The sequence below is a fragment of the Streptomyces sp. NPDC001219 genome (assembly GCF_053597915.1).
On sequence record NZ_JBSFJF010000050.1, the window covers coordinates 1 to 54,394 of the forward strand.

At 72.7% G+C, this 54,394-nt stretch carries 57 protein-coding genes, 1 pseudogene and 1 riboswitch (1 of these 59 cut by a window edge); of the genes and pseudogenes, 22 read left to right on the plus strand and 36 right to left on the minus strand.

All coding sequences use genetic code 11. The annotated features are described in order from the left end of the window. Positions 1-140: 140 nt before the first annotated feature. From ACWC9R_RS26780 to ACWC9R_RS26790, 3 genes are all read right to left on the minus strand, one after another. Positions 141-1,535: a GNAT family N-acetyltransferase gene (locus ACWC9R_RS26780; protein WP_450735246.1), complete on the minus strand. Its 1,395-nt coding sequence runs from the start codon at positions 1,533-1,535 to the stop codon at positions 141-143. A gap of 84 nt (positions 1,536-1,619) precedes the next feature. Next, positions 1,620-3,197: an alkaline phosphatase D family protein gene (locus ACWC9R_RS26785; protein WP_450735247.1), complete on the minus strand. Its 1,578-nt coding sequence runs from the start codon at positions 3,195-3,197 to the stop codon at positions 1,620-1,622. 242 nt (positions 3,198-3,439) lie between these two features. Continuing rightward, the gene (locus ACWC9R_RS26790; RefSeq protein WP_450735248.1) at positions 3,440-4,270 is read right to left on the minus strand and encodes an alpha/beta fold hydrolase; all 831 of its coding nucleotides are present in this window, start codon (positions 4,268-4,270) and stop codon (positions 3,440-3,442) included. Between the two features lie 189 nt (positions 4,271-4,459). On the opposite strand from ACWC9R_RS26790, the gene ACWC9R_RS26795 reads away from it, so the two are divergent. Further along, entirely contained in the window at positions 4,460-5,350 is an 891-nt protein-coding gene (locus ACWC9R_RS26795; RefSeq protein ID WP_450735249.1) for an RNA polymerase sigma-70 factor, read from the plus strand. A gap of 332 nt (positions 5,351-5,682) precedes the next feature. Next, on the plus strand, positions 5,683-6,429 hold the full coding sequence (locus ACWC9R_RS26800) for a GntR family transcriptional regulator (RefSeq protein ID WP_450735250.1): 747 nt from the start codon (positions 5,683-5,685) through the stop codon (positions 6,427-6,429). Positions 6,430-6,529: 100 nt separating this feature from the next. Here the strand turns inward: ACWC9R_RS26800 and ACWC9R_RS26805 are convergent, their stop codons facing one another. Then, on the minus strand, positions 6,530-7,702 hold the full coding sequence (locus ACWC9R_RS26805; protein ID WP_450735251.1) for an ROK family protein: 1,173 nt from the start codon (positions 7,700-7,702) through the stop codon (positions 6,530-6,532). 164 nt (positions 7,703-7,866) lie between these two features. Between ACWC9R_RS26805 and ACWC9R_RS26810 the strand changes: the two genes are divergently transcribed. Further along, positions 7,867-8,310 carry a hypothetical protein gene (locus ACWC9R_RS26810; protein ID WP_450735252.1) on the plus strand — a complete coding sequence of 148 codons (444 nt, stop codon included), beginning with the start codon at positions 7,867-7,869 and terminating at the stop codon, positions 8,308-8,310. On the opposite strand, the gene ACWC9R_RS26815 is transcribed toward ACWC9R_RS26810, so the two are convergent. The 6 genes from ACWC9R_RS26815 to ACWC9R_RS26840 all read right to left on the minus strand — a co-directional run bounded on the left by ACWC9R_RS26815 (position 8,300) and on the right by ACWC9R_RS26840 (position 14,681). Next, entirely contained in the window at positions 8,300-9,316 is a 1,017-nt protein-coding gene (locus ACWC9R_RS26815; RefSeq protein WP_450735324.1) for a TolB family protein, read from the minus strand. The genes ACWC9R_RS26810 and ACWC9R_RS26815 overlap by 11 nt on opposite strands. A gap of 11 nt (positions 9,317-9,327) precedes the next feature. Next, a complete protein-coding gene (locus ACWC9R_RS26820) occupies positions 9,328-10,719 on the minus strand; it encodes an MFS transporter (protein WP_450735254.1) in 1,392 nt (463 codons plus the stop codon). A gap of 3 nt (positions 10,720-10,722) precedes the next feature. Beyond that, complete coding sequence (locus ACWC9R_RS26825; RefSeq protein ID WP_450735325.1) at positions 10,723-11,550, minus strand: alkaline phosphatase family protein; 828 nt, start codon at positions 11,548-11,550, stop codon at positions 10,723-10,725. 214 nt (positions 11,551-11,764) lie between these two features. After that, on the minus strand, positions 11,765-12,322 hold the full coding sequence (mug, locus tag ACWC9R_RS26830; protein WP_450735256.1) for a G/U mismatch-specific DNA glycosylase: 558 nt from the start codon (positions 12,320-12,322) through the stop codon (positions 11,765-11,767). An 11-nt stretch (positions 12,323-12,333) separates the two neighbouring features. Then, on the minus strand, positions 12,334-13,767 hold the full coding sequence (purB, locus tag ACWC9R_RS26835) for an adenylosuccinate lyase (protein WP_450735327.1): 1,434 nt from the start codon (positions 13,765-13,767) through the stop codon (positions 12,334-12,336). Positions 13,768-13,880: 113 nt separating this feature from the next. Then, positions 13,881-14,681 carry an SGNH/GDSL hydrolase family protein gene (locus ACWC9R_RS26840; RefSeq protein ID WP_450735257.1) on the minus strand — a complete coding sequence of 267 codons (801 nt, stop codon included), beginning with the start codon at positions 14,679-14,681 and terminating at the stop codon, positions 13,881-13,883. 123 nt (positions 14,682-14,804) lie between these two features. Between ACWC9R_RS26840 and ACWC9R_RS26845 the strand changes: the two genes are divergently transcribed. Continuing rightward, complete coding sequence (locus ACWC9R_RS26845; protein ID WP_450735259.1) at positions 14,805-15,428, plus strand: TetR/AcrR family transcriptional regulator; 624 nt, start codon at positions 14,805-14,807, stop codon at positions 15,426-15,428. Here the strand turns inward: ACWC9R_RS26845 and ACWC9R_RS26850 are convergent. The 4 genes from ACWC9R_RS26850 to ACWC9R_RS26865 all read right to left on the minus strand — a co-directional run bounded on the left by ACWC9R_RS26850 (position 15,397) and on the right by ACWC9R_RS26865 (position 19,818). Further along, positions 15,397-16,644, minus strand: coding sequence for an FAD-dependent oxidoreductase (locus ACWC9R_RS26850; protein WP_450735261.1), 1,248 nt, complete (start codon positions 16,642-16,644; stop codon positions 15,397-15,399). The genes ACWC9R_RS26845 and ACWC9R_RS26850 overlap by 32 nt on opposite strands. Positions 16,645-16,757: 113 nt before the next feature. Then, on the minus strand, positions 16,758-17,777 hold the full coding sequence (locus tag ACWC9R_RS26855) for a hemolysin family protein (protein WP_450735263.1): 1,020 nt from the start codon (positions 17,775-17,777) through the stop codon (positions 16,758-16,760). Beyond that, positions 17,774-19,117 carry a hemolysin family protein gene (locus tag ACWC9R_RS26860; RefSeq protein ID WP_450735264.1) on the minus strand — a complete coding sequence of 448 codons (1,344 nt, stop codon included), beginning with the start codon at positions 19,115-19,117 and terminating at the stop codon, positions 17,774-17,776. The genes ACWC9R_RS26855 and ACWC9R_RS26860 overlap by 4 nt, the downstream gene beginning before the upstream one ends. Positions 19,118-19,383: 266 nt before the next feature. Further along, positions 19,384-19,818 carry a GNAT family N-acetyltransferase gene (locus ACWC9R_RS26865; RefSeq protein WP_450735329.1) on the minus strand — a complete coding sequence of 145 codons (435 nt, stop codon included), beginning with the start codon at positions 19,816-19,818 and terminating at the stop codon, positions 19,384-19,386. Between the two features lie 281 nt (positions 19,819-20,099). Between ACWC9R_RS26865 and ACWC9R_RS26870 the strand changes: the two genes are divergently transcribed. The 4 genes from ACWC9R_RS26870 to ACWC9R_RS26885 all read left to right on the plus strand — a co-directional run bounded on the left by ACWC9R_RS26870 (position 20,100) and on the right by ACWC9R_RS26885 (position 23,523). Further along, complete coding sequence (locus ACWC9R_RS26870) at positions 20,100-21,572, plus strand: cytosine permease (protein WP_450735265.1); 1,473 nt, start codon at positions 20,100-20,102, stop codon at positions 21,570-21,572. 549 nt (positions 21,573-22,121) lie between these two features. Beyond that, positions 22,122-22,751 carry a CAP domain-containing protein gene (locus ACWC9R_RS26875; RefSeq protein WP_450735267.1) on the plus strand — a complete coding sequence of 210 codons (630 nt, stop codon included), beginning with the start codon at positions 22,122-22,124 and terminating at the stop codon, positions 22,749-22,751. A 131-nt stretch (positions 22,752-22,882) separates the two neighbouring features. After that, positions 22,883-23,155, plus strand: a complete 273-nt coding sequence (locus ACWC9R_RS26880) for a toxin-antitoxin system HicB family antitoxin (protein WP_450735269.1) — start codon at positions 22,883-22,885, stop codon at positions 23,153-23,155. Beyond that, entirely contained in the window at positions 23,152-23,523 is a 372-nt protein-coding gene (locus ACWC9R_RS26885; RefSeq protein ID WP_450735271.1) for a fic family toxin-antitoxin system, toxin component, read from the plus strand. The genes ACWC9R_RS26880 and ACWC9R_RS26885 overlap by 4 nt, the downstream gene beginning before the upstream one ends. 22 nt (positions 23,524-23,545) lie before the next feature. Here the strand turns inward: ACWC9R_RS26885 and ACWC9R_RS26890 are convergent, their stop codons facing one another. From ACWC9R_RS26890 to bioB, 4 genes and pseudogenes are all read right to left on the minus strand, one after another. After that, on the minus strand, positions 23,546-24,217 hold the full coding sequence (locus ACWC9R_RS26890; protein ID WP_450735273.1) for a class I SAM-dependent methyltransferase: 672 nt from the start codon (positions 24,215-24,217) through the stop codon (positions 23,546-23,548). A 179-nt stretch (positions 24,218-24,396) separates the two neighbouring features. Next, positions 24,397-25,107, minus strand: a pseudogene (bioD, locus tag ACWC9R_RS26895) (dethiobiotin synthase); the annotation flags it as partial. Positions 25,108-25,229: 122 nt separating this feature from the next. After that, positions 25,230-26,534: an adenosylmethionine--8-amino-7-oxononanoate transaminase gene (locus ACWC9R_RS26900; protein ID WP_450735275.1), complete on the minus strand. Its 1,305-nt coding sequence runs from the start codon at positions 26,532-26,534 to the stop codon at positions 25,230-25,232. Beyond that, on the minus strand, positions 26,527-27,675 hold the full coding sequence (bioB, locus tag ACWC9R_RS26905; protein WP_450735277.1) for a biotin synthase BioB: 1,149 nt from the start codon (positions 27,673-27,675) through the stop codon (positions 26,527-26,529). Before bioB ends, ACWC9R_RS26900 begins: the two co-directional genes overlap by 8 nt. A 156-nt stretch (positions 27,676-27,831) precedes the next feature. Here bioB and ACWC9R_RS26910 point away from each other — a divergent pair, with 156 nt between their 5' ends. Together ACWC9R_RS26910 and ACWC9R_RS26915 are read left to right on the plus strand one after the other, a co-directional pair. After that, positions 27,832-29,058: an 8-amino-7-oxononanoate synthase gene (locus ACWC9R_RS26910; RefSeq protein WP_450735279.1), complete on the plus strand. Its 1,227-nt coding sequence runs from the start codon at positions 27,832-27,834 to the stop codon at positions 29,056-29,058. Positions 29,059-29,363: 305 nt separating this feature from the next. Next, positions 29,364-29,792: an ATP-binding protein gene (locus tag ACWC9R_RS26915; RefSeq protein WP_450735280.1), complete on the plus strand. Its 429-nt coding sequence runs from the start codon at positions 29,364-29,366 to the stop codon at positions 29,790-29,792. Between the two features lie 53 nt (positions 29,793-29,845). Here the strand turns inward: ACWC9R_RS26915 and ACWC9R_RS26920 are convergent, their stop codons facing one another. After that, complete coding sequence (locus ACWC9R_RS26920) at positions 29,846-30,763, minus strand: LysR family transcriptional regulator (RefSeq protein WP_450735282.1); 918 nt, start codon at positions 30,761-30,763, stop codon at positions 29,846-29,848. A 71-nt stretch (positions 30,764-30,834) separates the two neighbouring features. Between ACWC9R_RS26920 and ACWC9R_RS26925 the strand changes: the two genes are divergently transcribed. Then, positions 30,835-31,494, plus strand: a complete 660-nt coding sequence (locus ACWC9R_RS26925) for a LysE family translocator (protein ID WP_450735284.1) — start codon at positions 30,835-30,837, stop codon at positions 31,492-31,494. Between the two features lie 32 nt (positions 31,495-31,526). On the opposite strand, the gene ACWC9R_RS26930 is transcribed toward ACWC9R_RS26925, so the two are convergent. From ACWC9R_RS26930 to ACWC9R_RS26945, 4 genes are all read right to left on the minus strand, one after another. Next, positions 31,527-31,991, minus strand: a complete 465-nt coding sequence (locus ACWC9R_RS26930; RefSeq protein WP_450735286.1) for a hypothetical protein — start codon at positions 31,989-31,991, stop codon at positions 31,527-31,529. Positions 31,992-32,047: 56 nt separating this feature from the next. Beyond that, positions 32,048-32,521: a C40 family peptidase gene (locus ACWC9R_RS26935; protein ID WP_362607858.1), complete on the minus strand. Its 474-nt coding sequence runs from the start codon at positions 32,519-32,521 to the stop codon at positions 32,048-32,050. Between the two features lie 4 nt (positions 32,522-32,525). Next, a riboswitch (cyclic di-AMP (ydaO/yuaA leader) is annotated at positions 32,526-32,709 on the minus strand. A 290-nt stretch (positions 32,710-32,999) separates the two neighbouring features. Continuing rightward, entirely contained in the window at positions 33,000-33,308 is a 309-nt protein-coding gene (locus ACWC9R_RS26940) for a hypothetical protein (RefSeq protein WP_362607859.1), read from the minus strand. 6 nt (positions 33,309-33,314) lie between these two features. Next, positions 33,315-33,950: an ATP-dependent Clp protease proteolytic subunit gene (locus ACWC9R_RS26945; protein WP_450735288.1), complete on the minus strand. Its 636-nt coding sequence runs from the start codon at positions 33,948-33,950 to the stop codon at positions 33,315-33,317. A gap of 57 nt (positions 33,951-34,007) precedes the next feature. Here ACWC9R_RS26945 and ACWC9R_RS26950 point away from each other — a divergent pair, with 57 nt between their 5' ends. Then, the gene (locus ACWC9R_RS26950) at positions 34,008-34,322 is read left to right on the plus strand and encodes a type II toxin-antitoxin system Phd/YefM family antitoxin (RefSeq protein ID WP_450735290.1); all 315 of its coding nucleotides are present in this window, start codon (positions 34,008-34,010) and stop codon (positions 34,320-34,322) included. A 38-nt stretch (positions 34,323-34,360) separates the two neighbouring features. Here the strand turns inward: ACWC9R_RS26950 and ACWC9R_RS26955 are convergent, their stop codons facing one another. Next, on the minus strand, positions 34,361-35,305 hold the full coding sequence (locus ACWC9R_RS26955) for a M28 family metallopeptidase (protein WP_450735292.1): 945 nt from the start codon (positions 35,303-35,305) through the stop codon (positions 34,361-34,363). A gap of 519 nt (positions 35,306-35,824) precedes the next feature. On the opposite strand from ACWC9R_RS26955, the gene ACWC9R_RS26960 reads away from it, so the two are divergent. The 6 genes from ACWC9R_RS26960 to ACWC9R_RS26985 all read left to right on the plus strand — a co-directional run bounded on the left by ACWC9R_RS26960 (position 35,825) and on the right by ACWC9R_RS26985 (position 40,519). After that, positions 35,825-36,127, plus strand: coding sequence for an urease subunit gamma (locus ACWC9R_RS26960; RefSeq protein WP_393357114.1), 303 nt, complete (start codon positions 35,825-35,827; stop codon positions 36,125-36,127). 16 nt (positions 36,128-36,143) lie between these two features. Continuing rightward, positions 36,144-36,455 carry an urease subunit beta gene (locus ACWC9R_RS26965; RefSeq protein WP_362611184.1) on the plus strand — a complete coding sequence of 104 codons (312 nt, stop codon included), beginning with the start codon at positions 36,144-36,146 and terminating at the stop codon, positions 36,453-36,455. Next, positions 36,448-38,169 (plus strand): urease subunit alpha, encoded by a 1,722-nt coding sequence (locus ACWC9R_RS26970; protein ID WP_450735294.1) that lies wholly within the window; start codon positions 36,448-36,450, stop codon positions 38,167-38,169. Before ACWC9R_RS26965 ends, ACWC9R_RS26970 begins: the two co-directional genes overlap by 8 nt. 40 nt (positions 38,170-38,209) lie before the next feature. Next, positions 38,210-38,884: an urease accessory protein UreF gene (locus tag ACWC9R_RS26975; protein WP_450735295.1), complete on the plus strand. Its 675-nt coding sequence runs from the start codon at positions 38,210-38,212 to the stop codon at positions 38,882-38,884. 64 nt (positions 38,885-38,948) lie between these two features. Further along, entirely contained in the window at positions 38,949-39,644 is a 696-nt protein-coding gene (ureG, locus tag ACWC9R_RS26980; RefSeq protein WP_450735297.1) for an urease accessory protein UreG, read from the plus strand. Next, the gene (locus tag ACWC9R_RS26985) at positions 39,641-40,519 is read left to right on the plus strand and encodes an urease accessory protein UreD (RefSeq protein ID WP_450735299.1); all 879 of its coding nucleotides are present in this window, start codon (positions 39,641-39,643) and stop codon (positions 40,517-40,519) included. Before ureG ends, ACWC9R_RS26985 begins: the two co-directional genes overlap by 4 nt. A 15-nt stretch (positions 40,520-40,534) precedes the next feature. Here the strand turns inward: ACWC9R_RS26985 and ACWC9R_RS26990 are convergent, their stop codons facing one another. From ACWC9R_RS26990 to ACWC9R_RS27005, 4 genes are all read right to left on the minus strand, one after another. Continuing rightward, entirely contained in the window at positions 40,535-40,909 is a 375-nt protein-coding gene (locus ACWC9R_RS26990) for a roadblock/LC7 domain-containing protein (protein WP_362611196.1), read from the minus strand. 138 nt (positions 40,910-41,047) lie between these two features. Beyond that, complete coding sequence (locus ACWC9R_RS26995) at positions 41,048-41,428, minus strand: roadblock/LC7 domain-containing protein (protein ID WP_362611198.1); 381 nt, start codon at positions 41,426-41,428, stop codon at positions 41,048-41,050. A 70-nt stretch (positions 41,429-41,498) separates the two neighbouring features. Beyond that, positions 41,499-42,350: a hypothetical protein gene (locus ACWC9R_RS27000; protein WP_450735300.1), complete on the minus strand. Its 852-nt coding sequence runs from the start codon at positions 42,348-42,350 to the stop codon at positions 41,499-41,501. A 43-nt stretch (positions 42,351-42,393) separates the two neighbouring features. Continuing rightward, complete coding sequence (locus ACWC9R_RS27005; protein ID WP_362611204.1) at positions 42,394-42,777, minus strand: hypothetical protein; 384 nt, start codon at positions 42,775-42,777, stop codon at positions 42,394-42,396. Between the two features lie 617 nt (positions 42,778-43,394). Between ACWC9R_RS27005 and ACWC9R_RS27010 the strand changes: the two genes are divergently transcribed. Continuing rightward, positions 43,395-45,023, plus strand: a complete 1,629-nt coding sequence (locus ACWC9R_RS27010) for an alpha/beta hydrolase (RefSeq protein WP_450735302.1) — start codon at positions 43,395-43,397, stop codon at positions 45,021-45,023. A 133-nt stretch (positions 45,024-45,156) separates the two neighbouring features. Here ACWC9R_RS27010 and ACWC9R_RS27015 read toward each other — a convergent pair whose 3' ends face one another. From ACWC9R_RS27015 to ACWC9R_RS27025, 3 genes are all read right to left on the minus strand, one after another. Then, positions 45,157-46,005, minus strand: coding sequence for a TIGR02452 family protein (locus ACWC9R_RS27015; RefSeq protein ID WP_450735304.1), 849 nt, complete (start codon positions 46,003-46,005; stop codon positions 45,157-45,159). A 91-nt stretch (positions 46,006-46,096) separates the two neighbouring features. Further along, positions 46,097-47,152, minus strand: a complete 1,056-nt coding sequence (locus ACWC9R_RS27020) for an NAD-dependent epimerase/dehydratase family protein (protein WP_450735306.1) — start codon at positions 47,150-47,152, stop codon at positions 46,097-46,099. A gap of 81 nt (positions 47,153-47,233) precedes the next feature. Next, positions 47,234-47,968, minus strand: coding sequence for a lysophospholipid acyltransferase family protein (locus ACWC9R_RS27025; RefSeq protein ID WP_450735331.1), 735 nt, complete (start codon positions 47,966-47,968; stop codon positions 47,234-47,236). A 245-nt stretch (positions 47,969-48,213) separates the two neighbouring features. Here ACWC9R_RS27025 and ACWC9R_RS27030 point away from each other — a divergent pair, with 245 nt between their 5' ends. The 3 genes from ACWC9R_RS27030 to ACWC9R_RS27040 all read left to right on the plus strand — a co-directional run bounded on the left by ACWC9R_RS27030 (position 48,214) and on the right by ACWC9R_RS27040 (position 50,269). Beyond that, positions 48,214-48,813 carry an amidohydrolase family protein gene (locus ACWC9R_RS27030; RefSeq protein WP_450735308.1) on the plus strand — a complete coding sequence of 200 codons (600 nt, stop codon included), beginning with the start codon at positions 48,214-48,216 and terminating at the stop codon, positions 48,811-48,813. Positions 48,814-48,968: 155 nt separating this feature from the next. Then, a complete protein-coding gene (locus ACWC9R_RS27035) occupies positions 48,969-49,652 on the plus strand; it encodes a hypothetical protein (RefSeq protein WP_450735309.1) in 684 nt (227 codons plus the stop codon). Between the two features lie 206 nt (positions 49,653-49,858). Further along, complete coding sequence (locus tag ACWC9R_RS27040) at positions 49,859-50,269, plus strand: SSI family serine proteinase inhibitor (protein WP_450735311.1); 411 nt, start codon at positions 49,859-49,861, stop codon at positions 50,267-50,269. 22 nt (positions 50,270-50,291) lie between these two features. Here ACWC9R_RS27040 and ACWC9R_RS27045 read toward each other — a convergent pair whose 3' ends face one another. From ACWC9R_RS27045 to ACWC9R_RS27065, 5 genes are all read right to left on the minus strand, one after another. Continuing rightward, positions 50,292-50,450 carry a hypothetical protein gene (locus ACWC9R_RS27045; RefSeq protein ID WP_362611220.1) on the minus strand — a complete coding sequence of 53 codons (159 nt, stop codon included), beginning with the start codon at positions 50,448-50,450 and terminating at the stop codon, positions 50,292-50,294. Between the two features lie 109 nt (positions 50,451-50,559). After that, a complete protein-coding gene (locus ACWC9R_RS27050; protein WP_450735313.1) occupies positions 50,560-51,519 on the minus strand; it encodes a cytochrome c oxidase assembly protein in 960 nt (319 codons plus the stop codon). Between the two features lie 117 nt (positions 51,520-51,636). Then, positions 51,637-52,662: a 6-phosphofructokinase gene (locus tag ACWC9R_RS27055; protein WP_450735315.1), complete on the minus strand. Its 1,026-nt coding sequence runs from the start codon at positions 52,660-52,662 to the stop codon at positions 51,637-51,639. 188 nt (positions 52,663-52,850) lie between these two features. Then, a complete protein-coding gene (locus ACWC9R_RS27060; RefSeq protein WP_018092603.1) occupies positions 52,851-53,579 on the minus strand; it encodes a type 1 glutamine amidotransferase in 729 nt (242 codons plus the stop codon). A gap of 28 nt (positions 53,580-53,607) precedes the next feature. Continuing rightward, a protein-coding gene (locus ACWC9R_RS27065) for a MurT ligase domain-containing protein (RefSeq protein ID WP_450735316.1) crosses the window boundary here: on the minus strand, positions 53,608-54,394 show its 3' portion. Its footprint extends 452 nt past the window's final position; the window shows 787 of its 1,239 coding nt (coding positions 453-1,239); its start codon lies beyond the right edge, outside the window; the stop codon is at positions 53,608-53,610.

The following is a 54,394-nucleotide window of genomic DNA, read 5'->3' on the forward strand; positions in this document are numbered from 1 at the left end:
CGCCTTGCTTGTTTGCTCCCCCGCCCCCCCACACCACCACCGCCCGTTCTTGTGTTCTCGGTCCCGCGCCCTTTGGTGGTGGGGGGGGCCGGGCGGGCGTCCGCACGCCCGGCCGGCGGGCCGGTGACGGTCCGGGGCGCTCAGCGGCGCCCGCTGCCGTCATGGAGGCGTACGCTCTCCTGCGCCACCCGGGGGGCGGGCAGGCCCGTCGGGCGTGCGGTGATCACCAGCGTGCCCTCCTCGATCTGGTAGTCGAGCGGCAGCCCGAGGCCGCGCATCGCGGCCACCATGCCGGTGTTCGAGGCCTGGGTGATCGCGTACACGCTCTCGCAGCCCGTCTCGCCCGCCATGGTGACCAGCCGGCGCAGCAGCTCGGCGCCGATACCGCGCTGCTGCCAGGCGTCCTCGACCAGCAGCGCGACCTCGGTCTCGTCGCCGTCCCACAGCAGATGGCCGAGCGCCACCAGCCGGCCGGAGGCGGTCTCCACGGCCAGGGTGCGGCCGAACCGCGGGCTGAGCAGATGGCCGAGGTAGCGGTCCGCGTCGCCGACCGGGCCGTGGTAGCGCAGCGCCAGGGTCTTCGAGGAGCAGCGGTCGTGCATCTCCCGGGCCGCGGCCAGGTCGGAGGTGTCGGCGCGGCGGACCGTGATCTCGTTGCCCTCGGGCAGCGTCAGCACATCGCGCCGCGGGGGCACCCGCTGGCCGAGCCGTGCGTCCAGATCGACCAGCGCGCGCACCCGGGCGAACTCGGTGGGGGTGAACGGCAATTGCGGCCTCTCGATGGTGAGCGAGCCCCCGGAGGGGTCGCGGAACTTCATGCGGTGCTCCTCCAGCACGCCCTCCGTGGGGACCGGCTCGGCGAGCGGCCGGCCGTGCAGGGAACGTGCGGGAACCGAATGGATGGTGCAGCGCCCCAGCAACTGGCGCAGGGCCAGCGGGAGTTCGGCGGAGTCCAGGGCCGTACGGGTCGCCAGGCCCAGCATCCGGGTCGGTGCGTCGACGAGGTCGTGGGCGTCGGCCCGCTCCAGCCAGCTGCGCCTGCCGCCCGCGCCGGCCACCGTACGGGTCAGCTCGTCGGGCGTCAGCGCACCGGGGGCACGCAGCAGGAACTCGTCGACCGTGCCGTCGGAGAGCGGGTGGGTCTGCAGGCTGAGGATGTCCACCCGCCGCGCGCCCAGCGCCGTGCACAGCGCGGCCAGGCTGCCCGGCTGGTCCCGGACCGTGGTCCGCATCCGCCACAGCACCGTCTCCTGGCCGCCGGCCCCGGGGGCCAGGTCGGCGGAGGACGGCGCCGTGGCGCCGGTATCGGTCGGCGGCGGGGCGTCCTCATGGCGTCGTGACCACCACAGGTGGAAGCCGGCCGTGGCAAGCACCGCCACCGCGGCCGCGCACAGCAGCACCGGGCCCGACGGGCCGTGTGTGAGGGTGTGGGCGAGGGCGTCGGCGACCGCCACGGCCGTGCAGAGGGCGGCCAGCTCGAGGACATGCCGCCGCTGCGGGCGGCGGGCGGAACGGGCAGAGGATGCTTCAGTCATGCACACAAGCCTGGCGGACAGGTGTTGCCTGATCGCCAACACCTTGTGTCCGACGGGTAAAAGACGCAATCGGCGCATTGGCTCCTACTGTCCTACCCGTCCCGGTTGCAGCACCTTGCTGAACAACACCTGGCCGCCCTCCTGCCGAAGCCGCACCGTCAGCTCCCCGCTGTCCCCGTCGATGTCGACCTCGCCGAAGTACTGCGGACTCTCCGCGGGGGAGGTGTTGGCACGGTCCGGCGCCTTGATGAACGACTGCTCGGGCCCGAAGGTTCCGTCCAGCTTCAGCGCCTGGAATCCGCCCGCGTTGAGCGGCCCCGAGACGAACTCCCAGAACGGCTCGAAGTCCTTGAACGCGGCCCGCTCCGGCGCGTAGTGCTGCGCCGCGGTGTAGTGGACGTCCGTGGTGAGCCAGACGGTTCCGGTCACCCGGTCGTGCTTGATGTGCCGCAGCAGCTCGGCCAGCTGCAGCTCACGCCCCAGCGGAGCGCCCGGATCGCCCTGCGCCACCGCCTCGAAGTTGGTCTTGCCGTCCGGGACGACCAGCCCCAGCGGCATGTCGGAGGCGATCACCTTCCACACCGCGCGGGACCGCGACAACTCCCGCTTGAGCCAGCGCAGCTGCTCCGCGCCGAGGATGCCCTGCGGGTCGTCGGTCTGCCGGCCCGGCGAATTGGCGTTCCGGTAACGCCGCATGTCCAGGACGAACACATCGAGCAGCGGGCCGTGCCGCACCACGCGGTACACCCGGCCGTCCCGGCGGCTGGGCCGCAGCGTACGGATCGGGAAGTACTCGCTGAAGGCGCGCAGCGACCGCGCGGACAGCACGTCCGTGCGCTTCTCCGTGTACCGGTCGTCGTCGAGCAGCTGCCCCGGGTACCAGTTGTTGTGCACCTCGTGGTCGTCCCACTGCGTGACCGTCGGCACCTGTGCGTTGAAGCGGCGCAGGTTCTCGTCCAGCAGGTTGTAGCGGAACGCGCCACGGAACTCGGCGAGCGTCTCGGCGACCTTGGACTTCTCCTCGGTCGTCACATTGCGCCAGATCCGGCCGTCCGGCAGCGTCACCCGCTCGGGGATCGGGTTGTCGGCGTAGATGTTGTCGCCGCTGCACAGGAAGAAGTCCGGGTTCCGGCGCCGCATGTCCTCGTAGATGCGGTAGCCGCCGCGGTCCGGATTGATGCCCCAGCCCTGCCCGGCCAGATCGCCGGACCAGTGGAAGCGGAGGTCCGCGCGACGCCCCGTGGGGGCCGTGCGGAACGTGCCGGAGACCGGCTCCCCGGTGCGCCGAGGGTCGTCCGGGTCGGCGAGCAGCACCTGGTAGTGGATCTGCTCACCGGACGGCAGGCCGTGCAGCGAGGTCACACCGGTGAAGTCGGTGTCCGGCCCGATCAGCGGGCCGTGCCAGGACCGGGCGTGCCGGAACGACTCGGTCGCCGCGGTCTGCACCACCATCCGGGCCGGCCGGTCGGACCGCACCCACACCAGCCCCGAGGAGGTGGTGACATCGCCGGCCTGTACGCCCCACTCGGCGCCCGGCCGCCCGCCTCGGGCCAGCGCCGGTGCGGCACCGGAAAGCGCGGGCAGCGCCAGCGCCGCCGAGCCCGCCGCCGCGCCCCGCAGCAGCGACCGCCGTCCGAAGCCGCTGCCGGATTCCTGTGCCATCTGCAACCTCCATGCCTCGACCGATCGTGCTGACCTGTTCGTATCGCTGTCCGGTGCCGCGCAGCCGAACGGACGGTGAACTCCGCACCGTTCACGGGCCACGGGGCACGGTGCGGCCTACGGGCCCCGGTCCCGCGGCCGGCGGACCCGGGCCATGGTCGCAAGCCCGCCGTCCGATCGCCAGGACACCGCCGTGGCACATACGGACCCGCTACGCGCCGCGGCCCCCGGGGACCGCACGCTCAGCCCACCGTGTCGAGGATGACCCGCGCCACCAGCGCCGGATCGTCGTTCATCGGCACATGACCGCAGCCCGGCAGCCGTACGAGCCGGGCGCCCGGGATGGTGTGCTTGGCGCGTACGCCCTGACGGGGGAGGAGCAGCCGGTCGCGGCTGCCCCAGGCGATCGTCACCGGGACGTCGGGCACGTCGGCCGTGAACCGCACCTCCCGCCCGGCCGCCAGCGTCGGGGCGAAGCCGGGTGCCTCGCGCAGCGCCCGGGTCTCCGCCACGACGGCGTCGGCCGAGCGGCGGCCGGGGTGCGCGTAGATGGTCCCGGTGAGCGACGCCCGGCCGAGGGCGCTCCGGGACAGTGACTCCACCACCGGCTCGGGCAGCGCCTGGGCACCGGCGTACATGCCGCGCAGCACCCCGAAGGCGTACCGCCGCTCGGCCGGCGTCCAGAAGCCCCCGGGCGACAGCGCGGTGACCGACCGCACGGCACGGGTACGGCCCAGCTCCAGCGCGAGCAGCCCGCCCAGCGAATTGCCCACCACATGTGGCCGCTCGGCACCGAGTTCGGCGAACGCCGCGGTGAGCAGCGGGACGACCGACGACAGGTCGTAGGAGGAGCCGTCCGGCAGGGCGGGGGAGGCGCCGAACCCCGGCAGATCGAGCGCGATGACCTGGTGGGAGGCGGCGAGGATGTCACACACCGGGCGCCAGGCCTGGAGATGGTGGCCGATGCCGTGCAGCAGGACGAGCGGTTCGCCCGCGCCCTTGCGCTCGTACGCGACCGTGAACGGCGGCCGGTCCTCGGGGGTGACACGGGCGAAGGAAACCGGGGCGGCCATGGGCGAACTCCTCTGATGGTGCGGGACTTTCGATGCTGCGGGACGTGCGCTGACACGATGCCAGGTGGGACTACTGAGCGGTATGGGGCGGCCGGGATGGGTGCGGGTGTGCCGCACCCCACGCTCCGAGTGGCCGCGGCGCCACGTTTTCCGCTGGACAAGGCCCCGGCCGCCGGGTGGGATGGAGAGGTGCTGAACGAATCCGCGACCGCGGCCACCGACGTCTTCGAGGAGCACCGCTCCGTACTCTTCGGAGTGGCCTACCGGATGCTCGGCCGGGTGGCCGACGCCGAGGACGTGGTGCAGGACGCCTGGCTGCGCTGGTCGGGCGCGGACCACGCGGCGGTACGCGAGCCGCGCGCCTTCCTCGTACGGATCACCACCCGGCTGGCCATCGACCGACTGCGCCAGGTGCAGTCGCGGCGCGAGTCCTATGTGGGGCCCTGGCTGCCGGAGCCGCTGCGGACCGATGTCGCCGCCGCCCCGGACACCGCCGAGCGCGCGGTGTTCACCGAGACGGTCACCCTCGCCGTGCTCGTCGTCCTGGAGTCGCTCTCACCTCTGGAGCGCGCGGTGTTCGTGCTCCGCGAGGCCTTCGGCTATCCGTACACGGAGATCGCCACCACCCTCGACCGCAGTGAGGCCGCGGTCCGTCAACTGGCCGGCCGGGCCCGGCGGCACGTGGAGGAGCGCAAACCGCGCTACGAGGTCGATCCGGACCGGCAGCGGGACCTGACCGAACGGTTCCTGGCCGCGGCGGCCGGCGACGATCTGGACGGGCTGCTGCGCCTGCTGGCGGCGGACGCCCGGCTGGTCGGGGACAGCGGGGGCAAGGCCAAGGCGCCGCTGCGGGTCATCGAGTCCGCCGACAAGGTGGGCCGCTTCCTCTTCGGCATCACCCGGACCGTGCCGCCGGGCCTGGAGTTCACCGTCCTCGAACTCAACGGTGGGATCGCGCTGTTGGCCCACCAAGATGGCGTACCGGACTCCGTCCTCCAGCTCGCCGTCGTGGACGGCAAGATCCAGACCGTCTACATCGTCCGCAACCCAGAGAAGCTGGAGTCGCTCGCGGCCGGCTGAGAGGGCGGGCGCCGCTGCGGGGGCTCTGAAACCGGCCGGGGAGGTGGCAGCGACATCGCTCGCGCCCCCCACTGGGCACCCCACGCGCACGGCGGCGTACGAGGCGCTACGCAGACGGACCGCGCTGCCCGTTCGGGCATGCCGGACGGTCCGAACCGGATACCGGATTGGTCTTGACCAAGGGTAGGGGCGCCCATATCGTCGGGATACTGCAACAACCTTTAATAAAGAAGCGCTCATAATCGGGCGCGCGACGGGCCCACAGCTCCCGGAGGCGCGTGCGGCCCGGGTGCCACGGGAACAGCCCGGTAGCGGCCAGTGCGGAGGACAGGGTGGGGACCACGCAGCTCGAAACGGTGCCGGAGCCGAAGTACTGGCACCTCAAGACCGTGCTCAGCGAGGCGCTGGACTCGGAGTTCGCGGTCGGCGAGATTCTGCCCAACGAGCGTGATCTGGCGGCCCGGTTCGGCGTCGCGCGGGCCACGCTCCGGCAGGCCCTCGAACAGCTGGAGCTGGAAGGCAGACTCCAGCGCCGCCGCGGTGTGGGCACCACCGTCGCCCCGCCCCGCGTCGGTGTCGCCGTCGCCCCCGCCCGCCCCACCTGGCCCGGTGCCGCCGGTGACGACTGGCAGCCGGTCGACGCCGTCGAGACCGACACCGTGCCCGCAGCGGTGGCCCGCCTGCTGGAGACGGCCGCCGGTGACCGGGTGCACCTCGTCCGCCGCAGCCGGGTCACCCAGGGGCAGCCGCTCGCCGCCGAGTCGCTGTACGTGCCGGTGGCCGCGCTCCCGGTCCGCCTGGAGGCCGGCGTGCTGAACGGCCCGGCCGGCGCGTACGCGGTGCTGGGGGAGTTGCAGTCGCTGGAACTGGACGGCCAGGACCGTACCGTCGAGCTCGGTTCGGCCCGTGCGGAGGACGCCAAGCAGCTGGACCGGCTGCCGGGCGCGCCCGTCCTGGTCGTCACCACCCGCTATGTCTCGGGAGGCCGCACGGCGGCCGTCGCGGTCTCCACCTACCGCGCCGACACCTGCCGGCTGACCTTCGGCGACAGCGACGCGGTCGCGCTGCTCACGGGCTGATTCCACCCGGCAGCGACGTACGGGCCCGCACGGGAGCGGGCCCGTAGCGTTGTGAGGGGCGGCCGTCGGGCCGTTGAGGGGCATCGCTCAGCAGCGGCGGTCAGGGGGCCGCGGTGCGGGGACGGCCCGTCACCGTGCCCTCCACCGCGAAGAGTTCACCCTCCACGTGGTCCAGCGCGAGCCGCAGCGCCCCGGTGGCCACCGCCGCCTCGCCGAGCTGCGACAGGGCCACCCGCGGCGGGCGCAGACAGTAGCGCGCCAACTCCCCGCGCAGCGGCTCCAGTACGCCCGCCAGGCCCGCCGCCCAGCCGCCGATCACCACCAGCTCCGGGTCCAGCGCCAGCACCAGCGCCGCGACATCGTGCACCAGCCGCCGGATGAAGCGGTCCACCGCCTCCCGCGCCTGTGCGTCCCCGTCCCGCGCCGCCGCGAAGACCGCCGCCACCTGTGCCTCGTCCAGGGGATGCAGCGGCTCTCCGGTCGTGGACAGCAGTTTCTCCGGCGTCGCCTCCCGGCCGAGCAGATGCAGCGCGCCGATCTCCCCGGCGGCTCCGCCGAAGCCGCGGTGCAGCCGTCCGCCGATCAGCGAGCCGGCCCCCGGGCTCAGCCCCGCCAGCACGAAAACGATGTCATCCGAGCCGGTCGCCGCACCCTGCCAGTGCTCGGCCACCGCGGCGGCGTTCGCGTCGTTCTCGACCAGCACCGGGCAGCGGAACGACCGGCGCAGCCGGTCACCCAGGGGCAGCCCCGTCCAGCCCGGCAGCGCGGTGCTCAGCCGGACGGTGCCGTCCGCCTCCACGATGCCGGGGCCGGCCACCCCGACGGCCCGCAGCGCACCGCGGGGCACACCGGTACGGCGCAGCAGGTCGGCCACCACCGCACGGACCCGTTCCAGCCGCTCGTCGGCCGGTGCGCGCTCCTCCACGGCGCGCTGCGCGGAGTCCAGCACCCGCCCGCCCAGATCGGACAGCAGGGCGGCGACGCGGTGCGGGCCGATCTCGATGCCCAGCAGATGCCCGGCCTCCGCACGGAAACGGAACCGGCGGGCCGGCCGCCCCTGGCGGCGCGTCTCCCCCTCCCCGGCGGCCGCCTCGGCCACCAGGCCGGTCTCGATGAGCCCCTCGACCACTCCCTCGACCGTCGGCCGGGACAGCCCGGTCACCTGGACGAGGTCGGTGAGCGTGGGGGAGTCCGCGGCGCGCAGCGCGTCCAGCACCACCGCGGAGTTGATCCGTCGCAGCAGGGAGGGGTCCCCGCCGGTGAGCCGCCCCAACGTCCGTCTCCCTCACTGTGCGTGTGGGGCGGATCGTAGCCGGTCAGAGGGTGGGCGGCGAGTCCCGCAGGAGGGAGGCACGGGCGGCCGGGGCGCGGCACGGGGTCCGCCCGCGTCCGTCACCGGGACGGTCAATTGTCAGACCCGCGCGGTTTACTGACGGCATGACCCTTGACGAGTATCTGACGGTCATCGACCAGATCCGGCTGCGGGAGTTCCCGGCGGTCCCGGGCCGGTCCGCCACGGTCGAGAGCGGCCCCGGCCACCACATAGCCGGGCTGCGGGTCAGCGGGGAGTTCTGGGACGCGGACCGCGCCGAGGTCGCGGAGACCGAGGAGGAGTTCACGGCCGAGCTGGCGGCGCTGGTACAGGCGCTCTCGTTACGGTGGGGCACGCCCGAAATACTCGATCTCACGCCCCACTTGGAACGGACCGCACAGGGCCTGCCGGTCCCGCCGCCGCTGGACACGCTGTGCGGATATGTCCCGCGGATGCACGGCTGGCGGGTCCGGGGCCGCTGGATCGGCACAGGGATCGGGCAGGGCTCCCCCGAGCTGCCGCTCCACCTGCTGGTGGCGGTCGCGGAGGAGGCGGCCGTCAGTGGGTGAACGCCGGGGCCAGGGCCGCGGAGAGGAGACGGCGGGGGCTGCCGGTGCCGTTGGCGGGGACGGTCCAGAGATCCGATCCGTAGTCGCCCGGCAGGGAGTAGACGAGGGTGTGGCCGTCGCGCCAGACCGCCTGGTCGTCGATGTTGCGGTGTTCGCCGGTCGCGGTCTCGCGCAGGGTGCGCAGATCGAGGACGTACAGCCGCCAGGGGGCGTCGGGGTCGGCGTCCGCGACGCGCTTCTTGTAGGCGATGCGGGTGCCGTCGGGGGACAGCGAGGGGCACTCGACGTTGGGGTGCAGGGCCCGGAGCGTTCGGGTGCGCCGGTCGCCGCGGACGAGATAGGTCTTTCCGCCCGTGGCGACGGTGGCGTAGAAGCGGGTGTCATCGGCGAAGGTGACGCCCCAGACGTTGATGTCGGCGGCGTGGACCCGGTGCCCGTCGACGGTCAGCGCATAGGTCTCCAGGTTGGCGTCCAGGTGCCGGCCGCGGGTGTCGACGATCGAGGTGCGGGTGGAGAAGGCGGTGCCCGCGTAGGAGTCGCCGCTGACGAAGACGGTCCAGGCGACGGTGCGGCCGCTGGGGGAGACCCGGGCGCGGGTGGGGGTGCCGGGCAGGTCGTAGTGGCGCAGGGGGCGCAGCCGGTGGTCCAGGAGGACGGCGCGGTAGGTGTCCCGGAGTTTGCCGTGGACGGCCTGAAGGCAGATACCGGTTCCGGCGGCCGCGTGGAACCGCAGGCAGCGGACCCCGGAGGCGGTGCGCGGGCCGCCGAGCCGTCCTTCCGGCACGGCGGTGATCTCGTCGCGGTGCGGCCCCCAGGCCATGTTGCGGAAGAGGCTCCGGTGCGGATCGTCCAGGCGCACCGGACCGGAGGCCACCTCGGGGCCGCCGGACTGTGTGCGGTCCTTCCGGTCGGCGCGTCCGGCGGCGTGCAGGGTCGCGGCGACGGCCACCCCGCCGAGGACGAGCACGGTGGTCAGCAGGATGAGCAGTCGTGCGGTGCGGCTCAGCGGGGTCGGGTTCACGGTGTGTGCTCCGAGAGGGAGTTCGGGGCCGCCGCCGGTCCGGCGGGCCGCAGCAGACGGGTGCTGAGGGCCGCGGCCAGGGCCAGCCCGGCGGCCGCGGCGAGGAGGGCGGTGTGGTCGCCCCAGGCGGTCCAGGCGGCGCCGAAGGCGAGCGAGCAGACGAAGCGGGCGGCCGTCTGGCCGGTCTGCACCACCGCCAGACCGCTGCCGCGGGTGTCCGCGGGCACCGCGTCGGCGGTCGCGGCCGCCAGCACCCCGTCGGTCGCCGCGTAGAACGCGCCGTGCAGGACGAGCACGGCACAGACCAGCGCCGTACCGGCGTGGAGAGGCGCCAGCAGCAGCCCGTAGGCGCACAGCAGCACCAGATGCCCCACCAGGAACAGCCGCCGTCGGCCGATCCGGTCGGCGATCGCGCCCATCGGCACCGCCAGCGACAGAAACGCCGCCGCGGTGCCCAGGGGGAGCAGCGGAAACCACCCCGCCGGGAGGTCCAGCCGCCGTTGCAGCGTCAGATACAGGAAGGAGTCGCTGACGGTGGTCAGCCCGAGCAGCACGGCACACACGGTCAGCCGGCGCACCTGCGGCCGGCCCAGCAGGTCGCGCACCGGCGTCCGGGGCCCGCCCGGGGCCCGTCCGGCGGCGCCCCTCGCGGCGGTGTCGTCCGTGGCCGTGTGCTCCGTGGTGGTGTCCTGCGCCGCGGTGTCCTGTGCCGTGGTCTCCCTCCGGGCGGACAGGGCGCGGCCCGGGACGAACAGCAGGAGGACGACCACGCCCAGCACGGCGACACAGAAGCTGACCGTGAACACCGCGTCATAGCCGTCCGCCGCCAGCCGCAGCAGCAGGAACGCCACCAGCGGGCCGCACAGCGCGCCCGCGGTGTCCATCGCCCGGTGCACCCCGAACGCCCGGCCGCGCGCGGCCGGCTCGGCGGCGAGGGAGATCATCGCGTCCCGTGGCGCGGTCCGCAGCCCCTTGCCGGTCCGGTCCACCGCCAGCACCGCCCCGATCAGCGGCAGTGAGTGCACCAGCAGTAACAGCGGCTTGCAGAGGGCGGAGAGCCCGTACCCCACCACGGCCACCATCTTGTGCCCGCGGCCTCCGCCCCGGTCCGACAGCCGCCCGCCCACCAGTCGGACCAGTGCGCTCACCCCGTTGTAGACCCCGTCCAGCACCCCGAACCCCAGGGGCGACAGGCCGAGTTCGGCGACAAGGTACAGCGGGAGCACGGCCGTGACCATCTCCGAGGAGATGTCGGTGATCAGGCTGACGGTGCCCAGGACCAGCACCGTGGACGGTACGGCGGCGCCGGCACGCCGCTTCCTCGCGGTGCGCCGGCCGCCCGGCCGCCCCTCCGTGGCAGGGCCCGGGCGGCCGTCTGTGAGATACACGGGTCAGCCCGCCCAGATACCGCTGATGTCCTTGGCGTCGGCGGCATGGCCCGCGTGCGAGGTGCCGTACATGTCCTCGAGGGTGCGCAGCACGTCGTAGTGGTTGTAGGTGGTGTCCGAGGTGGAGCCGGCCTGCACGGGCTCGCCGTACAGGACGGTCGGGATGCGGTTGCCGCTGAGCCGGTTGTCCTCGTCGAAGGTGACCAGCAGCAGGCTGTTGTGGGTCTTGGCCCAGTCGGCGTAGCTCTTGAGGTGGCTCTTCAGCCAGGTGTCACCCGTGGACACCGAGCAGTCGTGCATGTCGCTGCACAGGTTCGGCACCACGAACGAGATGGTGGGCAGCTTCGAGAAGTCGCTGGGGAAGGCGTCGAGGGTGTGCGCCGAGCCGGTGGAGACGTTGCTGAAGCCGAACCACGGGTTGTGCTTCTGCGCGTACTTGCCGCTCTTGCAGGTGGTCGAGCCGTCGGACGGCAGCGACTCGTTGTAGCTCGCCCAGGACTTGCCGGCCGCGGTCAGCTCGGAGGCGAGGTTGGGGGCGTCGCTGAACCCCGGGTCGACGCAGCTGTCGTCGGTGACGCCCTGGGTGTCGCCGGAGAAGAGGGCGTAGTAGTTGGGCTGGCTGGGGTGGGTCTCGGCGTAGGACGCCTTCAGGCTGGCGCCGCCGGAGGCCAGGGAGTTGACGTACGGGGCGCTGGAGCTGCCGACCACCTGGTCGTAGGCGTGGTTCTCGAAGACCACCACGACCACATGGTCGGGGGTGGGGACAGCGGCCGCGGCGGGCTCGGCGCCGAAGCCGTTGCCCGCCCAGAGGCCGAGGCCGGCGGTGGCCAGGCCGAACGCCCCGGCGAGCGCGGTGACTCTGCGGCGGCGCGAGCGGCGGACACGGTGGGAGGAGGGGGACGCGGCGGCGGAGGGTGACGCGGACGAGGCAGGCACGGGGTCTCCGTAAGGGAGTGGGGGGCGTGCGCGGGCGGCGTCAGAGTAGAGCGGTCACATAGGCATGTACATGCCTTCGAAGTGACCGGCGGCCGAACGGCCGACGACCTTATGCGCCGTCGTCCTCCGCGAACGCCGCGGCGCGCAGCCGCCCGTATTCCTCGGCCATGGTCGCCACCGTCCAATGGGCGTTCAGACCGCTGGGGTTGGGCAGGGCCCAGATCCGGGTGTCGCCCAGCGTCCGCTGCTGCGGCCCGATCGCGGCCTTCTTGTCGTCGAAGGCGACGCGGTACGCGGTGACACCGGCGACGGCGAGCCAGCGCGGGCGCAGCCGGGCCACCTTCTCGGCCAGCAGCCGGCCGCCCTCGCGGTACTCCTGCGCGGTCAGCTCGTCGGCCTTGGCCGTCGCCCGTGCCACGACATTGGTGATGCCCAGGCCGTGGGAGAGCAACTCCGCCTGCTCGGCGGGCCGGAACTGGCGCGGGGTGAACCCGGCGGCGTGCAGCACCGGCCAGAAGCGGTTGCCGGGGCGGGCGAAGTGGTGGCCGGTGGCCGCCGTCATCAGCCCGGGGTTGATGCCGCAGAAGAGCACGCGAAGGCCGCTCGCGGCCACGTCGGGGACGAGGCGGTCACGAGCGGCTTCCAGCTCTTCGGGGGTGAAGCGCACGGGTCCCCGCGTCAGAGGATCGAGCCGGGGGTGTACGCCGCGGCCTCGGGGTGCTGCTTGCTGACCTCCTCGACCCGGGCGACGACGGACGCCACCTGGTCGGCCGCGGCACCGGTGAAGGAGAGCTTGTCCGCCATCAGCGCGTCCAGCTCCGCCCGGTCCAGCGGAATCCGCGCGTCCGCGGCCAGCTTGTCCAGCAGCTCGTTGCGCTCCGCGCCCTGCTCCCGCATGGCCAGCGCCGAGGCGACCGCGTTCTCCTTGATCGCCTCGTGCGCCTCCTCGCGGCCCACACCGGCGCGCACCGCGCCCATCAGCACCTTGGTCGTGGCGAGGAAGGGCAGGTAGCGGTCCAGCTCGCGGGCGACGACGGCGGGGAAGGCGCCGAACTCGTCGAGCACGGTCAGGAACGTCTCCAGCAGACCGTCCAGCGCGAAGAACGCGTCCGGCAGCGCGACCCGGCGCACCACGGAGCAGGACACATCGCCCTCGTTCCACTGGTCACCGGAGAGCTCACCGGTCATCGAGGCGTAGCCGCGCAGGATCACCATCAGGCCGTTGACGCGCTCGCAGGAGCGGGTGTTCATCTTGTGCGGCATCGCCGAGGAGCCGACCTGGCCGGGCTTGAAGCCCTCGGTGACCAGCTCGTGACCGGCCATCAGCCGGACGGTCTTGGCCAGCGACGACGGCGCGGCGGCCAGCTGCACCAGCGCGGTCACCACGTCGTAGTCCAGCGACCGCGGGTAGACCTGGCCGACGGAGGTGAAGGCCTGGCCGAAGCCGAGGTGCGCGGCGATCCGCTGCTCCAGGTCGGCGAGCTTGGCGGCGTCCCCGCCGAGCAGGTCCAGCATGTCCTGGGCGGTGCCCACCGGGCCCTTGATGCCGCGCAGCGGGTAGCGGGAGAGGAGATCCGTAAGGCGCGCGTACGCCACCAGCAGCTCGTCCGTCGCGGTCGCGAAGCGCTTGCCCAGCGTCGTGGCCTGCGCCGCGACGTTGTGCGAGCGGCCCGCCATCACCAGCTCGGCGTTCTGGGCGGCCAGCGAGCCCAGGCGCGCCAGCACGGCGACCGTACGGTCCCGCATCAGCTCCAGCGACAGCCGCACCTGCAGCTGCTCGACGTTCTCCGTCAGGTCGCGGGAGGTCATGCCCTTGTGGACCTGCTCATGGCCGGCCAGGGCGTTGAACTCCTCGATACGGGCCTTGACGTCGTGCCGGGTGACCTTCTCGCGCTCGGCGATCGAGGCCAGGTCGACCTGGTCCAGGACCCGCTCGTAGTCGGCCAGCGCCTGCTCGGGGACCTCCACCCCCAGGTCCTTCTGCGCGCGCAGCACGGCCAGCCACAGCTTCCGCTCCAGCTTGACCTTGTATTCGGGGGACCACAGCACGGCCAGCTCCGCGGAGGCGTAGCGGCCGGCCAGGACATTGGGGATGCGAGGCTTCGCAGACACAGCAGTCACGTGGTCAGAGTCTACTGGCGGTTTGCGCAGGCCAGCGCCCCGGTCCCGGCTGTAGCTTCCTCCAAGCCGGGGCCCGGCGGTCCGGAGCCCGGCACCAGCGGCTGTCAGCCCTCGTACGGCAGCAGCTCCGGGCGCTTGGCGGGGCGGCCGTCACCGGAGGACCGGCCGGTGAGCCGCCGGACTGTCCACGGCACCAGATGCTCGCGCGCGAACCGCAGATCCGCGGTGCGCCGCGCACGCCAGTCCGGTGGGGCGGCGGCCGGCAGCGGGGTGTCCCAGTCCGGCTCCGCGGCCTGCCCGAGCGCCTGCCAGACGGCCTCCGCCACCCGGCGGTGCCCCTCGGCGTTCAGATGCAGCCGGTCGTCGGCCCACATCCGCGGGTCGGACAGCGACCGCGAGGCATACAGATCCACGACCACCGCGCCGTGCCGCGCGGCCACCTCGTCGATCCGCGCGAACAGCTGCTCCATGCGCGGCCGGAAACGCTCCAGCACCGGTCCCTGCCGCCCCGGGCTGCGCATCAGCACCAGCTGCCCGCCGCCCGCGGCCAGCAGCGCGGCGGCGTCCTCGAACCGGGCGCACACACGGTCCACGTCGCACCGGGGCCGCAGGACGTCGTTGAGCCCGCCGACCAGCGTCACCAGATCGGCGCCCATCGTGGCCGCCGGCCCGCACTGCTCGTCGGCGATCTGCCCGATGAGCTTGCCGCGCACCGCGAGATTGGCGTAACGGAAGACCGGCGCGGTGGCGGACTCCCCGGCGGGCGGCCGGGCGGCGGCGGCCAGCCGGGCGGCGAGCAGATCGGCCCAGCCGCGGTAGGAGCCGTCCGGCAGACCGTCCGACATTCCCTCGGTGAAGCTGTCGCCGACCGCGACGAAACTGGTGTACCGGGCATTTATCTCCATGGCGCGGTGATCCTACCGCTCGCCGTACCGCGCGGTATGCCCGGTCCCCCGGGAGGTGACGGCTCCCGCCGTGTACGGTCTGGTGTCGTCCGGACGGCGAGGAAAGAGGCAGGTGGCCGCGCGATGACTCCCCGCCGGGGCGACGGTCCCGACGAGCCGACGCTCACCGAACGGGTCCGCCGTCAGCAGCTCATCGACGCCACCATCGACCTGATCTCCACCCGGGGTTACCCCGCGACCTCGCTGTCGGCGATCGCCGAGCGGGCCGGACTCTCCAAGGCCGCGGTGCTCTACCACTTCTCCTCGAAGGACAAGCTGACCAAGGCGGCGCTGGAACAGGTGATGGAGCAGTTCAGCGCCTACGTCACCGAGCGGCTGGCGCGGGCGGCCGGCCCGCGGGACGCGATCGTCGCCTACGTACGGGCGATGGTCGGCTACCAGCAGGCCAACCGCCGCCAGGTCCGGGTGATCACCGAGATGCTGCTCGACGACGAGGGAGGCACCCGCCTCAAGACGCCGGGCTCCCATGACACCCACGGCCGGTGGCAGGGCCTGGCCGAACTGCTGACGGAAGGTCAGCGGGCGGGTGTGCTGCGGGAGTTCGATGTGCAGACCGTCGCCCTGGCGATCGGCGGCGCGATCGACGGGGTGATCGCGCACTGGCTGGCCCACCCGGAGCTGGATCTGGACGCCGCGGCCGTGGAACTGGAGGAGTTCACCCTCCACGCGATCGAGCGCCGGGGCTGACCCGGGCGAAGGCGGGGGCGCGCTCGGGGCGTATCCCGAACCCGCCCAGCAGGCCGGTCACGGTCCGCAGCGGCGGCACCCGGCGCAGCAGCCGCACCGGTACCGGCAGTCGGTCGCCGTCGAGCGTGCCGGCCAGCGCGGAGCGGATCATCGTGTGCTCGGCCCGCTGGGAGCGCTGCAGCACGGCCACCGGCAGCTGCCGCCGCTTCTGCACCCGCGCCAGGTCGGCCGCCGTGACCGCGCCGCGGCGCAGTGGTTCCGCCAGTATCCGGGCCGCGGCGACCGCGTCCTGCAGTGCGAGGTTGACCCCCACACCGCCGACCGGCGACATGGTGTGCGCCGCGTCCCCGAGGCACAGCAGCCCGTGCCGGTACCAGCGCCGCAGCCGGCCGAAGGTGACCTCCAGCAGCTTGACGTCGTCCCACGAGGCGATCGCGCCGGTCACCTCGTCGTCCCAGCCGAACAGCGCCCCGAGACGGTCCCGCAGCCACTGGATGTCGTGGGTGCGCAGCTCCGCGTCCCGGCCCTTCTCGATCAGGTAGGAGGTCTGGAAGTACGTGCCGCGGTCCATGGTGACCGCGACCTGGCCCTCGCCGAAGTGGGCGAACACCCGCCCGGCCGTGAGGTCGTCGGCCGGGGCGTCCACCCGCACCTGCCAGACGTCCATCGGCACCTCGAAGGGCCGCTGCCGGAGGCCGGCAGCCCGCCGGACCACCGAGTCCCGGCCGTCGCAGGCGACCGTCAGGTCCGCGGCCAGCTCGCCCGGAGTGCCGTGCGCGTCGACGTACCGCACCCCCGTGACGCGGCCGTCGTCGGTGAGCAGCCCGCGGACCTCGGTCCGCATCCGCAGGGTGAAGTGCGGCTCCTCGGCGGCCGCGCCCGCGAGCAGATCGAGGAAGTCCCACTGCGGGACCATGGCGAAGTACTTGTGCCGGCCGGGGATGCGCCGCATGTCGGTCATCACGACCGTGGTGCCGCCGATCCTGGCGCGCATCTCCTCCAGTCTGGCGAACGGCAGCCGCGCGAAGGCCTCGCCGAGACCGAGTTCGTCCAGCAGGCGCAGGGTCGACGGATGGACGGTGTCGCCGCGGAAGTCCCGCAGGAAGTCGCCGTGCTTCTCCAGGACGGTCACCTCGACACCGGCCCGGGCCAGCAGCAGCCCCAGCATCATTCCGGCGGGTCCGCCGCCCACGATGCAGCACGTGGTGCGTTCCATGTCCTTGCCCCCTCCTCGCGTACGCATGCGATGACGACCGGCGCGGACGCACGCGTCTGACCGATCGGTCAGCAATCTAACCGATCGGTCAGACGTGGTGAACGCCGCCCCCGTCAGGCCGCGGGGCGTTGCAGCACCAGCTCCCGGAGCACGTCCTCCATCGTCACCAGCCCGGACAGCCGCCCGTCGTCGCCGATCACCGCGGCCAGATGCGTACTCGATCCGCGCATCGCCGTCAGCACGTCGTCGAGCAGCGTCGAGGCCTTCACCCGGGCGATCGGGCGCAGCGCGGAGACCGGGAAGGGCTGACTGCGCGGGCTGGCGTCCAGCGCGTCCTTGACGTGCAGATAGCCGAGGATGCGCCGGGTGTCGTCGACCACGGGGAAGCGGGAGAAGCCGGACTCGGCGGCCAGCCGCTCCAGCTCCTCGGCGGTGACCCCCATCCGTGCCGAGACGACCTGCTCGGCCGGCAGCACCACGTCCCTGACCGGGCGGCGGCCCAGCTCCAGCGCGTCGCGCAGCCGCTCCTTCGCCCGCTCGTCGAGCAGACCGGCCTGCCGGGAGTCCTCGACCATCTTCGCGAGCTGGTCGTCCGAGAACGTCGCGGCCACCTCGTCCCTGGTCTCCACCCGCATCAGCCTGAGCAGCCCGTTGGCCAGCGCGTTGATCGCGAAGATCGCCGGGCGCAGGGCCCGGGTCAGCGCGACCAGCGGCGGCCCGAGCATCAGCGCGCTGCGTACCGGCTCGGCCAGCGCGACGTTCTTCGGCACCATCTCGCCGAGGAGCATGTGCAGATAGGTCGCCAGCGACAGCGCGATCACGAAGGAGATCGGGTGGATCAGCGCGGTCGAGATGCCCACCGCGTGGAACAGCGGTTCCAGGAGATGGGCGATGGCCGGCTCGGCGACCGCGCCCAGCACCAGGGTGCACAGGGTGATGCCCAGCTGGGCCGCCGCCAGCAGGGCCGAGACATGCTGGAGACCCCACATCACGCTCGCCGCCCGGCGGTCACCGCGCTCGGCGTACGGCTCGATCTGGCTGCGGCGCACCGAGATCAGGGCGAACTCGGCGCCCACGAAGAAGGCGTTGACGACCAGCGTCAGCAGACCCACGAACAGCTGCAGCGCGGTCATCGGCGGGCCCCCGTCTCCTGCTCGTCGGTGCTGCCCGGCAGCGGGGCGTGCAGCAGCACCCGCGCCGCGCGGTGCCCGGCGGCGTCCAGCACATCCATCGACCAGCCGGCCACTTCCAGGGTGTCGCCGGCTTCCGGTATCCGGCCCAGCTCGGTGGCGATCAGGCCGGCCAGGGTCTCGTACGGGCCCTCCGGGAGCCGCAGCCCGATCCGTTCCAGCTGGTCGGTGCGTGCGGCGCCGTCGGCCTGATAGGCCCTGCGGCCCTCCGCGTCGGTACCGGCCGGCGCCAGGTCGGGCGTCTCCAGCGGGTCGTGTTCGTCGCGGACCTCGCCGACGACCTCCTCGACGATGTCCTCCAGCGTCACCACGCCGGCCGTGCCGCCGTACTCGTCGATGACCACGGCCATCGTGCGGCGGCCGGAGAGCCGGTCGAGCAGCCGGTCCACGGTCAGCGTGGTCGGCACCAGCAGCGGCTCGCGCACCAGCTCGGAGACCGGGTGGCGGGGGCGGCGCTCGGCCGGGACGGCCAGGACGTCCTTGATGTGCGCGACCCCGACGACGCTGTCCGGGCTGCCGCGGTAGACGGGGAAGCGGGACAGCCCGGTCGCCCGGGTCGCGTTGGCCACGTCCTCCGCGGTGGACTGCACCTCCAGCGCGATCACCTGCACCCGCGGTGTCATCACGTTCTCCGCGGTCAGGTCGGCGAGGTTGAGGGTGCGGACGAAGAGCTCGGCGGTGTCCGGCTCCAGCGCGCCCTCCTTGGCGGAGTGCCGGGCCAGCGCCACCAGCTCCTGCGGGCCGCGGGCCGAGGCCAGTTCCTCGGCCGGCTCCAGACCCATCCGGCGGACCGTGCGGTTGGCGGTGTTGTTGAGGTGCCGGATCAGCGGTCTGAACGCGGCGCTGAACACGCGCTGGGCGGTGGCGACCTTCTTCGCGATGCCCAGCGGGTTGGAGATGGCCCAGTTCTTCGGGACCAGCTCACCGACGACCATCAGGACGACCGTGGAGAGCGCCGTGCCGAGGACCAGGGCCACCGAGTCCGCCACCGAGCGCGACAGGCCCAGCGCGTCCAGCGGTCCGGCCAGCAGGGTGGCGATGGCCGGTTTGGACAGCATGCCGATGACCAGGCCGGTGACGGTGATGCCGAGCTGCGCCCCGGAGAGCTGGAAGGTGAGTCCGCGGACCGCCTTGAGGGCGCTGTCCGCGCCCCGTTCGCCGCGCTCGGCGGCGCGTTCCAGTTCGCTGCGCTCGACGGTCGTCAGTGAGAACTCGGCCGCGACGAAGACCCCGCAGGCCAGGGTCAGGAGGAGCGCCACGCCCAGCAGGAGCAGGTCGGTCATCGGGTCACCTCCGTCCCATGATCGAACAGGATCGGGAGGTTCGCGCTCTGTCGGGAGGATGACCAACAACTGGGAGGCTCGCCCATGGCTGGACGCTCACACACCTTTCACTGACGTAGGGGAACACCCATGGTAAAGGATCAGCAAAGTCCCCGATGCGTGACGAGTGCCGGTATGTGAGGAGCGTCGGTAGGTGAGGAGCCCCGGCAGGAGAAGAGCCCGCCCCGGGGCCGGGACGGGCTCGGTGTGCGCTCCGGGCGGCGCGCTCAGTCGTCGAGGTGTTTGACCCAGCGGCTCCACTGCGGCTCGGGCGCGTAACCCGCCGCACGCCACGCCCGCTGCGCGAGGTCGTTGCGGTCCAGCACCATCGCGTCACCGCGCCGGCCGCCCAGCGCGCGGAACCGCTCCTCGGCCGCCGCCAGCAGCGCCCCGCCGACGCCCTGCCTGCGGTGCCCGGGGTGGACGGCCAGCCGGTAGAGATGGCAGCGCCAGCCGTCGAAGCCGGCGATCACCGTGCCCACCAGCACCCCGTCCCGCTCGGCCAGCAGCAGCGACTCGGGATCACGGGCCACCAGCCGGGCCACACCGTCGCTGTCGTCGCTGATGCTGGTGCCCTCGGCGGCCACCTTCCAGAAGGCCAGTACGGCATCGAGATCGGCCGGCGTCCCGGCCCGCACCTGAAGATCACTCATGGCCGCAATCCCATCACCGGGCGGCGCGGGGTGTCGAACGGATTCCCCTCCGCGGGACCGCGGCGGAGCGCGGCGTACGCCCCCGCGTCCTGCACCGAGATGGAGATCCGGGGGAGGACTGATCTTGGACATTGACCTGGTGGCCCGGGTGCCCGAGACTCCGTTGAGCCCCCCTCGGCGGCCGCCCGCCCCACCGGTCATCCGGCAGCTTCCCGCTGCCCACCGCCGGTTGGCCGTCCCGTCACCCACCAGCCCGCGACCCCGCGCGGGCTCGCCCCGAGGAGGCCACCGTGACCCATCGGCACGGAGCCGCGCGGCCCGCCGCGGCCGGACCCCACACCGTCGACGAGGTGCCACAGCGCGCACGGCACGGGGGTGCCCGTGCGCTGTTCACCCTGGGGCTCGGCACCCATGCCGCCCCGCTGGCACTGGTCACCGGCGCGATGGTGGTGCAGGTGTGTCATCAGCCGCTGTGGTCGGGCGTCCTGGCGGTGCTCGTCGGGCAGTTGCTCGGCGGGATGTTCACCGCGGCGCAGCGTGTGCACGGCTCGCGGCCCGGCGGGGCACAGCGGCGCACGAGCCGGACCGGGCTCGGGGCGCCGGGCGCCCTGGCGGGCACGGCCCTCGCGGCCGTCGTCTACGTCGTGTGCTTCGCCGCCCACCTCGCCCTCGCCGGGAAGTCCCTGCACCTCCTCGCGCCGGGCCTGCCGGACGGCGCGGGCATCCTGCTCGGCACCGTGGGCGCCGCGGTGCTCTGCCTGACCGGCCGTCGCCGCGCCCTTCACAGGGTGGCGGCGGTGGGGCTCGCCCTCGGCGTCCTGGCCGTCCTCGGGATCGGCGTGGCCCGTGGCCTGCCGGCGGACTTCCTCACCAGGGGCGGCTTCACCTTCGCCGGCTGGCTCGCGATCGTCTCGCTCAGCGCCCTGTGGCAGCCGGCCTTCGCCCTGTACCGCCCGCACCCCGCGCGCCCGCCGGCCCGCACCGCCGCGACTCCCGCCGGCTTCTGGGCGACGTACGGGGGCTGCTGCCTGGGCTCCCTGCCGCCGTTCCTGGCCGGTGCGGCGGTCGCCCCCGCCTGCCCCGGTCCGGGGGGCGCCGCCGGATTCCAGGCCACGGCCGGGGAGTTCGGGCCGGTGCTGCTGGTGCTCTTCCTCGTCAGCGTCCTCAGCCACACCGCGCTCCATCTCTCCCGCGCGGTGCACATGACGCTCACCCTCGGGCGGATCTCCCGGCCCCGGCGGCTGCCCCGCCCGAGCGTCCGCGGCGCGGTCTGCGCGCTCGTCCTGACGGGCGGACCTGCGCTCGCCCTCGGCCTGTCCGGAGACTTCGGGACCCGCTTCGGTGAAATGGCCGTGGTGCTGCTGGCCGTGATGGTGCCCTGGGCCGCGATCACCGTCGTCGACATCGCGCTGCTGCGGCAGGGCCGTCCGGACCCCGATGAGCTCTGCGACCCGGACGCCGTCCCCTACGGCCGCGTCGACCCGGTCGCGCCCGGCTCGTACGCCCTGGGCATCGCTGTCCAGATCCCGTTCCTAGCCGCCGGTCCGTACGCCGGCCCGCTGGCGGAGTACGTCGGCGGCGCGGCGCTCTCCTGGCTCGTCGGGCTGACCGTGACCGCGCCGCTGTACTTCCTGTGGGCGCGCTCCCGGCGGCGGTGCGAGGGCGGAGCGGTGCTCAGCATGCGCGAGCAGGCCGCCCGCATCCTCGATCCGCTCCGGCCCCTGTACCCCGAGGACGTACGCGGCTTCGCGGACACCCGCTAAGGGGTGTCCGCACCCCGATTTCCCGCTTCCGGCCCTTCCTGCGCCAGGCACAGAAATTCTGTGCCTGGCCCGAAATTCCCTTTCTCTGGGCCTTCCTGAAAGGGCGGTGCGGCATCCTACGGATGTTCCCGGGGTTTGGCGAATCGCCATCGGATCTCCGGTGCAAGTTCCTTTGTGCCGACGGCTTTCCGGAGGCGAGAGCCGGCCAACTTCCCGCGATCCGGGGAATCCGATGTGCGGCGACTCCTCAACTCCATTAATTCAAGGGGGAGTTAGGTGAAGTGCCGGGATGCCCGAGGTTTCGGGGGTGGCATTGTCGGACTTTCAAAGGTGGCTGAAAGCGGGCATGTTGCCTCATTCTGGCCGCGTGTGAAGTGCGGTGAGGCAACTTCGGCCGGGTTTCGTGGCTGGATTGTTTTGTTACGGTGACCCCTGTTCTCGGAAAGGCAGTTCGGGTGACCGGACCGGCCTGTGGGGAGTGGTGGGCGCTTTTCCCGCGCCCACCACTTTCCGTTCCGGTATTCCCCCATGGAGACGATTTAGTTGAACGTGAAACTCCCTTCGCGGAAGCGTGAGGCGCGCGGTACCCACCGGCGCAGGGCCCGGATGATTCCGCTCGGCATCCTGGCCTCGGTCGGCGTCCTCGGTGGAACGCTGGCGGTGTTCAACTCCCAGGACAACGCCACGGCGAACGAGGCCTTCCCCCAGGCCTCGCACAGCGCCACCCCCGACGGCACGTCGAGCGACCGGCCCTCGACGCCCGCGCCGAAGGCGACCGCATCGGGGAACAGCAAGATCGACCGCTACGAGGCGGAGATCCACCGCCTGGTCAACAAGGCGCGGACCGAGCACGGCTGTGCCCCCCTGCACCGCGACCCCCGCCTGGACAGGGCAGCCCGGCTGCACAGCCAGGACATGGCCGCCCACAGCCACTACTCGCACTCGTCCACCAACGGCATGGACCCCAAGGAGCGGATGGAGGCGCAGGGCTACCACGACGCCTCGGCGGAGAACATCGACGCCTGGCCGACCACGCCCCAGGGCGCCTTCGACGCCTGGATGCACAGCCCCGGCCACCGGGCCAACATCCTCGGCTGCAAGTCCAAGGGCACCGGCATAGGTGTCGCCCTGGGCGGCAAGCACCGGGCCTACTGGACGCAGGACTTCGGCTACAAGTAAGCCGGGCCGCGACCCCGCCCGCCCGGACGCCGCACAGCGGGGCGACCGGGCGGGCGGCGGCCCTCCGGACCGGCGCCGCCGGCCCGCGCCGCCGCTTGCCGCTGCTAGCGGAAGCGCGCTAGCTTTGAGGAGTGGCGAAGACGCAGCTGAACGTCAGGGTGGACGAAGCCACTGCCGAAGCGGCGCGAGAGCGCGCTCTGCAGCGGGGAGTGAGCATGAACCGCTATATCGAGGAACTCGTCCTGAAGGACGCCGGCGAGGTCGGCCAGACCTTCGTCGAGGCCGCCGCCGACTTCATGAAGCAGTACGAGCGGGTCTTCGCCGAGGAATTCGGTCTGCACCCCGGCAGCGCCCCTGCCGCCGCGAACCCCACCGACCACGAAGGACTGCCGGGCACCACGTGACGCTGCGCATCGACCTCGCCTGGCTCCTCCTGATCGCCGAACACCACACCCCCGGAGACCCCCAGGTCACCGACTGGGGCGCCCTGGTGGCCGCCGTCAGCCGCCATGAAGCCGAGATATTCGGCGTCCCCGTCTACACCGACCCCCAGGAGCGCGCCGCCGCGCTGCTCCAGCTCCTGCTCCAGGTACCGGCGTTGGAGGGCGCGAACGCGATGTTCGCCACCGCCGTCGCCTACGGGTACCTCGTCGCCAGCGGCCTGAAGGTCGCCACCTCCCCCGAGCGGGTCCGCGACCTGGCCCGCCTCGTCAAGGACGGCAGGGCCGATGTCCACGCCATCGCGGACGAACTGCGCGCCTGGACGGTCTGAGGGCCGCCGCCGCGCGGGCCGCTCAGCCGGCCGGGCGCCGCGCCGAGCCCAGCACCGCCGGTGAGGTCGGCAGCGTCGGCCCGCGCTCCGGCACCGTCAGCCGGCGCACCCGCAGCACCTCGAAACCGGCCGTACGGATCTCACCCAGCGGGTCCCGGCCGGTGTGACAGCCGCCCATCAGCAGGGGCCAGACGGTCCGGTCCAGCGACCACTGCACCGCCGCCAGCCCCCGCCCCGTGGCCCGCCCGTGCTCGAAGAACCGCAGCTCACCGCCCGGTCGCAGCACCCGCCGCAGCTCCAAGAGGGACCGCTGCACCTCGCGTACCGAACACAGCACCAACGACGCCACCGCGATGTCGAACGCCTCGCTCTTGACCGGCAGCGCCTCCGCCACACCCGGCACCAGATCCACCGGCACCTCCGCATGAGCCGCCGCCGACCTGGCCACCTCGCGCAGGGTGGGCTCCGGCTCGATGGCCACCACCTCCGAGACGGTCCCCGGGTAGTGCGCGAAGTTCAGCCCGGTGCCCGCGCCGACCTCGATGACCCGGCCCGTGGCGCCGGCCAGCAGCTCCCGCCGGAGCGCGGCCACCCCCGCCCGCGCGTCGGCGGCCGGACCACAGCAGTTCGCGTAGAACCGGGCGAACACCGGGTGGTGCACCGTGCCCCGCGGAACTCCTCTGCGCTGCCACATGACGGACCCCTTCGCCGACGCCGCCCGCTCCTGGAGTCAGTCTCCCCACCGGACGGGCAAGGAGTCCCCGGGCGTCACCCAGCGCGCCGTCCGGACATCCGTACGAGGCGAGCGCGGAACGCCGTGCCGTACCAGGGGCGTCTGCCCGGAGCTGTCGTCCGCGGGGTGCCGTGCCCCCGTCACGCGGGGACGCGGAACGCGTCCGATCCGCCGAGCGCCGGCGCCAGCCACTCCGGGGCCGCGGTGCGGAAGGCGTCCGGCGCGAGCCCGCCCGAGCCCTCCGGGACCAGGCCGAGGAGCGGGGCGCCCGCGGCATCCGGCAGGTCCGCGAGATTGCAGCGGGAGGCCAGGTCGGGCGCGGCCGGCCAGCTGCCGATGACGACGCCCGGGGAGGCCAGCCCGTACGAGCGCAGTGCCAGCGCGGTCAGCGCGGTGGCGTTGAGGGTGCCCAGGCCCGCCTGGGCGACCACCAGGACGGGGGCCTCCGCCAGCCGCGCGGCGTCCGCGAGGATGTGCCCCTCCGCGTCGAAGCGGACCAGCAGCCCGCCCGCCCCCTCGACCAGCACCAAGTCGTGGGAGGCGGCCAGTTTTGCGGCGGCCTCGGCGATCTCCTGGGGGCCCACCGGCGGCAGACCTGCCCGCTGCGCGGCCGTCGCGGGCGCCAACGGTTCCGGGTAGCGGGCGAGTTCGACGCCGGTGACCGGTCCGGCCAGCCGCTCGACCTCCGCCACATCACCCGCCTCGTGGGCCGTGACACCGGTCTGGGCCGGTTTGAGCACGGCCACCGAACGGCCCCGGGCGAGCGCCGCCGCGGCGATCGCGGCCGTGGTCACGGTCTTGCCGATCTCCGTGCCCGTGCCCGTCACGAACAGCACCGACATGGTGTGCCTCCGACTCTGCGCGGCCGAACCCGCGCGATGACTGTGATGCGTGCTGTGTGCGCGGTGCCCGTCGGCACCGTTACCGCGAGGGGCGGCGGGGCGCGGTCAACCGGCCGCCGCCACCCCGGTGGTCAGCCCTCGCGCGCCGCCGCGCACACCGCGGCGCAGATCCGTGCCACATCCTCGTCGCCGGTGATGTACGGCGGCATGGTGTAGATCAGGTCCCGGAACGGACGCAGCCACACGCCCTCCCGGACCGCCGCCCGGGTCGCGGCCGCCATGTCCACCTCGTGGTCGAGCTGGACGACACCGATCGCGCCGAGGACCCGTACCTCGCGTACCCCGGTGACGTCCCGGGCCGGCGCCAGCCCCTCCCGCAGCCCGGCCTCGATCCGCTTGACCTCCTGTGCCCAGTCCTGGGACAGCAGCAGCTCGATCGAGGCGTCGGCGACGGCAGCGGCCAGCGGGTTGCCCATGAAGGTGGGGCCGTGTGCGAGTACCGGCAGGGCGCCGCGGGAGATCCCGTCCGCCACGGCCGCCGTGCACAACGTCGCCGCCAGGGTGAGATAGCCGCCGGTCAGCGCCTTGCCGAGGCACATCACATCGGGTGCGACGCCCGCGTGTTCGGCCGCGAAGAGGGCGCCCGTCCGGCCGAAGCCGGTGGCGATCTCGTCGAAGACGAGCAGCACGTCATGGGCGTCGCAGGCCTCCCGCAGCACCCGCAGATAGCCGGGGGAGTGGAACGCCATACCGCCCGCGCCCTGCACCACGGGCTCCACGATCACCGCCGCCAGCTCGTCGGCGTGCCGCGCGATCAGCTCGTGCAGCTGTGCCGCGTACGCCTCGTCCGGCTCCGCGTCGAAGCCGGCCGGCGGGGTGTCGGCGAAGAGCTGCCGCGGCAGCACCCCCTGCCACAGCTCGTGCATCCCGCCGTCCGGATCGCACACCGACATCGGCTGCCAGGTGTCGCCGTGGTAGCCGCCCCGCCAGGTCAGCAGCCGCTGTTTGCGCGGCTTCCCGAGCGAGCGCCAGTACTGCAGACACATCTTCACGGCGACCTCGACCGACACCGAACCGGAGTCGGCGAGGAAGACGTGCTCCAGCGGCTCCGGGGTGATGTCGACCAGCCGCTTCGCCAGCCGGACGGCGGGCTCGTGGGTGAGCCCGCCGAACATCACATGGCTCATCCGTCCCAGCTGGCCCCGCGCGGCGTCGTTGAGCACCGGGTGGTTGTAGCCGTGCACCGCCGACCACCAGGACGACATGCCGTCCACCAACTCGTCCCGGCCCTCAACCGGTTCGGCCAGCCGGAGCCGGACCCCGGAGGCCGACTCCACCAGCAGCGGTGCGGCCTTGCCGGGCATCGGCCCGTACGGATGCCACACATGCTGCCGGTCGAGCGCGAGCAGTTCGCCCGGGGTGAGCGGCTCAGGCATTGGGCGGCAGGTCGGTGCCGGCGCCGCGGCGGCGCACCGAGACCAGGTCACGGCGGGTGTCGTCGGACGGTGCCGGAACGGTGGCGGTGGGCTCCCCGGCGTCCTCGGACGCGCAGGCTCCCGTGCCGCAGTCCTGCCTGCGGTGCTCGGGCAGGGTCGTGGTGTCCGTGCCCTCGACCTCGAAGCCGGCATCCGTGATCATCGCGAGGTCGTCCTTGCCGGCCTGGCCCTCACTGGTCAGGTAGTCGCCGAGGAAGATGGAGTTGACCAGGTGCAGGGCGAGCGGCTGCAGGCTGCGCAGATGGACCTCGCGGCCGCCGGCCAGCCGTACCTCGATGTCCGGGCAGACGAACCGCACCATCGCCAGGATGCGCAGCGCCCGCTGCGGGGTGAGGTTCCACTCCTTGGCGAGCGGGGTGCCCTCGAACGGGATCAGGAAGTTGACCGGCACGGAGTCCGGGTCCAGCTCACGCAGCGCGAAGACCACGTCGACGAGGTCGCCGTCGCTCTCGCCCATCCCGGCGATCAGCCCGGAACAGGCGGACATCCCGGCGGCCTGGGCCTGCTGGACGGTGGACACCCGGTCCGAGAAGTCGTGCGTGGTGCAGATGTCGCCGTAGGTGGCTTCCGAGGTGTTGAGGTTGTGGTTGTACGCGTCGGCGCCCGCCTCGCGCAGCCGGCCGGCCTGGCCGTCGGAGAGCAGACCGAGGCAGGCGCAGACCTCCACGCCCTCGTTCTGCTCCTTGATGGCGGCGATGGTCTCCGAGACGCGGTCCACGTCCTTGTCCGTGGGGCCCCGGCCACTGGCCACCAGGCAGACCCGCTTGGCGCCGCCGGCCACCCCGGCGGCCGCCGCCTTGGAGGCGTCGTCCGGCTTCAGCCAGGTGTACTTGAGGATCTCGGCCTTCGAGCCCAGCCGCTGGGAGCAGTACGAGCAGTCCTCGGGGCACAGGCCCGACTTGAGGTTGACGAGATAGTTGAGTTTGACCCGCCGCCCGAACCACTGGCGGCGTACCTTCCCGGCCGCGGCCACGACATCGAGCAGTTCGTCATCGGAGGTCGCCAGCACGGCCAGCGCCTCTTCGCGGGTCGGCAACTGGCGCCGCAGTCCCTTGTCCACCAGTGTGTTCAGCAGGTCCATGGCGTTGATCCTCGCGTACGCCACCGCCCCCGGCCAAGGAGGATTCCCACAATGCCGGTGGATCGAGGTGTGTGTATCACCACACTGTGGCCGTGCGGAACGACCGCTAACGTCTATCGACAGCCCACAATCGAGGCCGAAGGACGAAGGACGCCGATGCCGCAGGACTCCGCCCCGTCGCTGCTCCACGACACCCCGCCGGCGACCCCCGGCGACACCGCCGCAACGGCCTCCCGGCCGGCGTCCGGCGCGGCCTTCGACTGGATCGACACCGCCCGCGCCGCACGCCATCGTGCCGGACTCGTCCGCACCCTGCGCCCCCGCCCCGCCGACTCCCCGCTGCTCGATCTGGCCAGCAACGACTATCTCGGACTCGCCCGGCACCCCGAGGTCACCCGTGGCGCGGCCGCCGCCGCGCACCGCTGGGGCGCCGGCGCGACCGGCTCCCGGCTGGTCACCGGCAGCACCGAGCTGCACGCCCGGCTGGAGGAGGAACTCGCCGCGTTCTGCGGCTTCGAGGCCGCCCTGGTGCTCTCGTCCGGCTATGCCGCGAACCTCGCCGCCGTCACCGCGCTCACCGCCCCCGGCACCCTGATCGTCTCCGACGCGGGCAACCACGCCTCCCTGATCGACGGCTGCCGGCTCTCCCGGGCCCGTACCGAAGTGGCCCCGCACGCGGACCCGGAGGCCGTACGCGCCGCGCTGACCGGCCACGACGGCCGGGCGCTCGCCGTCACCGACTCGGTCTTCTCGGTCGACGGCGACGCCGCGCCGCTGCCCGCCCTCGCCGAGGGCTGCCGGGCGGCGGGCGCCGGGCTGCTGGTCGATGACGCGCACGGCCTGGGTGTCCTCGGTGACGGGGGCCGCGGCGCGCTGTGGGCCGCCGGCCTCGCCGGTGAGGGCGATGTGGTGACCACGGTGACGCTCTCCAAGTCGCTCGGTTCCCAGGGCGGTGCGGTGCTCGGCCCGGCCCGGGTCATCGAGCACCTGGTCAACACCGCCCGGTCGTTCATCTTCGACACCGGCCTCGCCCCGGCGGCGGTGGGCGGTGCCCTGACCGCGCTGCGGCTGCTGCGCCGCGAACCGCAGCGCGCCGCCCGTGCGGGACAGGTCGCCCGGGAGCTGCACGACCGGCTCACCGCGGCCGGGCTCGCCGCGGTCCGGCCGGACGCCGCGGTGGTCTCGGTCCGCGCCCCCTCACCGGAGTCGGCGGTCCGCTGGGCCGCCGACTGCCGCGCGGCCGGACTCGCGGTCGGCTGCTTCCGGCCGCCGTCCGTGCCCGACGGGATCTCCCGGCTGCGGCTGACCGCCCGCGCGGACCTGACGGACGCCCAGCTCGACACGGCGGTCGGCACGATCGTGGCCACGGCACCGGCGACCTGACGCATCCGACGCTCTGGCTGACGCGTACGGCGCTCCCGCCGGGCGGACGGCCGCCCTCGCCGCGGGACCCGCGGGCGGCGGAATCCGGTGCGGCGGCCCTCCCCAACGGGCTCGCGCGCCGCAGAGTTCACCGCAACGAGCGAGAGAACTCCGTATATGTGGGTGGATCGGCTATCCCCTCCACGGCAGGGGTGGCAGTCTGGCGCCCAGCAGATGGCCGAGGCCGCACCGGTGTCCGGAGCGGCATCCCGGCTGCCCGGTCAACGGACCGGAGCCGGGCCTCGGAGGAAAAGGACGGCGCCTCGATGGCAGACCACCATGAATCCTCACTGACTCTGCCGAGCGCCCCCGCCTCGGTCCGCACCGCCCGCAGCCACGCCCTCGCCGTGCTCACCGAGTGGGGCCTGCCCGCCGGGTCCGCGCTCGCCGACTCCGTCCGTCTGATCATCTCCGAACTCGCCACCAACGCCATCGTGCACACCTCAGGACGGTCGCCCGAGTTCACCGTCGAACTGCGGCTGGAGCGCGACGAGCAGCTGCGGGTCGGCATCACCGACAGCCATCCCCGCCGTCCGCGCCGGCTGCCCGCCGCCGTCCAGCAGGACAACGGCCGGGGCCTGGTCATCATCCGCTCGCTCGCCGCGGAAGCCGGCGGCCGCTTCTCCGTCGTCCCCACCGCGTCCGGCGGAAAGACCGTCTGGATCACCCTGCCGTGGCAGGCCGCCGTCCGCTGAAGCCGCCGTCCGCTGAGGGCGACTGCCGCGCCGCGCCGGCGTCCCGCCGTCGGCTACGGCGCGGGGGAGTGGCGGGCGAAGGCTCCGCGCAGCAGCGCCCGCAGGGTGTCAGCGGCCGGGGTGCCGCCACCGGGGCGGTAGGCCACCGAGATCCGGCGGCGCAGCTCCGGCGGGTCCAGTCCTCGGACACCCAGCGGGGACACCGAGCCCTCCGCCACCATCTCCGGGACCACCGCCACCCCGAGGCCCGCGCTCACCAGCGCACACACCACCGCGTAGCTCGGCGACTCACAGCGCACCGCCACACTCGCCCCGGCGGCCGCCAGCGCCGCCTCCACCGCGCGCCGGTTGGGGTTGGCCGGTGCCATGCTGACCACCGGCTGACCGGCCAGGTCGGCGAGCGTCAGGCGTCCGGCGCCCGCCGACAGGGCATGGCCCGGCGCGGTGACCAGCACCAGTTCCTCGGTCAGCAGCGGTTCGAGACACACACCCTCCGGCGTGGGCATCGCCTCGCCCGGCACATACTCGTGCGTCAGCGCCAGATCGACCTCGCCCAGCGCCACCGCCGCGGTGGCCTGCGGAGGGACGTACTCCGTGACGCTCAGCTCCACATCGGGGTGCGCCCGCCGGAACGCGCCGAGCGCGGGCGGCAGCAGATGCGTCCCGGCGGTCATGAACGTGCCCACCCGCAGCCGGCCGCCGGACAGCCCCGTCAGCCGGGACAGCTCGTGCCGCGCCTGGTCCAGCTCGTCGAGCACCCGCCGGGCCCGGACGAGGAGCAGCTCACCGGCCGCCGTCAGCCGTGCCCCGCGGTGGTGGCGCACCAGCAGCGCCGTCCCGGCCTCCCGCTCCAGTTTGGCGAGCTGCTGGGAGAGCGCGGGAGCGGTGTAGCCCAGCCGGTCGGCGGCCCGGGAGATCGAACCGGCCTCGGCCACCGCCACCAGGGCGGCCAGCCGCGTGGGGTCGTACATAAGAACCTCTTTAGGCGGCCGAAGAAGATTGCCACTCCCCATTAAAGGCCCTGACCAGCGAAGCTGCTCTCATGGACGGACAACTGATCGCCTTCACCGGAGTCGCCGCGGGCATGGTCGCCATGCCGGGAGCGGACTTCGCCGTAGTGGTGCGCAACGCGCTCGACTCGCGCCGGGCGGGGGTGGCGACCGCCGTCGGAGTCGCGGGCGGGCTGCTGGTGCACACCGCACTGGCGGTGGGCGGGCTCGCGGCGGTGCTGGTCGCCGTGCCCGCGCTCTTCGGCGCGGTCCAACTCCTGGGCGGGCTCTATCTGTTGTACCTCGGAGTCGCCGCGCTGGTCGCGGTCGTCCGGAGCAGGAGGGCGGCCGAGGACGCCGCGACCGGCCCGGCCGCCCCGCCGGCCGACGGTCCGCCCGCTCTCCTGGGCACCGCGCGGAGCCTGCGCCAGGGCTTCCTGACCAACGCCCTCAACCCCAAGGCGCCGGTCCTCTTCCTCAGCCTGCTCCCGCAGTTCGTCCCGGCCGGTGAGCCCGCGCTGCCCCGGACGCTGCTGCTCGCGACGATGGTCGTCGTCATGGCGCTGGTGTGGTTCCCCGCCGTCGCGCTGCTGGTCGACCGGCTGGGGAGCTGGCTGCGCCGCCCGCGGGTCACCCGGGCGCTGGAGGCCGTCACCGGAGCGCTGCTCACGGGGCTGGGCGGCATACTGCTCGTCGAGCTCGTACTGGCCTGACGGACGGGCGCCGGTCCGGGCGCGGCCACGGATCAGTCGCGGCCGCCGTACGGGACCATCCAGCGGCCGCCCACCCCGCGGCCGATGACCAGGGTCCCGCCGTCGGCGGTGGTCCATGCCCGTACGCCGTCACGGTGCCGCAGCGCCCTGGTGATCCGCGGATGGCCGCGGTCCACCGTCTCCACCAGCTCCAACAGGGGAGGACCGGGGAGGGGTTCGGCGACGGCCGGCATGTCGAGGCTGCCGGCCTCGCGGCCCAGCCGCTCGGCCAGCGCGGTGAGAAAGGGCGGGCCGAGCGGCGCGGCGAGGTCGCCGGGGGCCGTCCGCTCCCGCACCCACGCGGGCTCCACGTCCGCGAACACCACGGCATGGCAGGTGAAGGACACCACTCCGGCGTCCCGCGGTGACGGCGGGGGCAGCACCGTCACCGATCCGTCCGCGGGCGGGAAGCTTCCGCGCGCCGCGGCCGTCAGCAGTGTGCTCAGTGGCGACGCCACCCCGCCAAGTTAGCTGAGCCCACTGACAATTGATCACATGTAAGACGACCTGCGGATCAGCCCACGCGCCCGTACGAGACCGTGCGGCTCCAGATCCGCTCCAGCCGCACCACGCTCCCGGCCTTGGGCGCGTGCCACATCCGGCCCCGGCCCGCGTAGATGCCGACGTGGTAAATGCCGCCCGCGGAACGGAAGAAGACCAGGTCGCCGCGTCGCCGCAGGGAGGCCGGGATGTGCAGGGTGCGGCCGTACTGGGCGGCGGCGGTGCGGGGCAGGGCCCGTCCGGCCCGCCGGAACGAGTACAGCGTCAGCCCTGAACAGTCGAAGGCGTGCGGCCCTTGGGCGCCGTACCGGTAGGGAGCCCCGCTCTTGGAGGCCGCGACCCGCAGCGCGTGGGCGGACACGGACGTGGCTTCGGCGTTCCCGGCCGCTCCTGGGGCGAGGGTTGTCCCGCCCAGGGTGGCCAGCGTCAGAGCGGTGACGGTGCCGGCACGTGCCAGCAGATTCGGCGTCTGCATGCGCACAGTCATGCGCAAACCCTTCGTCAGCCGCCTGCGAAGGAAGACCTGTCGGGTTCGGGCAGGCGAAGATGCCCGGCCATGCGTACGGCTTCACCCCAAGGAGCCCGGCCGTAAGGCCCGGACCCCGTCGTGCTCGGGTCCTCCGCTCCCGCCGGTCCACCACGTCGACCTGACATCCGGGACGGCGGCGGGATTAGGCGCCCGTCCGGACCGCCCCGTCGCTGTGGCGGGGTCTTGCCGTCGAAGGGATCGTCACGCACCCGGCACCCGAATTCCGAGCTGAAAATGCCGTATGTGAGATGGGTCACATTTCGCCTGAATGGTTAGATTTGTTCCGTCAAGTGCCGTGGCGCGGGGTGTCGCACTCCCTGGACCAGCGGCGAAACATCAAAGGTCCCAGGAATTGTGTTCGCCCCGCGCAATTCGTCGCCTCCTCACATCGGGCCCGGACGCTACGCCGTATGCGCAGCCCGGTGCGCGTGTCGGGTCAGTGGTCGGCGGGTGGTGGCACCGTCACGAGTCCGGCCCGGCGCTCACCGTCCAGGACGCGCAGCGCCCGGGCCAAGGTCTCGCCGTGCAGCTCCTTTTCACCCCGCTGGTGCATCAGTGTCAACGCGTCGCGCAGGCCGGCGGCCTTGGTGACCAGCGCCTGGGCGGCCCGCAGTCCGGTGTACGTGCCGCCGCCACGGGCCGGGTTGATCCTGCCCAGCAGGTCGAGCACCTCCAGATAATGGTCGATCAGCTCGCCCTCGGCGCGTGTCAGGGCGGGCAGCGGTGGCAGTTCCGGCGGCAGCATCCGGGCTCACCGTGCGCCGAGTTGGGGAACGGACTGCTTGCGCTCCCGGGTGAGCCCGTCGATCAGCCCGTACTCCTGGGCGGCCGGGGCGTCGAAGATCTTGTCGCGCTCGATGTCGGCGGCGATCCGTTCCCGGGGCTGCCCGGTGTGCTCCGCGAGCATGCGCTCCAGCATGTCGCGGGTGCGCAGCAGCTCCTCCGCCTCGATCTGCAGATCGGTGGCCTGGCCCTGGACGGGCTCGCTGAGCGACGGCTGGTGGATCAGGATGCGGGCGCCGGGCAGGGCCAGTCGCTTGCCGGGGGTGCCGGCGGCCAGCAGCACCGCGGCGGCGGAGGCGGCCTGACCCAGGCAGATGGTCTGCACGTCGCACGACACGAAGCGCATCGTGTCGTAGATGGCGGTCATCGCCGTGAACGAGCCGCCGGGGGAGTTGATGTAGAGCGAGATGTCCTGCTCGGGCGCGGTGTGTTCGAGGTGGATGAACTGCGCCATCACATCGTTGGCCGACGCGTCGTCGACCGGGGTGCCCAGGAAGATGATGCGCTCGCTGAGCAGCTTGGAGTAGGGGTCCATGGTGCGCGTCCCCTGGGACGTGCGCTCGGTGAACTCCGGAAGGACATAGCGGGCCGTCGGTCGCAGCATGCGTGCTCCTCTCTCTGTAAAAAATGTACAGGATGTACGTCCAGTTAGAATGGGAGCATGGCCTACGAAATTCCGGTGACGCAAGCCCGCGCGGAGCTGGCGGATCTGATCAACCGCGTCGTCTACGGCGGGGAGCGGGTGGTCGTCACCCGTCACGGCAAGCCGCTGGTGGCGCTGGTGTCCGCCGCTGACCTGCAGCTGCTGGAGGAGCTGGGGCGGGGCGCGGAGAGCGCGGAGGAGGAGCAGGTGATCAGCACGGTCTCCACCGTGCGGCAGCTCCCGTCCGCTCCGGGCGAACGGCGGCGCTTCGGCATCGCCGCAGAACACCGCGACCCGGCTGCCGGGGACCGGCGGCCGGGTCGCGAGAGCTGACGGTCAGCGAGCGCTGACCGTGCGAGGGTGCGCGGGGCTCAGGAGCTGAGCTCCCACAGCGCGTGGGCGATGGCGTCGGTGTTGTTGTCCAGCGCCTTGTCGTCGATGTTCTTCGAGGTGTCGCAGGACTGGTGGTAGCAGGCGTCGAAGGCCTTGCCGGCGTCGCCGCCCCAGTTCTTCGCCTGCTCCTCGGTCTTCTTGTAGTCGGCGCCGGAGAAGAGGCCGCCGACGGCGATGCCCGCGTCCTTGAAGGAGGCGTGGTCCGAACGGCCGTCGCCCTCGGTCTCCTTCTCGGTGGCGATGTTCTTCTTGGCGAAGAAGTCCTTGAAGACCTTCTCCAGGCGGGTGTCGTCGTCGTAGACGAAGTAGCCCGGGTTCGGCGAGCCGATCATGTCGAAGTTCAGGTAGGAGTCGATCTTCGACTTGTCGGCGCCGAGCTTGTCGACGTAGGCCTGCGAGCCGACCATGCCGTCCTCCTCGTCGCCGAACCAGGCGAACCGGAGGTGCTTGGTGGGCTTGAGATCCGCCTTGGCGACGGCGAGCGCCACCTCGAGGATGCCGGCCGAACCCGAGCCGTTGTCGTTGATGCCGGGGCCGTCGGGGACGGAGTCCAGGTGGGCGCCGGCCATCACGGTCTTGCTCTCGTCGCCGCCCTTCCAGTCGGCGACCAGGTTGTAGCCCTTGGCGCCGCCGCCGTCGAACTCCTCGACCTTGGTGGTGAATCCGGCCTTGTCCAGCTTGCCCTTGATGTAGTCGACGGACGCCTTGTAGCCCGGCTGTCCGTGGGCGCGGTTGCCGCCGTTGTCGTCGGCGATCGACTGGAGCTGGTCCAGGTCGGCCTTGACGGACTTGACGTCGATGTCCGGGGCGGCCGCCGGCGCGGTCCCGGCGTAGGCGCCGGCCGCGGTGAAGACGGTGGCGGCCACGGCGGCGACGGCGCCCGTGGCCAGCGCGGCCCTGCGTATGCGCGTGGAACGAGTCACGATGTTGCTCCGATACTGGTGTGGGGGGATGGAGCTGTTTGACGCGCACATGAGAATTGCGATCACTTTCGAAACCGTCAAGAGCGCATACCGGACAGTGGTGTTCGGCAATGGGGACGTACCGGGTTTACGCCGACAGGGGCGATTTCTGCCGTCTGGCAGTGGTCTGTTCCGGGGTGCCGGGCGGGCTTCGGGGGAGGGGTCTGGCCGGCGAAGTCCCTGCCGGGTCCGGGAGCTGACGGGCCCACACGCGCTCCCATGGGGCGTCGTCGGGCCGTAACGGGGCGTGATAACCCCGCGTTACATCGGGCGGAAGAAGGGGCGCCGACGTGTCGCCGGTCGTAACGCCGATGAAACGCCGCCGAACTAGCCTCCTGGCGTGGGGCGCTTGATGGCCAAGTGCTGGAAGTCGGTTTGCTCCGCCTTTAATTGCTGCGTGGTACATCTATCGACATGGGTGTGCCCACGCCTGTGACCTGGGCGAATGTGTCCGGGCCGGAAGACTGTGAGGTGGAAGGTATGCAACTGACCCCGCATGAACAGGAGCGTCTGATGATTCATGTGGCGGCAGACGTGGCCGAAAAGCGCCGCTCCCGGGGGTTGAAGCTGAACCACCCGGAGTCGATCGCGCTGCTCACCGTGCACATCCTCGAAGGGGCCCGGGACGGCCGTACCGTCGCCGAGCTGATGTCCTCCGGCCGCAAGGTGCTCACCCGCGACGAGGTCATGGACGGCGTCCCCGAGATGATCCACGACGTACAGGTCGAGGCCACCTTCCCCGACGGCACCAAGCTCGTGACCGTTCACGAACCCATCAACTGAACGGGGAGCGCCGCACATGATCCCGGGCCAGATCCTCCACGCCGACGAGCCGGTACGCCTCAACGAAGGCCTGCCCGGCACCCGGCTGACCGTCCTCAACGCCGCCGACCGCCCCGTCCAGGTCGGCTCCCACTACCACTTCGCCGAGGCCAACCCCGGCCTCGACTTCGACCGCGCGGCCGCGCACGGCAAGCGGCTGAACGTCCCGGCCGGCTCCGCCGTGCGCTTCGAGCCCGGCATCCCCACCGAGGTCGAACTCGTCCCCATCGGGGGCAAGCGCCTCGTCATGGGCCTGCGCGGCGAGACCGGAGGCACCCTCGATGGCTGAACTCACCCGCCAGGCGTACGCCGACCTCTTCGGCCCGACCACCGGCGACCGCATCCGGCTCGCCGACACCGACCTCGTCATCGAGATCACCGAGGACCGCTCCGGAGGCCCCGGCCGGGCCGGTGACGAGGCTGTCTTCGGTGGCGGCAAGGTGATCCGGGAATCGATGGGCCAGTCCCGCGCCACCCGCGCCGAGGGCACCCCCGACACCGTGATCACCGGCGCGGTCGTGCTCGACCACTGGGGCATCGTCAAGGCCGACGTCGGCATCCGCGACGGCCGGATCGCCGCCCTGGGCAAGGCCGGCAACCCCGAGACCATGGACGGCGTCCACCCCGACCTGGTGATCGGGCCCGAGACCGAGGTCATCGCGGGCAACGGCAAGATCCTCACCGCCGGTGCCATCGACACCCATGTGCACTTCATCTGCCCGCAGCAGGCGGACGAGGCGCTGGCCTCCGGCGTCACCACCCTGATCGGCGGCGGCACCGGACCGGCCGAGGGCAGCAAGGCCACCACCATCACCCCCGGCGCCTGGCACGTGGCCCGGATGTTCGAGGCGATGGACGGCCTCCCCGTCAACGTCGGACTGCTCGGCAAGGGCAACACCACCTCCCTCGCCTCGATGCGCGACCAGTTGCGGGCCGGTGTCCTCGGCTTCAAGATCCACGAGGACTGGGGTGCCACCCCCGCCGTCATCGACGCCTGCCTGACCGTCTGCGAGGAGAGCGGCGCCCAGCTCGCGATCCACACCGACACCCTCAACGAGGCCGGCTTCCTCGGCGACACCCTCGCCGCCATCGCCGGCCGTTCGATCCACGCCTTCCACGTCGAGGGCGCCGGCGGCGGCCACGCCCCCGACATGATCGCGATGGTCTCCGAGCCGAACGTCCTGCCCGCCTCCACCAACCCCACCCGGCCGCACACCGTCAACACCGTCGAGGAACACCTCGACATGCTGATGGTCTGTCACCACCTCAACCCGGCCGTCCCCGAGGACCTGGCGTTCGCCGAGTCCCGCATCCGGCCCTCCACCATCGCCGCCGAGGACATCCTGCACGACCTCGGCGCCATCTCGATCATGGCCTCGGACGCCCAGGCCATGGGCCGGATCGGCGAGGTCGTGCTGCGCACCTGGCAGACCGCGCACGTGATGAAGCGGCGCCGCGGCGCCCTCCCCGGCGACGGCGGCGCGGACAACCACCGGGCCCGCCGCTATGTCGCGAAGTACACCCTCAACGCGGCCATCGCCCAGGGCATCGACCATCTCGTCGGCTCCGTCGAGGACGGCAAGCTCGCCGACCTCGTCCTCTGGGACCCGGCGTTCTTCGGCGTCAAGCCGCAGCTGGTCATCAAGGGCGGCCAGATCGCCTGTGCGCAGATGGGCGACGCCAACGCCTCCATCCCCACCCCGCAGCCGGTGCTGCCCCGCCCGATGTTCGGCGCCACCGGCCGGGCCCCCGGCAGCAACTCGGTCAACTTCGTCTCCCAGCAGGCCCTCGAGGACGACCTCCCCGAGCGCCTCCCGCTGGCCAAGGGCTTCGAGGCGATCCGCAGCACCCGCGGCGTCACCAAGGCCGACATGCGGAACAACGACGCCCTGCCGCGCGTCCAGGTCGACCCGGACACCTTCACCGTGACCATCGACGGCGAGGTCGTCGAACCCCGTCCCGCCGCCGAACTCCCCATGGCCCAGCGGTACTTCCTCTTCTGAGCGAGCACCGATGGACCCCGACGAAGGACCCGAAGCACCGATGAGCCGCGCAGCGCTGCTGGTCCTCGCCGACGGCCGGTTCCCCGCCGGCGGGCACGCCCACTCGGGCGGCGCCGAACCGGCCGTCGCCGCGGGACGCATCAAGGACGCCGCCACCCTGGAGACCTTCTGCCGGGGCCGGCTGCACACCGCGGGCCTGGTCGCCGCGGGGCTCGCCGCAGCGGCGGCGGCCGGCCACGACCCGCTCCTGCTGGACGACGCCGCCGACGCGCGCACGCCCGTACCGGCGCTGCGGCAGGTCGCCCGGCGGCTCGGCCGGCAGATGATGCGGGCCGCCCGCGCCACCTGGCCGAGCGCCGCACTCGACGCCCTCGCCGCGGCCCGCCCCCGCGGCGCCCACCAGCCCGTCGTCCTGGGCCTGGCCGCCCGGTCCGCCGGACTGCCACCGCTCGACGCCGCGTACGCCGTGGCCTACGAGAACATCAGCGGCCCGGCGACCGCGGCGGTCCGGCTGCTGAGCCTGGACCCCTTCGACGCCACCGCCGTCCTGGCCCGCCTCACCGCCGACCTCGACCGGGTCGCGGAACAGGGCGCCGAAGCCGCGCGGCGGGTGGCCGCCGAAGGGGTCGACGCGCTGCCCGCCGCCTCCGCGCCGCTGCTCGACATCACCGCCCAACAGCACGCCGCCTGGCCGGTACGCCTCTTCGCCTCCTGACCCGCCCGGCCTCCCGCCGGACCCACCCCGCCCGTACGCGGACCCACCCACCCCCGGAGTGACCATGCATCTCGACCACAAGGAAACCTTCCCCGAGCGCCACACCTACAGCGCCCCCACCCCCGTACGGCCGGACGGCACCCGGCGGGCCCTGCGCATCGGGCTGGGCGGCCCGGTCGGCACCGGCAAGACCGCCACCGTCGCCGCGCTCTGCCGCGCCCTGCGCGACGAACTGTCCCTCGCCGTCATCACCAACGACATCTACACCCGCGAGGACGCCGCATTCCTGCTCCGCGAGGCCGTCCTGCCCGCCGAGCGGATCTCCGCCGTCGAGACCGGGGCCTGCCCGCACACCGCCATCCGCGACGACATCTCCGCCAACCTCGAAGCCGTCGAGGACCTGGAGGAGGCGGTCGGCCCCCTCGACCTCGTGCTGGTCGAATCCGGCGGCGACAACCTCACCGCGACCTTCTCCAAGGGCCTGGTCGACGCCCAGATCTTCGTCATCGACGTGGCCGGCGGCGACGACATCCCCCGCAAGGGCGGCCCCGGCGTCACCACCTCCGACCTCCTCGTCATCAACAAGACCGACCTCGCCCCCTACGTCGGCGTCGACCTCGAGGGCATGGCCCGCGACGCCAAGGCCCAACGCGGCGAGCTGCCGGTCGTCTTCACCGCCCTGAAGGCGGAGAACGGCGTCCGGCCCGTGGCGGAGTGGGTCCAGGGACGGCTGGCGGACTGGACCGCGGGCCCGGCATGACCCTCGCGCTTCCCGCACCCGCGCCGCCCCCGCGGACCGGCGCGGCCTCGTCCGCCGGTCTGCGCGCGACCGCCCGCATCGTCGCGCGGGCCGAGGACGGGGCCGCCTCCCCCTCACACCCGGCCGGGAGCGGGGGAGGCACCACCCGGCTGCCCGTCCTCGACGGCGACGGCCCGTTCGCGCTGCGCCGCATCCGCGGGACCGGCCGGCAGGCCCGGGTCTGTGTCGTCGGCGCCATGAGCGCCCCGCTGAACGGCGACCGGCTGGCCCTGGAGGCCACCGCCGAGGCGGGCAGCGCACTGCACCTCACGACCGCCGCCGCGACCGTCGCGCTGCCCGGCCGCGCGGGCGGATACGCCACCTACGACGTGCGGTTGACGGTGGGCGACGGCGCCCGGCTCGACTGGCTGCCCGAACCGCTGATCTCCGCGGCCGGCAGCGCGCTGCGGATGACCACCACCGTCGAACTGGCCCCCACCGCACACCTGGTACTGCGCGAGGAACAGGTCCTGGGACGCAGCGGCGAGGAGACCGGCGCCCTGCGCAGCCGGCTCGTCGTCCGCCGGGCCGGGCGGACCCTGCTCGACCAGGAGACGGCATACGGGCCCGGCGCTCCCGGCTGGGACACCTCGGCCGTCCTGGACGGGCACCGCGCCCTCGGTCAACTCCTCGTCGTACGGCCGGAGTTCGAGCAGAGCCCGGCCGAGGTGCGGCTGCTGGGGGCCGCGGCGGGGGAGCGGGCCGACGGCGGCGCGGGACAGGGCGTACTGGCACCGCTCGCCGGGCCCGCGGCCCTGGCCACCGCCGTCGCCCCGGACGCGCTCCGGCTGCGGCGCCTCCTGGACGAGGCGGCCCGGAGCGTCGCCGGAGGGTGACGGCGGCGGCGCGGCTCAGACCTCCAGTTCGGACTCCAGCCGGGCGAGCCGGTGGCGCGCCAGCGCGAGGTTGGCGCGCTTGCGGTCCAGCACCAGATAGAGGAAGAGGCCACCGCCGTTCTTGCCCGACACCGGGCGGATGATGTGGTACTGCGCGGTCAGCGTGATGAGCATGTCCTCGATGGCGCCCTGGAGTTCCAGCATCTCCATGGTGCGCATCTTGGCGCGGACGACGTCGGTGTTGCCGGCCGCCGCGATGTTCAGGTCCAGTGCCTGGTTGTCGCCCAGGGTCGCCAGCGCCATACCGCTGGTGTAGTCGACCAGGGCGACGCCGACCGCGCCCTCGATGGTCGACATCGCATCGGCGAGAGCGGATTCCATTTGAGCCATGAGGGGTTCAGCCTTTCGCTTTCTTGACGGTGTTTCCGGGGTTCCGAGGTTCAGGGGGTAGGGGCTTTCCCGGGGTTCGGGGTTCCGGGGGCTGCTGCGCGCGGGCGTGCGGGGACGTGGGGGCGCTCTTCCGGGGGGTTATCGGTGGGGCGCCGCGTCCACGAGGGCGCCGATCCGTTCCGCGGCCTTCCGGGCCTGCAGATGGAGCCGGCCGACATTGGTGTCCGTGCTCGCCACGGCCGTCAGAACGGCGCGGCGTCCGGCCGAATAGGCGGCGATGTAGCCGCCGGCGCCCCGGGTCAGGGATTCCTCGAAGGCGCCCTGTCCGGTGGCGTCGGTGAGGCGTCTGGCGACACCGATCGCGGCGGCGGTGAGCGCGGCCAGGCCGTCCGGTTCGATGTCCGGCAGGTCGTGGGCGATCACCATGCCGTCCACGCTCGCCACCATCCCGCCCTGGAAATGCCGTACTTGATCGCGCAGTGTGTGCAGTTCATCGCGTATCCGGGGCTCGATCGTCATCAGTCTCCTTTTCCGGGCGCGCTTTCCGATGACGCGCCTCATGCCGTACACGGTCTTCGTGCGCAGGGGCTCACAGGTTTTCCTCCAACGCCGTACGCAGTCGGACAAGGAGGGCAATATCCGGACCGGCGGTGTCGAGGAGGTCCGGAACCGGTAGTTGCCAGGCCGGGGCGGGGTGTCCCTCAGCGGTGGGGGCGGGCTGCCCGTCCAGGCAGGCGCCCGGCCGCCGCCGGGGGAGCGCCGTCGGCGCCGTGGGCAGCTGGACCATGCCGGCGGCGGCGAGACGGCGGACGTCGAGCAGGGTCGCGAAGACGGACTGGCCCAGCAGCCGGGCCAGTTCGTACGGGGTGTGCCGGCCGTCGGCGCGGTCGAGGAGCCGCCGTTGCCGGCCCGTGGTGGGGGTGGCGGTGCCCGGACGGACGGGGACGACGGGGGAGGAGTCGACCGCCGCCCAGGGGCGGAGCCGGTCGAGCAGTGCCCGGCGGCGGGCCGTCGCCTGCTGGAGGGCGACGGCGCTGACGGGCCGTACGACACCCAGCCAGTGGGCGGTCCCTGGTGTGAACGAGGTGGACTCGGGAGGCAGCGGGAGGGCGAAGAACGCCGCGTCGAGGAGGGCGGCGAGATGACATATCTCCAGCTCGCTCTGGGTCAGCCAGCCCTCGCTGACCAGGAACTGGGCGGCCCCCTGGTGCGGCCCCGCCCGCTCGACGGCGTACTCCCAGCCCTGGGGTGGCACCTTGCCGGCCGCGACGAGACGGATGTCGAGACCGGGGGCTGTGGTGTCCTCGACGCAGTAGACGGCGCCGTCGAGGAGGTAGAGGCTGCCGTGCGGGCCGCGGAGGGCGCCGGTGACCCGCTCGGCGGCGCACCGGTCGAGCAGCCCGGCCGGTGCGGGCGGGGGAGGGGATATGGGCAGGCCCATGGCTGGTTCCTTTGGCGATCGTGCGGTGTGGCGGAGCGCGCGCTCAGGACGCGACCAGCTCCGCCGCCAGATCGCGCAGCCGGAGCCGGGCGACGGCGAGATTGGCCTGGCCGCGGTCCAGCCAGAGGTAGAGATAGGTCTGGCTGTCGAAGGCCGTGTGCACAAAGCGGATGAGGTGGTAGCTGTTGTCGGCGGTGATGATGAGATCTTCGAGGGCCGGGCCGCCGGCGCCCGAGGTGTCGAAGGTGGCGTTGCGGGCCACGGCCTGCACCACGTCGGCGGTGTCGGCGGCGGCCGCGTCGTGATCGCCGTGGGGAGCCCGCCCCGCCGTGCCGAGTGTCAGACCACTGGTCCAGTCGATCAGCCCGGCCCCCAGAACGCCCGGGATTCCCATGGCCTGGGACAACACCTGATCGATACCCGGCACTTCGGATCTCCCTCGCGACGGCTCTGACAGCGCGAAAACGCCGAAGCCCTCCCGTGGCAGTGAGTGGGAGAGCCTTCACGGAAGGTTACTGAAGCTGTGCGGCTGGCACATGCCTGTGGAGCAGGTCTACGGCAATTGACGTATTCTCGCCCCTGCGCGCCCCCTCGGCGGCCAATGAGCCGCACCGCGCTCCCACCAGGCCACTCATGGCTTCGCGCTCCCCGTCGAGCGCCCCAACCTGCTGGTTCTTCTTGTGTCTTTCCGCCAACTTTCCTGATAACGGAGACAGTTGAGCGCATCACCCGGAGGTTCCGCGGGGCGCAGGAGTCCCCTCGCGGTCCGATGGCGTTGGCCGGAATGGTGAGGTTCCCCTGCGAGGTCCGGCCGTTCGCCCGCAGCTCCCCGGTGCCGGTGTCCGCGCCGCCGGGCGGGAAGCCGTCCGGGCCGGCCGTTCCGACTCCCGGCGGGCCGCCACCGGCACGGCAAGAAACCTACAGGTTGGTAAAGAAACGCGAGGCCGACCTGTTCAAGAGGGGACGGCGCACGACAGGATTCCCCCCGTAGTCCTCTGATCAACGCCGCCATGAGTGGCACACCATGCAGGGGGAATTAACCACGTGAGAAAGACAGCAGCGCTCGGCGCCGCCGGAACTCTGGTGTCCGGCGCGCTCCTCGCCGGCGCGATAACCGCCACGCCCGCCCAGGCGGGTCAGCAGCACCAGGGCGGTTCGGCCGAAGCACGCGGTGTGGCGACCGCCGCCGCGCGGGCAGCCAAGAAGGGCATCGACTGGCAGGACTGCCCCGCGGACTGGGGCCTCAAGTCGCCCGTCCAGTGCGGCTATGTCACCGTCCCGGTCGACTACGCCAAGCCGAACGGCCGCACCATCAAGATCGCCGTCGACCGTGCCCTGGGCACCGGCGGCAAGGAGGAGCGACAGGGTTCCCTCCTCTACAACCCCGGTGGCCCCGGCGGTTCGGGCATGAGGTTCCCGACCCGCATCACCACCAAGAACACGCTCTGGGCCAAGACCGCGAAGGCGTACGACTTCGTCGGTTTCGACCCCCGGGGCGTGGGACACTCCGCGGCCATCTCCTGTATGGACCCGCAGGAGTTCGTCAAGGCACCCAAGGCCGACCCGGTGCCCGACAGCGAGGCCGACAAGCGCGCCCAGCGCAGGCTCGCCAAGCGGTACGCCGAGGGCTGCGCCGAGCGCAGCGGCCGTCTGCTGCCGCACATGACGACCCCGAACACCGCCCGCGACATGGACGTCATCCGTGCCGCGCTCGGTGAGAAGAAGCTCAACTACCTGGGCGTCTCCTACGGCACGTACCTGGGCGCGGTCTACGCGACGCTCTTCCCCGGGCACGTCCGCCGGATGCTCGTGGACAGCGTCGTCGACCCCTCCCGCGAGAAGGTCTGGTACCAGGCCAACCTCGACCAGGACCTCGCCTTCGAGACCCGCTGGGGCGACTGGAAGAAGTGGGTCGCCAAGAACGACGACGCGTACCACATCGGCAACACCCCCCAGAAGGTCCAGGCGGCCTGGGAGAAGCTGCGGGCGACCGCCAAGAAGAAGCCCATCGGCGGCGTGGTCGGCCCGGCCGAGCTGACCGGCTTCTTCCAGAACGCTCCGTACTACGACTCCATGTGGGCCTCGGTCGCCGAGGTCTGGAGCGCGTACCGCTCGGGTAACAGCAAGCCGCTGGTGGAGAACGCCGGTCCGGATCTCAAGGACACCGCGGGCAACATCTCCGCGGAGAACGGCAACGCGGTCTACACGGCCGTCGAGTGCACCGACGCCAAGTGGCCCACCAGCTGGCGGAAGTGGGACCGGGACAACACCCGCATCCACCGGCAGGCACCGTTCATGACCTGGTCCAACGCCTGGATGAACCTGCCCTGCGCCACCTGGCCGGCCAAGCAGCAGCGGCCGGTCGACGTCAGGACCGGCAAGGGTCTGCCGAACGTCCTGATCGTGCAGAGCGTCCGTGACGCGGCCACCCCCTACGGCGGCGCGGTCGAGCTGCACCGCCGCCTCAAGGGCTCGCGTCTGATCACCGAGCGGGACGCCGGCTCGCACGGTGTCACCGGCCAGGTCAACCCCTGCATCAACGACCGGGTCGACGCGTACTTCCTGACCGGGAAGACCGACGCCAAGGACGTGACCTGCGCTCCGCACGCCACGCCCAAGCCCAGCACGACCAAGGCCCTGCTGGGTGCGCTGGACCTGCCCGCCGTGCGCTGATGACGGCATGACAGGTGCCGGCAACACCGCATGACGGCACGCAGGGGCGGCCGGGAACCCTCCCGGCCGCCCCTGTCGTCGTCTCGGCCCGCGTGCGGTACGGCCCGCGCACCGCACGGGTCCGGCGGGCCGGTCACCGCGGCTTCCCGCTCCCGTCGTCCGCACCGAACACCGCGGCGAAGGCGGCCCTGGTGGGGGAGTCCTCCCGGCGGTCCAGCACGGCGAACACGACCCGGTCGAACCAGCCCGCGAACCGGCCGCCCGCCAGCAGCGCCGCCGCGAACGCCCGTGCCACATCGGCCGGTTCGTTGCGGAAGACCCCGCAGCCCCAGGCGCCGAGCACCAGCTGACGGTGCCCGCCGGCCGCCGCGACCTCCAGCACCCGCTCCGCACGCACCGCCAGCGCCGCCGCCACCCGTTCCGTCTCGGCCGGCCGCTGCCGCGCGATCACCCCGGCGTTCGGTGCGGCGGCCGTCAGGAAGCCCGCCTCGTACGGCACGTCGAGCAGCGTGCCGCGGTCGTCGCGGAAGACCGGGACACCGGGGGAGAGGATCACCCGGTCGCTGTAGAACGGGCTGGGATCGGCGCGGTGGACGGCGTAGAAGTCCGGCGCCTCGCGCACACAGGTGTAGAGCGCCGACCCACGGCACAGCGCCTCCTCCTGGGCCTGGGCGCCGTTGAGATAGCCGCCGCCGGGATTGCGCGCGGAGGCGAAGTTCAGCACGGCGAGCGGCCCCGCGCCCGACGCGGCCAGCCGCCGCCCGGCCGTGAGACTGCCCTCCCCCGTCACCTCGAACACCGTGCGCACGCCGGACGACGGCCCTGCCACGGCGACCGGCTCCGGACCGTACAGCCGGGTCCCGGCCCGCGCCCGTCCGACCGCCGCCGCGATCTCCACCAGCCGTCCGCCCGGGGCGTGGTACGCACCCGCCGCGACGATCCGCTCCGTTTCCTGTGCCATGCCACGCAGTCGGGCGCTCATCGTCGGCACCCCCGTATCCGATTCATCATGATGATCAAGGTACGGGCCGGCCGTGCGCCCCGCGAACGGATATCGCCGTCCGCCGCGGCCCTCAGTGCCGGCCGCCCCGCTCCGCCAGCCACCGGTCCTCGGCCGCGTACCCGAACAGCTTCTCGTCCGGATAGAAGCCGGCCATCCTCGGGAACAGCTCCCACCAGTCCCGCCCCTTGACCTGGTCGGCCAGCCAGGAGACCGTCGCGGGCAGCGACTCCTCGTACGTCGTCACCGCGCGATAGCCCAACTCGCGCTCCGCCGCGGTCATGTCGTAGACCAGTGGATGCGGAACCGTCCACGGGGTTTCGCCGACGTCGGACGACGGCGGGGGACCGTCCACCGTCACGATCTCGCTCCGCGGCGCGCCCATCGCCGCATCCACCGCCGCGGAGATCTCGGCCACCGTCGGCGCCTGCGGGTCGGCCGCGTTGAGCACCCGTGAGCCCGGCTTGCGGGCCGCCAGGCGGACCAGCTCCGCGAGGTTGTCGACATGCACCGGATGGAATTGGCTGCTGCCACCGTAGGCGAGCACCCGCACCCGGCGCCCGTCCAGCACCCGCTTGACGAAGTACAGCTCACGGGGCAGCGGACTGTACGGGCCGTGCACGGCGCAGGCGCGCAGCAGCGTCACGGGCAGCCGGTCGCCCAGCGCCAGCAGCGCCTGTTCCAGGGCGGCCTTGCGGGTGCCGTAGTCCTTGTCGCCCGGCCGCACGGTCGGCTGGGACTCCGGGACGGGCAGCGGATAGACCGGGAAGCCGTCCGGTTCCTCCATCGTCGCGAAGCTGCGCCCGCGGTCGTCCTCGTACACCACGCAACTGGAGATCACCACGGCCGACCCGATCCGGTCCGCCAGGGACGTCAGCTGCTGCGCGTGCGCGGCGCCGTACGCCACACAGTCCAGCAGTACGTCACAGCCCTCGCCGATCAGCCCGGCCAGCGCCGTGTCGTCCTCCCGGTCCACCGCCACCGAGCGGACCTCCCCGGGCCACGAGGCGTCGCGCCCGCCGTTCCGCGACGCGGCCCGCACCTCCCAGCCGTCCCGCGCCAGGGCCCGCACCGCTGCGCGCCCGATCTGCCCACTCGCCCCTATCACCACTGCGCTGCCTGAAGTCATGACGGGACACTAAGGGCCGCCGGACGGCGGCCGCCTGACGGTTCGCCCACGGCGCAAGGCGCTCCGGCCCCGGCCCGCCCTTCAGCGCGCGGGCCCCTTCCCGCTCCCGTGCCCCCGCCGCCCCTGAGCCCGCGCCTGTGCCTGCGCCTCGGCCTTGGCCTCGCCCGCGTAGGTGTCGACGTACTCCTGCCCGGACAGGGTGAGGATCGCGTACATGATCTCGTCGGTGACGGCGCGCAGCACGGTGCGTTCGTCCTCCAGCCCCGCATAGCGCGAGAAGTCCAGCGGGGCGCCGAAGCGGATGGTGATCCGCATGATGCGCGGCAGCCGCCGGCCCGTCGGCTGGGCCTCGAATGTGCCGATCATGGCGCACGGCACCACCGGCACCCCGGCCCGGAGGGCCATCGCGGCGACGCCGGTACGCCCCTTGTAGAGCCGGCCGTCGTGCGAGCGGGTGCCCTCCGGGTAGATGCCCAGCAGCCGTCCCTTGCGCAGCACGGAGAGGCCCGAGGAGATCGCCGCCTGCGAGGCCCGGCCGCCGGACCGGTCGACCGGGATCTGCCCGACGCCCCGGAAGAACGCCGCGGTCAGCCGCCCCTTCAGACCGGGGCCGGTGAAGTACTCGGCCTTGGCCAGGAAGGTCACCCGGCGCGGCACGATCGCCGGCATCACGAAGTGATCGGCGAACGACAGATGATTGCCGGCGATGATCGCCGCGCCCTCCTCCGGCACATGATCGAGTCCTTCGATCCGCGGCCGGAACACCAGCCGCAGCAACGGCCCCAGAAGCAGGTACTTCAGCACCTGGTAGAGCACAGGGCAGCTCTCCATTCCGTCGGCTCGCCGGGGCGGCCACCTCGTCGCAGGTCACATGGGCTGCCCGGAACGGCCAGTGAGTCTATGGGCAAGTGCCGTGGTGGGTAAGTACCTTCGACCGGATCGATGCTGACTCTTTCCCGGCGCCCGCGGCTGCCCCGGCCGCGGTGGCCCGCCCCGGCGCGCAGCCCCGGTGCCGCGCGCCCCGGTGGACACACCACCGCCCCGGCGTGACGCTGAGGGGGATGCGCACCGACGTGCACGCCCATCTCTGGAGCGAGGGCTACCTCCGGCTCCTGGAGTCCTACGGGCGCCGGGAGGCCGTCGCGCACCGCGGTCTGGGCGCCGGTGACAGCGCTCAGGACCTGGCGGCCCGGTTCGCGCTGAACGACGCCGCCGGTATCGACCACCAGATCCTGTCCGTGTCGCCCCAGGGCCCGTACTTCGCGGATGCCGGGCAGGCGGTCACGGCCGCCCGGTACGCCAACGACCACTACGCCGGCCTGGTCCGGGACCACCCCGCCCGCTTCGCCGCGTTCGCTGCGCTCCCGCTCCCGCTGCCGCATCTCGACGCCTCCCTGGCGGAGTTGGCCCGCGCACTCGACGAACTGGGCATGGCGGGGGCCGGCGTGACCACCGACATCTTCGGCCGCAGCCTCGACGACCCCGCCTTCACCGCGCTCTTCGAGGAGCCCGACCGGCTGCTGCTCGGCACCGACTTCCCCTACCAGAACGGACCGCGACTGCGGCGCGCCGTCACCTTCCTCACCGAGGCCCTCCCGCCGGAGCAGGCCGAGCGCGTCCTGACGGCGGGCGCCCCACTGGTCCGGCGGCGCGAGCCGTAGCCCCGGGACGCCACCGCCGACTTCTTCCCTTTCGGTAGCCGCTTTGGCATCCGCGGACAACTTTCGACTCTGCTTGAGCGATGCCCGGTTGACCCGCCGTACTGCCCGGCAACCGAGCCCGTCCCCACCATCCGGGCCGAGGACAGGAGTCACAGATGTCCCGAAAGAAGAAGGTCGGCCGGCGGCAGAAGATCCTCATCTGCGTCAGCGCCGCGGCACTGGTCGGCGGCATCGCCATCGCCACCACGGGCACCAGCCAGGCGTCGTCGGCCTGCGAGGGACTGTCCACCGCGCTGAAGAACAACCAGCAGTTCATCGCCGACCAGCAGGCCAAGCCGGACGCCCAGTCGGCGGCGCGGATCGCCAACCGGCAGGCCGTGATCAAGGAGATCCAGCTGAAGCAGCGGGCCTCCGGGTGCGCCGAGGGCGGGGACGCGGCCGAGGGCGCCCCGCCGACGGCGGAGCAGCCACCCGCCGGCGGCGGCGCGTCCGGGTCGCAGGACCCGTCCGGATCGGCGCAGCCACCCGCCTCGGACGACCCGCCCGCGTCCGGTGACTCGTCCGCGACGGGAGCCCCGCCGGCCGGCGACGGCGACGTGGTGTGCCCCGGCTCGACGGTGACCCTCTCCGGCGAGGGCGGCGCACCCGCGGCGTCCAGCGGCGAGTTCCCCATCGGCACCGAACTGAAGGTGACCAACCTGGACAACAACAAGTCGACGACCGTCTCCGTCACCTCCACCTCGGGCAGCTGCGCGCTGCTGAACAACGCGGCGTTCGAGGAGGTCCGTGAGGAGGGCAAGAACCTGATCCGGCGCGCCCGCATCGAGCGCGTGGGGTAACCCCGGTCCGGTGGCCGGCAGCGGAGCCGCCTCCTCCGCTGCCGGCCACCCTGTCTCCGGGCGGTATCCGCAGGCCGTACGGGCGACCTCACGGCGTGGCCGCTTGTCCGTGCGGGCGCGGCGGGATGGCCTGGGGCCGCCGGGCGCCGCGTGTCCCTGTCGGGCTCCGGCATGTGAACCCACCGAGCGTTCCCCAGGAGACCGCGATGCCCGTGAGCCGTCGACGCCGATCCGCCCTGCCCGCCACCGTGCTCGCCACGCTGTCCGCGGCCCTGCTCTGCGCCGGTCCGGCCGGCGCCGACGAGCCGCCGGCCGCAGATCAGGGCCTGGTGCTCACCATGACCGGAGCGGGCAGCTCCTGGAGCCGCGGGGTGCGGCTCAGCTGCCCGGACATCCACCGCAGACATCCGCACGCGCATGCCGCGTGTGACGCGCTGACCTGGGCCCGCGGCGACCTGGACGCGCTGCCCGGCGAGCCGCACACCTGCACCAGGGAGTACGACCCGGTCACCGTCACCGCGACCGGCACCTGGCGCGGCATCCCGGTCAACTGGCGCAAGGAGTTCCCCAACGCCTGCACCATGGACTCCGCCACCGGGCCGGTCTTCCGCTTCTGAACGGCGCCCCGGCCGGCCCGGCTCAGACCGGCCGCGCGGCCACCACGCCGACCGTCACCAGCGCCACCACCACCCAGAAGAACCAGACCCACCCATTGGAGCCCAGCGCCACGGTGTAGGCGGTCGCGGCCACCAGCCCGCCCACCGTGCACACGGCCATCGCCTTCACAGATCCGGGCATACCCGCACCCTCCTCACGGCGGCCGGGGCGCCGACCGAACGACGCGGGCCGCGGCCATGGGACCATCGTCCCCGGCCGCGGCCCGTACCGCCACAGGCGCGGTGTGCGGTCACTGCCCCCGTGCGTTGAGCGAGGCGAGGTAGGCGTTGTAGTCGGCCAGGTCCTTGTCCCCGTTGCGGTCGGCGGCCCGGTCCGCGCGCTGCGCCTGGCGCTCCTCGGACTTGTACCACTGGAAGACCAGGGCGATCAGCACCACCACGGACGGGATCTCGCTGAAGGCCCAGGCGATCCCGCCGGCCGCCGACTGGTCGGACAGCGCGTCGATCCCGAGCGAGGCGGGCGGGTTCAGGAAGGTGCCGACCATCGGCTCCGAGGCCATCATCAGCGCGATGCCGAAGAACGCGTGGAACGGCATGCCCGCGAACAGCTCCAGCATCCGCATCACGTAACCCGGCCGGTGCGGGCCCGGGTCGACGCCCATGATCGGCCAGAAGAACACCAGGCCCACCGCGAGGAAGTGCACCATCATCCCGATGTGCCCGGCCCGGGACTCCATCAGGAAGTCGAACAGCGGCGAGAAGTAGAGCGCGTAGAGGCTCGCGATGAACAGCGGGATGGTGAAGGCCGGGTGCGTGATGATCCGCATGTAGCGGCTGTGCAGCAGCGCGACCAGCAGTTCCCGCGGTCCCTTGCGGCCGCGGCCGGCGGCCGGCAGGGCGCGCAGCGCCAGCGTGACCGGCGCCCCGAGCAGCAGCAGGATCGGCGAGAGCATGCTGATGACCATGTGCTGGACCATGTGCACGCTGAACATCGCCATGCCGTAGTCGTTGAGCCCGGTGCACATCACCAGTGCCACCGACAGGACGCCCAGCGCCCAGGCGACGGTACGGCCCGCCGGCCAGGAGTCCCCCCGGCGCCGCAGCCGGACGACGGCCCAGCCGTACAGCCCCAGCCCCAGCAGACAGCCGACGAGAAAGACCGGATCACCACCGAACTCCAGGCCTCTCCCCAGCGTGAACGGCGGCAGATCCATGTTCATGCCGTCCATGCCGTGCCCGCTGTGATCCATCCGCTCGCTCCTGATTCGTACCAATGCTCCGGCGACAAGACTAGAACCGCCCCCGGCCGGGGAATCGGCCGGGGGCGGTTCGTGTGGGGCGCGCCTATCGCGCGGCGACCACGGAGGTCACAGCACGCACTCGGCCTCGCCGTAGCGCTCGGCGGGCACCGTCTTGAGCGTCTCCACGGCCTCCGCCAGCGGCACCAGCGTGATGTCGGTGCCGCGCAGCGCCGTCATCATCCCGAACTCACCGCGGTGCGCGGCCTCGACGGCGTGCCAGCCGAAGCGGGTGGCGAGCACCCGGTCGTACGCGGTCGGGGTGCCGCCGCGCTGGACGTGCCCGAGGATGACCGGACGCGCCTCCTTGCCGAGCCGCTCCTCCAGCTCCACGGACAGCTGCCGGGCGACGCCGGCGAAGCGCTCGTGGCCGTACATGTCCTTGCCGCCGATGTCGAAGGACATGGTGCCCTCGCGCGGCTTGGCGCCCTCGGCGACGACCACGATCGCGAACTTCTTGCCGGCCTCGAAGCGCGCCGAGACCCGGGCGGTCAGCTCCTCGATGTCGAAGGGACGCTCCGGCACCACGATCGCGTGCGCACCGGCCGCCATCCCCGAGTGCAGCGCGATCCAGCCGGTGTGTCGCCCCATCACCTCGACGATCATCACCCGCTGATGCGACTCGGCGGTGGTCTTGAGCCGGTCCAGCGCCTCGGTGGCGACGCCCACCGCGGTGTCGAAGCCGAACGTCACATCCGTGACCGCGATGTCGTTGTCGATGGTCTTCGGCACGCCGACGATCGGCAGCCCGGCGTCCGACAGCAGCCGCGCCGCCTTCAGCGTGCCCTCACCGCCGATCGGGATGATCGCGTCCAGGCCCAGCTCGGCGACATGGCCGCGGGCCCGCTCCACGCCGTCCCGCAGATGTGCCGGCTGGACCCGGGACGACCCGAGGATGGTGCCACCGCGGGCCAGGATGCCGCCGACGGCATCGAGGTCGAGCTTGCGGTAGTCGCACTCCAGCAGGCCCTTCCAGCCGTCACGGAAGCCGATCACCTCATCGCCGTGATCGGCGGTGGCGCGGTGGACGACGGACCGGATGACGGCGTTCAGTCCGGGGCAGTCGCCGCCGGAGGTGAGGACACCAATACGCATTGCTCGCAAAACCTCTGCAACTCAACCGGGGGCCCGGACCCCGTCGTCCGGTTGGATTCCGCACACCCTACAAGCGCGGGGCCACCGGGAGCACGTACGCCCGCAGTGCGGACTGCGGGCGTACGGAATGCCGTCATTCCGGGCGCGTGACCAGGAGCGGAAACGCCCGGAAGCGAACCAAGCGGTCCTTAGGCGGGCTGGGTGGCCGCGGCGATCCGCTCCTGGCGCAGCGCCTCGTACCAGGTGTCGTCCACCGGGGGCAGCGCGTTCACATCGAGGGCCAGCTTGATCAGCAGGTCGGCGATGTGCGGATTGCGCGCCATCACCGGACCGTGCATGTACGTACCGAAGACGGTGTCGTTCCACGCGCCCTCGTAGCCGTCGCCGACGCCGTTGCCCTTGCCGAAGCGCACCTTGGCGAACGGCCGGGCGGTCTTGCCCAGGTGCGTCACACCCTGGTGGTTCTCGAAGCCGGTCAGCGGCGGCAGCCCCAACTGCGGGTCGATGTCGGCGAGTACGTCACCGACGCAGCGCTCGGCCTCGCCGCGGGCGCTCACCACGTCCAGCAGACCCAGGCCCTGCTGCCGCTCCCCGAGGTCGTTGATGAACTCATGACCCAGGATCTGGTAGCCGGCGCACACCGAGAACACGATCGCACCGTTGGAGACCGCACGGCTCAGACCGCCGTCGCGGATCAGCCGCTCGGAGGCCAGCCGCTGCGGCCGGTCCTCACCGCCGCCGATCAGGTAGATGTCGCCGGAGGTGGGGATCTGCTGGTCGGACCGTACGTCCAGGCGCTGGACGTCCAGACCGCGCTGGCGCGCCCGCCGCTCCACCACCAGGGCGTTCCCCTGGTCGCCGTACGTGCTCAGCAGGTCCGGGTAGATCCACACCAGGCGCAGGCTGTTGTCACTCATGCTCGCTCGTCCTTGTCCGCGCATCACGTCAGTTGCCCACGCGCCGGCGCAGGTCCTGGAAGGCCGTGTAGTTGGCGATGATCTCGATCCGGCCGGGCGGTGCCAGCTGCACCGCCTCGTCGAGGCTCTCGCAGACCTGGAAGTCGAGGCCTGCGACCTCCAGCCGCACCGCCAGGTCCAGCTTGCGGTCCCCGAGCACGAAGATGGGGTGCCCGGCCAGCCGGGTGTAGTCGACGTCCCACAGCCAGGAGGTGTCGGTGCCGTCCGCGCCGCGTGCGTTCACCGACATGATCACCGGGGTGGGCGGCGGGTCGATCAGCGAGAACGTCTCCAGCCAGCCGGCCGGGTTCTTCGCCAGCAGCAGCCGCAGCTCTCGCTCCATGAACGTGACCACGTCATAGCGCCCGGCCACCGCCTGCACCGAGTACATCCGCTCCAGGGCCACCTGCGGCGGCACCCCGAACGCGGCGGCGACCGCGGCGGACGTGGTGGCGTTGGCCTTGTTGGCGCGGCCCGGCAGCTGGAGCTTGATCGGCCAGGCGCTGCCGTGCGGGTCCAGGACATGGTCGCCGGACAGCGCCCAGCTGGGGGTGGGGCGGCGGAAACCGCACTCGGCGCAGAACCAGTCGTCGCCCGGCCGCTGCATCACACCACCGCACGAGGGGCAGGACCAGGCGTCGTCCTTCCACTCCTGTCCGGCCGCGACCCACACCACGTTCGCGGACGACGAGGCCGCCCACACGATCAGCGGGTCGTCCGCGTTGGCGATGATCAGGGCCTTGGAGCCCGCCAGCCCCTCGCGCCAGTGCTCGGCC

Excerpts from the sequence above, each read along its gene's own strand:
- ACWC9R_RS26780 (WP_450735246.1), bottom strand. The coding sequence starts at position 1,535 with ATGACTGAAGCATCCTCTGCCCGTTCCGCCCGCCGCCCGCAGCGGCGG.
- ACWC9R_RS26785 (WP_450735247.1), bottom strand. The coding sequence starts at position 3,197 with ATGGCACAGGAATCCGGCAGCGGCTTCGGACGGCGGTCGCTGCTGCGG.
- ACWC9R_RS26790 (WP_450735248.1), bottom strand. The coding sequence starts at position 4,270 with ATGGCCGCCCCGGTTTCCTTCGCCCGTGTCACCCCCGAGGACCGGCCG.
- ACWC9R_RS26810 (WP_450735252.1), top strand. The coding sequence starts at position 7,867 with ATGACCCTTGACGAGTATCTGACGGTCATCGACCAGATCCGGCTGCGG.
- ACWC9R_RS26840 (WP_450735257.1), bottom strand. The coding sequence starts at position 14,681 with ATGGAGATAAATGCCCGGTACACCAGTTTCGTCGCGGTCGGCGACAGC.
- ACWC9R_RS26845 (WP_450735259.1), top strand. The coding sequence starts at position 14,805 with ATGACTCCCCGCCGGGGCGACGGTCCCGACGAGCCGACGCTCACCGAA.
- ACWC9R_RS26850 (WP_450735261.1), bottom strand. The coding sequence starts at position 16,644 with ATGGAACGCACCACGTGCTGCATCGTGGGCGGCGGACCCGCCGGAATG.
- ACWC9R_RS26855 (WP_450735263.1), bottom strand. The coding sequence starts at position 17,777 with ATGACCGCGCTGCAGCTGTTCGTGGGTCTGCTGACGCTGGTCGTCAAC.
- ACWC9R_RS26860 (WP_450735264.1), bottom strand. The coding sequence starts at position 19,117 with ATGACCGACCTGCTCCTGCTGGGCGTGGCGCTCCTCCTGACCCTGGCC.
- ACWC9R_RS26890 (WP_450735273.1), bottom strand. The coding sequence starts at position 24,217 with ATGTGGCAGCGCAGAGGAGTTCCGCGGGGCACGGTGCACCACCCGGTG.
- ACWC9R_RS26900 (WP_450735275.1), bottom strand. The coding sequence starts at position 26,534 with ATGCCTGAGCCGCTCACCCCGGGCGAACTGCTCGCGCTCGACCGGCAG.
- bioB (WP_450735277.1), bottom strand. The coding sequence starts at position 27,675 with ATGGACCTGCTGAACACACTGGTGGACAAGGGACTGCGGCGCCAGTTG.
- ACWC9R_RS26910 (WP_450735279.1), top strand. The coding sequence starts at position 27,832 with ATGCCGCAGGACTCCGCCCCGTCGCTGCTCCACGACACCCCGCCGGCG.
- ACWC9R_RS26915 (WP_450735280.1), top strand. The coding sequence starts at position 29,364 with ATGGCAGACCACCATGAATCCTCACTGACTCTGCCGAGCGCCCCCGCC.
- ACWC9R_RS26920 (WP_450735282.1), bottom strand. The coding sequence starts at position 30,763 with ATGTACGACCCCACGCGGCTGGCCGCCCTGGTGGCGGTGGCCGAGGCC.
- ACWC9R_RS26925 (WP_450735284.1), top strand. The coding sequence starts at position 30,835 with ATGGACGGACAACTGATCGCCTTCACCGGAGTCGCCGCGGGCATGGTC.
- ACWC9R_RS26935 (WP_362607858.1), bottom strand. The coding sequence starts at position 32,521 with ATGACTGTGCGCATGCAGACGCCGAATCTGCTGGCACGTGCCGGCACC.
- ACWC9R_RS26940 (WP_362607859.1), bottom strand. The coding sequence starts at position 33,308 with ATGCTGCCGCCGGAACTGCCACCGCTGCCCGCCCTGACACGCGCCGAG.
- ACWC9R_RS26945 (WP_450735288.1), bottom strand. The coding sequence starts at position 33,950 with ATGCTGCGACCGACGGCCCGCTATGTCCTTCCGGAGTTCACCGAGCGC.
- ACWC9R_RS26950 (WP_450735290.1), top strand. The coding sequence starts at position 34,008 with ATGGCCTACGAAATTCCGGTGACGCAAGCCCGCGCGGAGCTGGCGGAT.
- ACWC9R_RS26960 (WP_393357114.1), top strand. The coding sequence starts at position 35,825 with ATGCAACTGACCCCGCATGAACAGGAGCGTCTGATGATTCATGTGGCG.
- ACWC9R_RS26965 (WP_362611184.1), top strand. The coding sequence starts at position 36,144 with ATGATCCCGGGCCAGATCCTCCACGCCGACGAGCCGGTACGCCTCAAC.
- ACWC9R_RS26970 (WP_450735294.1), top strand. The coding sequence starts at position 36,448 with ATGGCTGAACTCACCCGCCAGGCGTACGCCGACCTCTTCGGCCCGACC.
- ACWC9R_RS26975 (WP_450735295.1), top strand. The coding sequence starts at position 38,210 with ATGAGCCGCGCAGCGCTGCTGGTCCTCGCCGACGGCCGGTTCCCCGCC.
- ureG (WP_450735297.1), top strand. The coding sequence starts at position 38,949 with ATGCATCTCGACCACAAGGAAACCTTCCCCGAGCGCCACACCTACAGC.
- ACWC9R_RS26985 (WP_450735299.1), top strand. The coding sequence starts at position 39,641 with ATGACCCTCGCGCTTCCCGCACCCGCGCCGCCCCCGCGGACCGGCGCG.
- ACWC9R_RS26990 (WP_362611196.1), bottom strand. The coding sequence starts at position 40,909 with ATGGCTCAAATGGAATCCGCTCTCGCCGATGCGATGTCGACCATCGAG.
- ACWC9R_RS26995 (WP_362611198.1), bottom strand. The coding sequence starts at position 41,428 with ATGACGATCGAGCCCCGGATACGCGATGAACTGCACACACTGCGCGAT.
- ACWC9R_RS27000 (WP_450735300.1), bottom strand. The coding sequence starts at position 42,350 with ATGGGCCTGCCCATATCCCCTCCCCCGCCCGCACCGGCCGGGCTGCTC.
- ACWC9R_RS27015 (WP_450735304.1), bottom strand. The coding sequence starts at position 46,005 with ATGAGCGCCCGACTGCGTGGCATGGCACAGGAAACGGAGCGGATCGTC.
- ACWC9R_RS27020 (WP_450735306.1), bottom strand. The coding sequence starts at position 47,152 with ATGACTTCAGGCAGCGCAGTGGTGATAGGGGCGAGTGGGCAGATCGGG.
- ACWC9R_RS27030 (WP_450735308.1), top strand. The coding sequence starts at position 48,214 with ATGCGCACCGACGTGCACGCCCATCTCTGGAGCGAGGGCTACCTCCGG.
- ACWC9R_RS27035 (WP_450735309.1), top strand. The coding sequence starts at position 48,969 with ATGTCCCGAAAGAAGAAGGTCGGCCGGCGGCAGAAGATCCTCATCTGC.
- ACWC9R_RS27040 (WP_450735311.1), top strand. The coding sequence starts at position 49,859 with ATGCCCGTGAGCCGTCGACGCCGATCCGCCCTGCCCGCCACCGTGCTC.
- ACWC9R_RS27045 (WP_362611220.1), bottom strand. The coding sequence starts at position 50,450 with ATGCCCGGATCTGTGAAGGCGATGGCCGTGTGCACGGTGGGCGGGCTG.
- ACWC9R_RS27050 (WP_450735313.1), bottom strand. The coding sequence starts at position 51,519 with ATGGATCACAGCGGGCACGGCATGGACGGCATGAACATGGATCTGCCG.
- ACWC9R_RS27055 (WP_450735315.1), bottom strand. The coding sequence starts at position 52,662 with ATGCGTATTGGTGTCCTCACCTCCGGCGGCGACTGCCCCGGACTGAAC.
- ACWC9R_RS27060 (WP_018092603.1), bottom strand. The coding sequence starts at position 53,579 with ATGAGTGACAACAGCCTGCGCCTGGTGTGGATCTACCCGGACCTGCTG.